General features: G+C 73.8%; 47 protein-coding genes (1 of these 47 running past the window's edge). 21 read left to right on the top strand and 26 right to left on the bottom strand.

The window, feature by feature from the left end; translation table 11 throughout:
* Window positions 1-96, top strand: a 96-nt coding sequence (locus tag AB0L25_RS34815; RefSeq protein WP_131764087.1) for an acyl-CoA dehydrogenase family protein, incomplete at its 5' end; no start/stop codon positions are given.
* Between the two features lie 222 nt (window positions 97-318).
* Here the strand turns inward: AB0L25_RS34815 and AB0L25_RS34820 are convergent.
* From AB0L25_RS34820 to AB0L25_RS34830, 3 genes are all read right to left on the bottom strand, one after another.
* Window positions 319-930, bottom strand: coding sequence for a hypothetical protein (locus tag AB0L25_RS34820; protein WP_500177088.1), 612 nt, complete (start codon window positions 928-930; stop codon window positions 319-321).
* A gap of 110 nt (window positions 931-1,040) precedes the next feature.
* Complete coding sequence (locus AB0L25_RS34825; RefSeq protein ID WP_500177090.1) at window positions 1,041-1,826, bottom strand: thioesterase family protein; 786 nt, start codon at window positions 1,824-1,826, stop codon at window positions 1,041-1,043.
* 28 nt (window positions 1,827-1,854) lie between these two features.
* Window positions 1,855-3,531, bottom strand: a complete 1,677-nt coding sequence (locus tag AB0L25_RS34830) for an LCP family protein (RefSeq protein WP_500177091.1) — start codon at window positions 3,529-3,531, stop codon at window positions 1,855-1,857.
* 245 nt (window positions 3,532-3,776) lie between these two features.
* Here AB0L25_RS34830 and AB0L25_RS34835 point away from each other — a divergent pair, with 245 nt between their 5' ends.
* Both AB0L25_RS34835 and AB0L25_RS34840 read left to right on the top strand, forming a co-directional pair.
* Window positions 3,777-4,847, top strand: coding sequence for a glycosyltransferase family 2 protein (locus AB0L25_RS34835; protein ID WP_500177092.1), 1,071 nt, complete (start codon window positions 3,777-3,779; stop codon window positions 4,845-4,847).
* Window positions 4,848-4,974: 127 nt separating this feature from the next.
* Window positions 4,975-5,727, top strand: coding sequence for a hypothetical protein (locus AB0L25_RS34840; protein ID WP_500177093.1), 753 nt, complete (start codon window positions 4,975-4,977; stop codon window positions 5,725-5,727).
* Here the strand turns inward: AB0L25_RS34840 and AB0L25_RS34845 are convergent.
* The 3 genes from AB0L25_RS34845 to ispD all read right to left on the bottom strand — a co-directional run bounded on the left by AB0L25_RS34845 (window position 5,724) and on the right by ispD (window position 9,176).
* The gene (locus AB0L25_RS34845; RefSeq protein ID WP_500177095.1) at window positions 5,724-7,496 is read right to left on the bottom strand and encodes an asparagine synthase-related protein; all 1,773 of its coding nucleotides are present in this window, start codon (window positions 7,494-7,496) and stop codon (window positions 5,724-5,726) included. The genes AB0L25_RS34840 and AB0L25_RS34845 overlap by 4 nt on opposite strands.
* Before the next feature lie 232 nt (window positions 7,497-7,728).
* A complete protein-coding gene (locus tag AB0L25_RS34850; RefSeq protein ID WP_500177097.1) occupies window positions 7,729-8,478 on the bottom strand; it encodes a glycerophosphodiester phosphodiesterase in 750 nt (249 codons plus the stop codon).
* Window positions 8,475-9,176 carry a 2-C-methyl-D-erythritol 4-phosphate cytidylyltransferase gene (gene ispD / locus AB0L25_RS34855; RefSeq protein ID WP_500177099.1) on the bottom strand — a complete coding sequence of 234 codons (702 nt, stop codon included), beginning with the start codon at window positions 9,174-9,176 and terminating at the stop codon, window positions 8,475-8,477. Before ispD ends, AB0L25_RS34850 begins: the two co-directional genes overlap by 4 nt.
* 118 nt (window positions 9,177-9,294) lie before the next feature.
* Here ispD and AB0L25_RS34860 point away from each other — a divergent pair, with 118 nt between their 5' ends.
* From AB0L25_RS34860 to AB0L25_RS34895, 8 genes are all read left to right on the top strand, one after another.
* Window positions 9,295-9,936 carry a hypothetical protein gene (locus AB0L25_RS34860; RefSeq protein WP_500177102.1) on the top strand — a complete coding sequence of 214 codons (642 nt, stop codon included), beginning with the start codon at window positions 9,295-9,297 and terminating at the stop codon, window positions 9,934-9,936.
* On the top strand, window positions 9,933-10,532 hold the full coding sequence (locus AB0L25_RS34865; protein WP_500177104.1) for a DUF5941 domain-containing protein: 600 nt from the start codon (window positions 9,933-9,935) through the stop codon (window positions 10,530-10,532). Before AB0L25_RS34860 ends, AB0L25_RS34865 begins: the two co-directional genes overlap by 4 nt.
* Window positions 10,529-11,260 (top strand): phosphocholine cytidylyltransferase family protein, encoded by a 732-nt coding sequence (locus AB0L25_RS34870; protein ID WP_500177106.1) that lies wholly within the window; start codon window positions 10,529-10,531, stop codon window positions 11,258-11,260. The genes AB0L25_RS34865 and AB0L25_RS34870 overlap by 4 nt, the downstream gene beginning before the upstream one ends.
* Before the next feature lie 82 nt (window positions 11,261-11,342).
* Window positions 11,343-12,416, top strand: coding sequence for an iron-containing alcohol dehydrogenase family protein (locus AB0L25_RS34875; RefSeq protein WP_500177108.1), 1,074 nt, complete (start codon window positions 11,343-11,345; stop codon window positions 12,414-12,416).
* On the top strand, window positions 12,394-13,257 hold the full coding sequence (locus AB0L25_RS34880; RefSeq protein ID WP_500177110.1) for a CDP-alcohol phosphatidyltransferase family protein: 864 nt from the start codon (window positions 12,394-12,396) through the stop codon (window positions 13,255-13,257). The genes AB0L25_RS34875 and AB0L25_RS34880 overlap by 23 nt, the downstream gene beginning before the upstream one ends.
* A gap of 23 nt (window positions 13,258-13,280) precedes the next feature.
* A complete protein-coding gene (locus AB0L25_RS34885) occupies window positions 13,281-14,135 on the top strand; it encodes a glycosyltransferase family 2 protein (protein WP_500177170.1) in 855 nt (284 codons plus the stop codon).
* A gap of 144 nt (window positions 14,136-14,279) precedes the next feature.
* Entirely contained in the window at window positions 14,280-16,346 is a 2,067-nt protein-coding gene (locus AB0L25_RS34890) for an outer membrane protein assembly factor BamB family protein (protein ID WP_500177112.1), read from the top strand.
* Window positions 16,333-17,616 carry a serine/threonine-protein kinase gene (locus AB0L25_RS34895; protein ID WP_500177114.1) on the top strand — a complete coding sequence of 428 codons (1,284 nt, stop codon included), beginning with the start codon at window positions 16,333-16,335 and terminating at the stop codon, window positions 17,614-17,616. Before AB0L25_RS34890 ends, AB0L25_RS34895 begins: the two co-directional genes overlap by 14 nt.
* A gap of 2 nt (window positions 17,617-17,618) precedes the next feature.
* Here the strand turns inward: AB0L25_RS34895 and AB0L25_RS34900 are convergent, their stop codons facing one another.
* From AB0L25_RS34900 to AB0L25_RS34920, 5 genes are all read right to left on the bottom strand, one after another.
* A complete protein-coding gene (locus AB0L25_RS34900; protein ID WP_500177116.1) occupies window positions 17,619-20,033 on the bottom strand; it encodes a HelD family protein in 2,415 nt (804 codons plus the stop codon).
* A 117-nt stretch (window positions 20,034-20,150) separates the two neighbouring features.
* Window positions 20,151-20,741, bottom strand: coding sequence for an SDR family NAD(P)-dependent oxidoreductase (locus AB0L25_RS34905; RefSeq protein WP_500177118.1), 591 nt, complete (start codon window positions 20,739-20,741; stop codon window positions 20,151-20,153).
* A complete protein-coding gene (locus AB0L25_RS34910; protein WP_500177120.1) occupies window positions 20,738-21,433 on the bottom strand; it encodes an acetoacetate decarboxylase family protein in 696 nt (231 codons plus the stop codon). Before AB0L25_RS34910 ends, AB0L25_RS34905 begins: the two co-directional genes overlap by 4 nt.
* A 32-nt stretch (window positions 21,434-21,465) precedes the next feature.
* Window positions 21,466-21,969 (bottom strand): SRPBCC family protein, encoded by a 504-nt coding sequence (locus AB0L25_RS34915; RefSeq protein WP_500177121.1) that lies wholly within the window; start codon window positions 21,967-21,969, stop codon window positions 21,466-21,468.
* 20 nt (window positions 21,970-21,989) lie between these two features.
* Window positions 21,990-22,580 carry an HD domain-containing protein gene (locus AB0L25_RS34920; RefSeq protein ID WP_500177123.1) on the bottom strand — a complete coding sequence of 197 codons (591 nt, stop codon included), beginning with the start codon at window positions 22,578-22,580 and terminating at the stop codon, window positions 21,990-21,992.
* Window positions 22,581-22,690: 110 nt separating this feature from the next.
* Between AB0L25_RS34920 and AB0L25_RS34925 the strand changes: the two genes are divergently transcribed.
* Entirely contained in the window at window positions 22,691-25,003 is a 2,313-nt protein-coding gene (locus AB0L25_RS34925) for an outer membrane protein assembly factor BamB family protein (RefSeq protein WP_500177125.1), read from the top strand.
* On the opposite strand, the gene AB0L25_RS34930 is transcribed toward AB0L25_RS34925, so the two are convergent.
* From AB0L25_RS34930 to AB0L25_RS34940, 3 genes are all read right to left on the bottom strand, one after another.
* The gene (locus AB0L25_RS34930) at window positions 24,978-26,102 is read right to left on the bottom strand and encodes a glycosyltransferase (protein WP_500177126.1); all 1,125 of its coding nucleotides are present in this window, start codon (window positions 26,100-26,102) and stop codon (window positions 24,978-24,980) included. The genes AB0L25_RS34925 and AB0L25_RS34930 overlap by 26 nt on opposite strands.
* A 181-nt stretch (window positions 26,103-26,283) precedes the next feature.
* Window positions 26,284-27,546, bottom strand: coding sequence for a nucleotide sugar dehydrogenase (locus tag AB0L25_RS34935; protein ID WP_500177128.1), 1,263 nt, complete (start codon window positions 27,544-27,546; stop codon window positions 26,284-26,286).
* A 50-nt stretch (window positions 27,547-27,596) separates the two neighbouring features.
* Window positions 27,597-29,108 carry a glycosyltransferase family 4 protein gene (locus AB0L25_RS34940; RefSeq protein ID WP_500177130.1) on the bottom strand — a complete coding sequence of 504 codons (1,512 nt, stop codon included), beginning with the start codon at window positions 29,106-29,108 and terminating at the stop codon, window positions 27,597-27,599.
* A gap of 24 nt (window positions 29,109-29,132) precedes the next feature.
* Between AB0L25_RS34940 and wecB the strand changes: the two genes are divergently transcribed.
* The 4 genes from wecB (at window position 29,133) to AB0L25_RS34960 (ending at window position 34,249) form a co-directional block, all read left to right on the top strand.
* Entirely contained in the window at window positions 29,133-30,254 is a 1,122-nt protein-coding gene (gene wecB, locus AB0L25_RS34945) for a non-hydrolyzing UDP-N-acetylglucosamine 2-epimerase (RefSeq protein ID WP_500177132.1), read from the top strand.
* The gene (locus AB0L25_RS34950; RefSeq protein WP_500177134.1) at window positions 30,247-31,014 is read left to right on the top strand and encodes a hypothetical protein; all 768 of its coding nucleotides are present in this window, start codon (window positions 30,247-30,249) and stop codon (window positions 31,012-31,014) included. The genes wecB and AB0L25_RS34950 overlap by 8 nt, the downstream gene beginning before the upstream one ends.
* An 86-nt stretch (window positions 31,015-31,100) precedes the next feature.
* The gene (locus tag AB0L25_RS34955) at window positions 31,101-33,245 is read left to right on the top strand and encodes a glycosyltransferase (protein WP_500177172.1); all 2,145 of its coding nucleotides are present in this window, start codon (window positions 31,101-31,103) and stop codon (window positions 33,243-33,245) included.
* 176 nt (window positions 33,246-33,421) lie between these two features.
* Window positions 33,422-34,249, top strand: coding sequence for an alpha/beta fold hydrolase (locus tag AB0L25_RS34960; RefSeq protein ID WP_500177136.1), 828 nt, complete (start codon window positions 33,422-33,424; stop codon window positions 34,247-34,249).
* Between the two features lie 30 nt (window positions 34,250-34,279).
* On the opposite strand, the gene AB0L25_RS34965 is transcribed toward AB0L25_RS34960, so the two are convergent.
* From AB0L25_RS34965 to AB0L25_RS35010, 10 genes are all read right to left on the bottom strand, one after another.
* Complete coding sequence (locus AB0L25_RS34965; protein WP_500177137.1) at window positions 34,280-35,311, bottom strand: CDP-alcohol phosphatidyltransferase family protein; 1,032 nt, start codon at window positions 35,309-35,311, stop codon at window positions 34,280-34,282.
* A gap of 188 nt (window positions 35,312-35,499) precedes the next feature.
* Window positions 35,500-36,645 (bottom strand): glycosyltransferase family 4 protein, encoded by a 1,146-nt coding sequence (locus AB0L25_RS34970; RefSeq protein WP_500177139.1) that lies wholly within the window; start codon window positions 36,643-36,645, stop codon window positions 35,500-35,502.
* On the bottom strand, window positions 36,642-37,409 hold the full coding sequence (locus tag AB0L25_RS34975) for a hypothetical protein (RefSeq protein WP_500177141.1): 768 nt from the start codon (window positions 37,407-37,409) through the stop codon (window positions 36,642-36,644). Before AB0L25_RS34975 ends, AB0L25_RS34970 begins: the two co-directional genes overlap by 4 nt.
* Window positions 37,410-37,497: 88 nt before the next feature.
* Window positions 37,498-39,513: a glycosyltransferase family 2 protein gene (locus AB0L25_RS34980; protein WP_500177143.1), complete on the bottom strand. Its 2,016-nt coding sequence runs from the start codon at window positions 39,511-39,513 to the stop codon at window positions 37,498-37,500.
* Window positions 39,514-39,546: 33 nt separating this feature from the next.
* The gene (locus tag AB0L25_RS34985; RefSeq protein ID WP_500177145.1) at window positions 39,547-42,966 is read right to left on the bottom strand and encodes a bifunctional glycosyltransferase/CDP-glycerol:glycerophosphate glycerophosphotransferase; all 3,420 of its coding nucleotides are present in this window, start codon (window positions 42,964-42,966) and stop codon (window positions 39,547-39,549) included.
* An 86-nt stretch (window positions 42,967-43,052) separates the two neighbouring features.
* Window positions 43,053-45,332 (bottom strand): bifunctional glycosyltransferase/CDP-glycerol:glycerophosphate glycerophosphotransferase, encoded by a 2,280-nt coding sequence (locus tag AB0L25_RS34990; RefSeq protein ID WP_500177147.1) that lies wholly within the window; start codon window positions 45,330-45,332, stop codon window positions 43,053-43,055.
* Between the two features lie 59 nt (window positions 45,333-45,391).
* Window positions 45,392-46,513, bottom strand: coding sequence for an acyltransferase family protein (locus AB0L25_RS34995; protein ID WP_500177149.1), 1,122 nt, complete (start codon window positions 46,511-46,513; stop codon window positions 45,392-45,394).
* A gap of 104 nt (window positions 46,514-46,617) precedes the next feature.
* Entirely contained in the window at window positions 46,618-47,817 is a 1,200-nt protein-coding gene (locus AB0L25_RS35000) for an acyltransferase family protein (protein WP_500177151.1), read from the bottom strand.
* 29 nt (window positions 47,818-47,846) lie between these two features.
* Window positions 47,847-49,292 carry an LCP family protein gene (locus AB0L25_RS35005; protein ID WP_500177152.1) on the bottom strand — a complete coding sequence of 482 codons (1,446 nt, stop codon included), beginning with the start codon at window positions 49,290-49,292 and terminating at the stop codon, window positions 47,847-47,849.
* A 109-nt stretch (window positions 49,293-49,401) separates the two neighbouring features.
* Window positions 49,402-50,244 (bottom strand): TIGR03089 family protein, encoded by an 843-nt coding sequence (locus AB0L25_RS35010; RefSeq protein ID WP_500177153.1) that lies wholly within the window; start codon window positions 50,242-50,244, stop codon window positions 49,402-49,404.
* 94 nt (window positions 50,245-50,338) lie between these two features.
* On the opposite strand from AB0L25_RS35010, the gene AB0L25_RS35015 reads away from it, so the two are divergent.
* The 3 genes from AB0L25_RS35015 to AB0L25_RS35025 are packed head-to-tail and all read left to right on the top strand — an operon-like array spanning window position 50,339 to window position 54,511.
* Complete coding sequence (locus AB0L25_RS35015; protein WP_500177156.1) at window positions 50,339-52,432, top strand: hypothetical protein; 2,094 nt, start codon at window positions 50,339-50,341, stop codon at window positions 52,430-52,432.
* A 20-nt stretch (window positions 52,433-52,452) separates the two neighbouring features.
* Window positions 52,453-53,373: a glycosyltransferase family 2 protein gene (locus AB0L25_RS35020; RefSeq protein ID WP_500177158.1), complete on the top strand. Its 921-nt coding sequence runs from the start codon at window positions 52,453-52,455 to the stop codon at window positions 53,371-53,373.
* Window positions 53,374-53,398: 25 nt separating this feature from the next.
* Window positions 53,399-54,511 (top strand): glycosyltransferase family 4 protein, encoded by a 1,113-nt coding sequence (locus AB0L25_RS35025; protein WP_500177175.1) that lies wholly within the window; start codon window positions 53,399-53,401, stop codon window positions 54,509-54,511.
* On the opposite strand, the gene trxA is transcribed toward AB0L25_RS35025, so the two are convergent.
* Together trxA and AB0L25_RS35035 are read right to left on the bottom strand one after the other, a co-directional pair.
* Window positions 54,501-54,839, bottom strand: a complete 339-nt coding sequence (gene trxA, locus AB0L25_RS35030; RefSeq protein ID WP_500177160.1) for a thioredoxin — start codon at window positions 54,837-54,839, stop codon at window positions 54,501-54,503. The two genes, AB0L25_RS35025 and trxA, sit on opposite strands and share 11 nt — an antisense overlap.
* Window positions 54,836-55,825, bottom strand: coding sequence for a lysylphosphatidylglycerol synthase transmembrane domain-containing protein (locus AB0L25_RS35035; protein WP_500177162.1), 990 nt, complete (start codon window positions 55,823-55,825; stop codon window positions 54,836-54,838). The genes trxA and AB0L25_RS35035 overlap by 4 nt, the downstream gene beginning before the upstream one ends.
* A gap of 93 nt (window positions 55,826-55,918) precedes the next feature.
* Here AB0L25_RS35035 and AB0L25_RS35040 point away from each other — a divergent pair, with 93 nt between their 5' ends.
* Together AB0L25_RS35040 and manB are read left to right on the top strand one after the other, a co-directional pair.
* Entirely contained in the window at window positions 55,919-56,629 is a 711-nt protein-coding gene (locus AB0L25_RS35040) for a class I SAM-dependent methyltransferase (RefSeq protein WP_500177164.1), read from the top strand.
* A gap of 47 nt (window positions 56,630-56,676) precedes the next feature.
* A protein-coding gene (gene manB / locus AB0L25_RS35045) for a mannose-1-phosphate guanylyltransferase (protein ID WP_500177165.1) crosses the window boundary here: on the top strand, window positions 56,677-57,671 show its 5' portion. The gene runs 73 nt beyond the window's last position; only the first 995 of its 1,068 coding nucleotides appear in the window; the start codon lies at window positions 56,677-56,679; the stop codon falls past the right edge of the window.

Below are 57,671 nucleotides of genomic sequence, written 5' to 3' on the forward strand. Positions count from 1 at the left end.
GTGGAGCGGATGATGCGCGACGCCAAGATCACGCAGATCTATGAGGGGACCAACCAGATCCAGCGGATGGTCATGGCCCGCCAGCTCCTCAAGTAACCGAACGCGCGGACGGCCGCGCGTTCGGCGTCGCCGTCCAGGACGAGCGCGCCCGCCAGGCGCTCAACCCGGTCCGGGAGGGGCGCCTGATGTACACGGGCGGCCCGACCGGCTATACCGACTACCCGGTCCTCCAGAACCCGATCCCCGTCTGAACGCCGCGCCCCCGAAACGCCGCGTCGCCCTCGTCCGCCGGAACGGACGAGGGCGACGCGGCGTTCGTCACTGCGTACCCGAAGGCTTCTCCTCCGCAGGCTTCTCCTGCGAGGGCTTCTGGTCTGCGGGCTTCTGGTCTGCCGGCTTTTGGTCCGCGGGCTTGTTGTCCGCGTCCCGGTGGCGGAGCTTGAGGACGACCTCGCCGTCCTCGGTCATGCGCGGCCGGATGCTGAGGCCGTCCCAGTAGATGTACGCGCTCCCCGGCCCGGACGCGACCGTGACCGTCGCCCTCGTCCCGTCGTCCCGGCGCGTCAACGTGACGTTGTTGCCCTCGACCTCGACGCCGATCGGGCCCATGCGGAACCTGTCGTCGAGCTTGATCACATCGCCGTCCCGCACGACGACCTCGCATTTGCCGTCGGCGCAGGCTTCGAGCCTCGTGCCGTCCTCCGCGACGGCCTTCGCCGGTTTCGCCGGCTTCGAGGGCGCCGCGGGCTTCGAGGGCGCCGCGGGCTTCACCGGCTCCACGGGCGGCTCCGGCGCCGCCACGGCCGCCGCGGGAACGGTGTCCGTTCCGAACGGGTTCGGCGCCTCGACGAGCGCCGCGCCGGCGAAACCGCCGAGCGCGAACGCGACGATGGCGGTCGAGGGCAGCAGGCCGAGATTCCTTGTCGACATGGTGTGCACTCCTGACGGTCGCACTTCGGCATCTCTCTGTATGCCTCTTGATACAGAGAGTAAGCGATCATCGCGGAGTCGTGATCGACTGGGGGTCCTCCGGCGTGTGCTCAGCGGGGCAGGTCGTCCACGAACATCGTCTGCAGCACGCGCCCGAGGTCACCGGACGCGTCCGCCAGCGAGCCCTCGCACAGCGCGCCGCCGCCCGGCGAGACCTGCAGCGACCCGGCCAGGCACAGCCACTCGCCGACGGGATCGCGGTGCAGCGCCACGGTCAGGTCCGTGTTGATCACCAGCCACGACGTCAGGTCGAGCTCGCTGCCCACGCCCGACACGCTGTCGGACAGGACGAGCGCCCGCACCAGCGGCGTGTCGTCCTCCCCGGCGACGAGCGGCACCCGCGACCGCGCCCACGTCGTGGCGGGCCCGGGCGCGGAGAACGAGCCCTCGACGAGGCGCCACTCCATCGCCGACAGGTAGCCGTCCATGTGCGCGCCCGCCCACGCCTCCAGGGGACCGGACGCGGCGGGCAGCGGCGGCGGAGGCGGCGTGCGGACGATCGGCGCGACGCCGTCCGGCGCCCGCTGCGTCCGCCAGGCGGCCGCCCGCACCACCGGGCGTCCCTCGTGGGTCAGCTCCGCCTCCAGCAGCGTGACGCGCCGCCCCGGACGGACGGTCCGCACCGCGACGCGCAGCGGCGCGACCGGCACCGGGCCGAGGATCTCCATCGTCATCCGCGCCACCCGGGTGCCCGGGACCGGCTCGTGCCGCTCGAAGGCCCGGCCGACCAGCCCGGCGACCGGCCCGGCGTGCTGGAACCGCGGCGACCACGGCCCCGCGGTCGCGGGGGTGGAGGCGAACCCGCCATCGGCCAGCGGCTCGTAGAACCCGTCCACGGCGGCTCCTTTCGACTAGAACCGCACTCTAGCCGCAGAGCTTCTGGGTCCCCGTCTCGACCGACGTGTCCGCGCTCGGCGACGGCGTCGGCTCCGCCGACTCGACCGTCACCTCCTCGACGTCGTCCCAGTCGCCGCCCACGTAGACCTGGATCTCCGCCTGGAGCTCGTCCAGCTCCTTCAGCTTCGCGCCCGGCAGCGCCTTCGCCAGCGTCTTCGCCGCCTCCGCCCGGGACGGTCCGTACCGGATCTCCGTCGTCTGCAGGCCGCGCCGCGCCAGCCCCGGCACGACGCTCGCCTGGAAGCCCGCCTCCTCCAGCTGCCGCCCGGCCTTCGTCGCCAGGCCCGGCGTCCCGATCGCGTTCAGCACCCGCACCGAGACGTCCTCCGGCGGCACCGTCAGCCGGTCCTCCGGCTTCTGCGTCGGGGACGGCGTGGACGGCGCGGGCGTCGGCGACTCCAGCGGCCGGTCGTCCTCGATCTTCTGGAACAGCTCCTGCGCCTGCTCCTCGTCCCACTTCACCGTCGACTGCGGGGCCGCCGCGTTCCACAGCGGGGCCTGGTGGTCCGGGTTCTCCAGCGGCACCTTCGCGAACGTCAGGTCGTCGGTCGACAGGTCGCGCATCTCGTCGACCATCTTCGGCAGGTCCTCCGCCAGCTGGTCGTCCACCGTCAGCGTGCCCAGCGCCGCGTCCAGGAACTTCGTCGACTTCACCGGGTTGCGCAGCGTCTCCGTCGACATCGCCTGCTTCATCAGCGCCGCCAGGAACTGCTGCTGCCGGTCGATCCGGCCGAGATCGCTCCCCCCGGTCAGCGAGTACCGGGTGCGGGCGAACGCGAGCGCCTTCATGCCGTCCAGATGGGACTTCCCGGCGGGCAGCCGCAGGCCGCTCTTCGGGTCGTCGACGGGCTGCTCGACGCACACGTCCACGCCGCCCAGCGCGTCGACCATCTTCACGAACCCGTAGAAGTTGACCTCGACGTAGTGGTCGATCGACACGCCCGTCGCGCGCTTCACCGTCTTCACCGCGAGGCTCGCCCCGCCGAACTGGTACGCCCACGTCAGCTTGCCCGGACGCGCGGGCACGTTCGACCCCTTCGCGCCCTCCGACCCGTTCGACTCGTGCGCCGGGATCGTCACGTACGAGTCCCGCGGCAGGCTCACCACCGAGATCCGCTTCCGGTCGCCCGACACGTGCAGCAGCATCATCGTGTCCGAGCGCTCGCCCGGGAACCTGCCCAGCTTCGCGGCCCTGATCTGCTCCTTCGTCAGCCCGTCGCGCCGGTCGACCCCCGCGACCAGCACCGTCATCGGGCCCTCGACGCCCCCGGCGTCCTTGTCCAGGCCGTCGATCGAGATCTTGTCGATCGCGCCCGTCACGTAGTTCTGGAACGCCCACGCCCCACCGGACGTGAGCAGCACGAACGCCGACATCCCCGCGGTGACCGCCAGCAGCCGCCGCTGCCGCCGCGCGCTCGACGCGGCCCGCGGGCTCAGCCGCGGCCCCGGCCTGCGCGGCCCCCGCGGGCCCTCCACCGGCACCCGCGGCGCGGGCATCCCGTCGATCGTCACGCCGTCGATGTCGCCGTCGTCGCCGTCCGCCCGTCCGTCCGCCCCGGGGCGGGGCCGGAAGTAGCGCTCCAGCGGATCGGCGTCACCGTCGGCGAACGGGTCGTCGCGACCCGAGCCGTGCCCGTCCGTCATGCCGCCGCCGCCTCCCGAAGAACGTCGTCGGATGTGCTGGGTGAGTCTCGACCACCTTAAAGTGGGGAACACCCGACTCACCGCCATCTGGACCGCGTGTCATTGCGGTAACGTAACGCCGTCCTGACCACACCCCGGCGGCCCCGCACGCGAACCTGGGCGACGTGGGCTGCGTCGGACAAGCGAGCAAGAGAGAGGAAGGGGGGCCTCCTCCGGCCTGTCCGGCCGGATGCGCCCGCGAGCCCATGAACCCGTCTCCCCATGCGCAGCGCGCCGCGCGGCGCGCGCCACGGACCAGCACCGACGCCGGCGGACGCACCTGGCCCGCGGTGTCGGTGGTCATGCCCGTCCTCAACGAGCAGCGGCACCTCACCGACGCCGTGCGCCGCATCCTGACCCAGGACTACCCGGGCGAGCTCGAGCTCGTGCTCGCCCTCGGGCCGTCCCGCGACCGCACCGACGAGATCGCCCACCGGCTCGCCGCCGAGGACCCGCGCATCGTCGTGGTGTCCAACCCGACCGGCCGGACGCCGCAGGGCCTCAACATCGCGATCAAGGCGTCGCAGTACTCGATCATCGTCCGGGTGGACGGGCACTCGCTGCTGCCGCCCGACTACGTCCGCGCCGCCGTCGAGACGATGGAGGAGACGGGCGCCGACAACGTCGGCGGGATCATGGCGGCCGAGGGCACCACCCCGTTCGAGCAGGCCGTCGCGCGCGCGATGACGTCCAAGCTCGGCGTCGGCAACGCCCGCTTCCACACCGGCGGCGAGGCCGGCGAGGTCGAGACCGTCTACCTCGGGACGTTCCGGCGCAGCGCCCTCGACCGGGTCGGCGGCTACGACGAGACGTTCACCCGCGCGCAGGACTGGGAGATGAACCACCGCATCCGGCAGACCGGCGGGCGGATCTTCTTCACCCCGCGGATGCGCGTCACCTACCGGCCCCGGCCCGACCTGCGCGCCCTCGCCAAGCAGTACTTCCACACCGGCCGCTGGCGCCGCGTCGTCGGCCGCGAGCACGCCGGCACCCTCAACCTGCGCTACCTCGCGCCGCCCATCGCGGTGCTGGCGATGACGGCGGGCGCCGTCGCCGGGGCGTTCGGGTTCTGGCCCGGCTGGATCCTGCCCGGCGGGTACGCGGTCGCGATGATCGCGGGCGCGGCCGTCGAGGGCCGCGGGCTGCCGCCGGCCGCGTGGGTGCGGCTCCCGCTCGTCTTCGCGACCATGCACGTCACCTGGGGCGTCGGCTTCCTGACGAGCCCGCCCCGGCTCGGCCAGCCCACCCCGGCGAAGCCCGGCGAGCCCGTCCTCTGACCGGCGGGCGTGCCCGCGTGAGGGAATCTTTCGGACATCTGGGGCGGAACCGGGGGTGTGCCCGGGGCCGTCTCAGGGTTACGGTGGCGAGACCCCGCCACCGGCCCGGCGCCCTGGAGGTGGCCAGATGTCCAATGGAGCACGTCACGCGCTCGGCGGCCTGATCGGCGTGGTCCTGGCCCCGCTGATCGCCGCGGGGCTGCTGTACGGCGCCTACCAGCTGCACCGTTCCGTGGGACGCGTGGCGGCCACGTTCGGCGGGGAGGCGGGCTCGGAGCGCTGGATCGGCGCGGCGCTCCTGCTGGGCACGGCCGTCCTGGTCGCGCTCGCGGTCGCGCCGCGCGTGTCGCCGCTCGCCTCGCTGATCCCCGGCGTCCTGCTCACGGCGGTCGGCGGCCTGTGGATCGTCGATCCGGGCCGGATGCTGCGGCAGGAGTTCACGCGGGACGTCCTTCCGGACGAGCTCGAACTGCCGTACGTCGGGATCGTCGGGCCGTACGGCGTCTTCCTGCTGCTCGGGCTGCTGCTGCTGGCGGCGTCGGTGGCGCCGAGCCGGTGGGCGGGCCGCGCCGCCGCGCCGCGTCCGGTGGGGCCGCCGCCCGCGCCGGTGGGGGCGGGCGGGCCGCCGCCGATGCCGGGCGCCGGGGCGCCGCCGCGGCCGCAGGAGCGGCCGGAGCCGTTCGCGCCGTCGTTCCCGCCGCCGGGGTCGTCGCAGCCGCAGCCGCCGCAGCAGCCCCGGCAGCCGCAGCAGCCGCAGACGCCGCCGTCCGGGGCCGTTCCCTTCGGGCGCGAGGACGAGCGCCCCGGGCCGTACCGCGGGCAGGGCGAGGGCGGCGAGTGGACCCGCATGTACGGGGACGACGACCTGCGCGGACGCTAGCGGGGGATCGGGATCCGGACGTTCGGCAGCCGCGGCCTCGGCTCGCGCCACGCGCCCGACAGGAGCACGCTGAGCGTGTAGGCGTGCCAGAGCTGGTTCGTCCAGCCCTTCGGGACCGTCGCGAAGTGCTCCTCGAACTTGCGGCGGTTCACGATGTCCCACAGTTCGGACGGGCCGTCCAGGACGTGGTCGCGCAGCAGGGCGAGGAACGGCTCGTCGAACTCGCGCCGCCAGTTGAACCCGGACGTGCGTCCCTTCGGCTTGACGGCGGCGCGGCGGCGCCACGCGGGCCACTCGCGGAGGCGGCGCGGCCCGTCCGCCTCGAACCGCCACCGCTTGCCCTCCGGCGGGACGGACGCCAGCTTCGGCGCGAGCGTCTCGATCAGCAGGAACACGACCTCCTCGCTCGCCCGCCATTCGGGCGGGAGCGCGAGCGCCTCCCGGACGACGCGGTTGTCGAAGAACGGGTGGTAGTAGGGCGTGTTCATGAGGGTCGCGGTGTGCGCGCCGACGATCCAGCGGCCGGACCGGTAGAACAGGTACAGCAGGTCGAGGGCGCGGGGGCCGTTCGCGGCGGCCCGTTCCGTCCAGACGCGCAGGTGCTCGTCGGCGGCGGCGTTCGCCTCGGGGGTGCAGAACGCCTCGGCCGACTTGAAGATCGTTTTGACGCGCTTCCGGATGCCCTCGGGGGTGAGGTCCTGCTGGTCGTAGAGGTGGCCGCCGCGCAGCGTCTCGCCGCCCGACCCGGAGGTCTTCGGGACGACCCTGTACGGGGCCCACCCGTTGACCCGCTCGTACGCGGAGGTCATGCCCTCGCAGCGGCGGATGACGTCGTACGCCCGCAGCAGCGGGTGGCCGACCTCGACCGAGTCGGCGGCGTCGTCCCCGGCGGCCGTCGCGGTGAGGTCGACGCGGTGCTCGACGCCGAGCCGCGCGGCGATCTCGCGGGCGAGGACGACGTCGGGGTCGTCGGCGAACCCGTGCGTCGTCGCGACCAGCGGCACCCCGGCGGCGGTGAGGACGGCCGCCATGAAGCGGCTGTCGCGCCCGCCGGACAGGGCGAGCTCGACGGGGACGTCGTGCTCGGCGAGGGGCGAGGCGGCGTCCACGAGGGCCTCGGCGAGCCGCTGCACGCGCCGGCGCCGCTCCCGCGCGTCGGACGGCATGGGCTCGGCCTCCGGGACGTCCCGCTCCCGCACCGCGACGCCGCGTCCGGGCGCGGCGGTGAGGACGGCGTCGGCGGGCAGCGCGCGGACGCCCGCGAAGGGCGTGTCGTCGTTGGTGAAGAACCCGTGCCGGACCATCGGCTGGAGCGCCATGACGTCGTGCTCCACCGGCGGTCGCGTCAGCCCGGTCGCGGCGGCGCGCGCGGTGAGATGCACGAGAAGCGCGCGACTGCCGATAAAACAGAAATCGGCTGATTCGCAGAAATAGATCGGGCATACGCGGGCGATGGACGTGGCGGCGTCGACGCCGTCGCGGTGCGCGCGGAAGACCGCGAACACCCCGCCCATCGTTTCGACGGCGGACGCCGGGTCGTCGGTCTCCAGGAGTTCCTTTTCGGCGATGTCCGGATCGACGAGGTAACCGGTGTAGCCGAGCGCGCGCTCGTCCCCGGCGACGAGCGGGCGGGGGAGCAGCCGGTGCTCCGGCTCGTTCGACCAGGACAGCAGGACGATCGAGCCGTCCGGCGAGGTCCACCGCGACGACGCGAGCCGGTCGGCGGGCACGGGGATCGCCTCGCCGGCGGCCGCGTCCGCAGACTCCAAGATATGTGGTGAAATCCGGCTATTTCTGCCTTTGCTCACCACGGCGAGATAGGCGCGCACGGAGGCTCCGTTCGATCGGTCGCGTGGACCGCACGACCGTCGCGCCGCCGGGTGAACGTCCGCCGAACCGTCTACATATGGTCGGTAAATTATGGCCTCGTTTACCGAAGGTTGCTTCTGTCCGGAAAATGGATCGGTCCATTTTGGGACGAATTACCCGTCCGGTGCGAGGTCAGAGGGCGGCGAGGACGCCCGGGACGTCGTTCACGACCATCGCGTCGATGCCCGCCTCCGCGTAGCGCGGGGCGTGCTCGGCCGTCGGGCACCAGGCGACGACCTCCAGGCCCGCCTTGTGCGCCGCGTTCACGCAGTGGTCCAGCGGGCGCAGCCGGGTGTCCGGGTGCTCGAACCCGCAGGACCCGGTGTGGACGGCCACCGCCTGCAGGCCCAGCCCCGCCGCCGCCGGGACCGCGTGCCACAGCGGGAACCGCAGCCACGTCAGCAGCCCGAGCGGGACGCCCGGCACCTCGTCCCGCAGGAACGCCAGCAGCGCCGGGTCGAACGACGTCACCAGCACCCGCCGCCGCCGGGCCTCCCGCCGCAGCAGCGGGACCAGCAGCGCGCCCGTCCGCCGGTCCGGGTCGTCCAGCGCGTCCTCCAGGACGGTCTTCACGTCGACGTCCACCGCCACGTGCGGCGGCAGCGCGTCCAGGACGTCCGCGAGGCGCGGCAGGCCACTGTCGGTCGCGGGCAGGTCGACGACGTGCGACCCGTCCGGGATCGTCGGGTCGTGCCGCAGGACGAGATGGTCGTCGCCCGTCCGCGTCACGTCGAGCTCGACCCAGCCCAGGCCCGCGTCCACGGCGGCCAGCATCGACTCGAGCGTGTTCTCCGCGACCGTCCGGCCGGTCCCGGGCACCGGCTGATCGCCCGACCCGAAACCGCGGTGACCGATGATCGTGGGGGTGTTCTCGAAGATCACGGGGACTCCTCCGCGGCGATGTGCTCGGCGAGCGCGATGTCCAGCGGGCGCGTGACCTTCAGGTTCCGGTCGTCGCCCGCCACCACGCGGATCGGCACGTCCGGCAGGTAGCGGTGCACGATCCCGCAGTCGTCGGTCGCGGCCAGCTCCGGATCCGCCAGCGCGATCTCGTACGCCTTGCGGATCGTGCCGAGCACGAACCCCTGCGGCGTCTGGAACCGGCTCATCGTCTCCCGGGGCGGCATCGACGCGACCAGGCCGTCCGCCACCACGACGATCGTGTCGGGGCTCGGCACCCCCACCGCGACCGCCGCGTCGTCCTCCAGGGCGTCCAGCACGCGGTCGATCACCGCCGCGTCGACGAACGGGCGGGCCGCGTCGTGGAACAGCACCCGGACGTCGTCCGGCCGGCCGGCCAGCGCCTCCAGCGCCGCCACCGTCGACGCGGTGCGGGTGTCGCCGCCCGCGATCACGCCCGTGACCTTGCCGAACGGCGCGACGATCGTCCCGGCCGCGCGCAGGTGCCCGGCCGCCATCACGACCAGCACCTCGTCGATGCGCGGATGCGCGTCGAACGCGGCGACGGCGCGGCCCAGGATCGGACGGCCGCCGACCTCGATGAGCTGCTTGGGGCGCCCGGCGCCCAGCCGCGCGCCGACACCGCCGGCGAGCACCACCGCGACCGTCCGCGTACCCATGTCTCCCCGTTCTCGACACAACCGGTCATCGAAGCATTACGCTCTGCCATGACCGTACGGCTCACGCTCAACGTACCGGACCCGCGGGCCTCCGGCCCGCCCGAACCGAGAGGCGACCGTGGAGCAGCAGACGGTGCGCCGCGCGGCCCGCTGGGGACTCACCCCCGGTACGACGGCGCCGATCTCCCTGGGCCTCGCCGTGCTGGCCGCCGTCTGGTTCTCCGACGCCGCCCGCACCGGGGCCGTCGCGGGCGCGCTGCTGCTCGCGGCGACGGTCGTCCTGGCCCGCGTCGACGTCGGCCTCGCCCGCGCGGGCGCCGCGACGCGGCGGCAGGTCTGGCGGTCGGCGCTGCTGCGCCGGGCCGAGGAGGCGATCGTCTACGCGGGCCTCGCCGCCGGTGCGGCGGCCGGCCCCGCCGCCGGCGGCGCCGGGCCGTTCGCGCCCGGCGGGCCGTTCGCGCCCGGCGGGCCCGCCGGGGTGTGGGGGATGGCCGCGCTCGCGCTCGTCCTCCCCGCGCTCGGCCGGACGATCGCCGCGTCGTTCGCCGCGCGCCACCCCGCCGCGGCCCCCGGCCGCCCCGCCGGATTCGGGAGGATCATCACACTGCCGCGCCCCGAACGGTTCGCGCTCGTCTCCGTCACCGCCGCCCTCGGCGACCCGGTCCTCGTCTTCACGGTCCTCACCGCGTGGGGCGGCGTCGCGGTCGCGGCCGTCCTGGCCGGTTGCCTCCTCCGCTCCCTGTGGCCGGTGACCCCGTGAACGGCGGGATCCTGCGGGTCTACCGGGACGACGGGCCGCTGGCGCGCGCGCTGGGCGTGCTGGCGCGCGGGGGGCTCCCGCCGGTGCCGGGAGCCGTCGGCGCGGCCGTCCTGACGACCGTCCTGTTCGCGGCGGACGAAGGCGGGAACCCGGCCCCGGCACTGTTCGCGCCGGTCATCGCGGTGCTGCTGATCGGGCCCGCGTCGGCGCACCCGCACACCGGCAGGCTCGACTGGACGGCGCCGCCCATGATCCGCGCAATCGAGTATGGTTACCTCACCGTGTTGGGGTTCGCGCACGCTGTGGCGGCGCCGCTCGTCTTCGCGCTCGTCGCCCTCCTCGCGCTCCACCACCACGACACCGTGCACCGCACCCGCAGGGGGCCGCGGCGGCAGCGGCTCCTTCGCGCCGGGCTCGGCTGGGAGGGGCGGATGCTCATCGTGGCCTGCGGGGGCCTCTCCGGGAGCCTCCCGTTCGCGTACGCTGCCCTGGCCGCCTACCTTGGCGTGTTGTTCGGCGGCGAGGGCGTCGCCGCGTGGGCGCGGGCCGGACCCGGCGGACGCGTGCAGGTCGACCTGAAGGAAGAGGAAGCATGATCGGCATGGTGCTGGCGGCGGGCGCGGGCCGGAGGCTGCGGCCCTACACCGACACGCTGCCCAAGGCTCTGGTCCCCGTCGACGGCGAGACCACCATCCTGGACATCGCCCTCGGCAACCTCGCCGAGGTCGGGCTGACCGACGTGGTGATCGTCGTCGGCTACTGCGCGGGCGCGGTCGAGGAACGCAAGGCCGCCCTGGAGGAGCGGTACGGCGTCTCGATCACCCTGGTGCACAACGACAAGGCCGAGGAGTGGAACAACGCCTACTCCATGTGGCTGGCGCGGGAGCACTTCTCCAAGGGCGTCCTCATGGTCAACGGCGACACGGTTCATCCCGTCAGTGTGGAAAAGACCCTACTTGCGCACCGCGGACCGGACATCCTCCTGGCCGTGGACGATGTGAAAACGCTCGGTGACGAGGAGATGAAGGTGATCCTCGACGGCGAGGGGCACCTCAAGACCATCACGAAGCTGATGGACCCGGCGTCCGCGAACGGCGAGTACATCGGCGCCACCCTCATCGAGCCCGCCGCCGCCGACGCGCTCGCCGACGCGCTGAAGGCCACCTGGGAGAGCGACCCCGACCAGTACTACGAGGACGGCTACCAGGAGCTCGTCAACCGGGGCGGCGGCATCTCCATCGCCCCCATCGGCGACGTGCAGTGGGTCGAGGTCGACAACCACGACGACCTCGAGAAGGCCCGCATGATCGCCAAGACGTACTGAGCGGGCGCACGGCAGGCAGTCGACGGCAGACAGACGAACGGCCCGCGTCCCGGGCGGCGCGGGCGACCGAGCGAGGAGGCCCATGCCCCTGCTGACGCGGATGCTGAACGCGCCGCTGTCCATCGACGTGCGGCGCGGAGCCGTCGCGGAGCTGGGCGAGCTGCTGGCCGACGGACGCATCGCCACCGAGGGACGGGTCGCGATCGCCGTCGGCCCCGGCCAGGGCGACCAGATCGCCGAGCACGTCCGGCCGTCCCTCGCCGCCTGCGAGGTGTTCCAGGTGGCGGGCGCCACCGTCGACGCGGCCGTCGACCTCGCCGCCAAGCTGCGCGGCGGCTCCTACGAGGCCGTCGTCGGCATCGGCGGCGGCCGGACGATCGACGCGACCAAGTACGCCGCGACCCTGTCGGGCATCCCGATGGTGTCGGTCGCGACGAACCTGTCCCACGACGGCATCTGCTCGCCCGTCGCGTCCCTCGTCCACGACAAGGGCAAGGGCTCGTTCGGCGTCGTGATGCCCCTCGCCATGGTCGTCGACCTCGACTACGTGCGCGCCGCGCCCGAACGGCTCGTCCGCGCCGGGATCGGCGACGTCCTCAGCAACTTCTCCGCCGTGGACGACTGGCTCCTCGCGGCGTCCGCGTGCGGCGAGCGCGTCGACCGGATGGCGCTCACCGTCGCCCGCACCGCCGCCGAGGCGCTGGTGCACCAGCCGGAGTCCATCGAGTCCGACCGGTTCCTCACCGTCCTCGCCGAGAGCCTCGTGCTGTCCGGGATGGCGATGTCGTTCGCCGGCGACTCCCGCCCGGCGTCCGGCGGCGACCACGAGATCCTGCACGCCATCGACCAGCTCTTCCCCGGCACCGCCAACCACGGCGAGCTCGCCGGCATCGGCGCCGCGTTCTGCTACCACCTGCGCGCCCTGCACCTCGGCGAGGGCGCCGAACGGCTCGCCGAGATCCTCACCTGCCTCGACCGGCACAAGCTGCCCCGGCTGCCCGGCGACGTCGGGCTGACCGTCGACCAGTTCACCGAGGCGGTCCAGTACGCCCCGCGGACCCGCCCCGGCCGCTACACGATCCTGGAGCATCTGGGCCTCGACGCCGACGAGACCCGCAAGGCGGTGGAAGACTATGTCCAGGCCCACGGAGGCTGACGTGCCCGCGCCCGCCGCGGAGCCCGAGCGGCCCGGCGACGACCGTCCGTCCCGCAACAGCGCCCGCGTCGCGGACGTCCGCGCCCACGGCCAGCCGCCCGGCCTCAAGGAGCGGCGCAACGAGGAGCACTGGGCCGGCCGCCTCTACATGCGGTCCCTCTCCCCGTACTTCGCGTGGCTCGCCCTCCGCCTCGGCTTCAGCCCCAACCAGCTCACCTACCTGATGATGCTGAGCGGCATCGCCGCGGGCGTCGTCGTCTCCCTGCCGCTCTCGCCGCTGTGGACGGCCGTCGGCGGCGCCGTCCTCATCCAGGTCTACCTCCTCCTCGACTGCGTGGACGGCGAGGTCGCCCGCTACCTGCGGCAGACGTCCGTCGCCGGGGTGTTCCTCGACCGCATCGGCCACTACCTGTCCGAGGTGTCGCTCCTCGTCGGCCTCGGCTTCGCCGCCCAGGGCGGCTGGGAGACCGGCGGCTACGTCGAGCTCGGCATGCTCGCCGCCCTCGGCGCCGCGCTCATCAAGGCCGAGACCGACAACGTCGTCGTCGCCCGCGCCAAGTCGGGCCTGCCCGCCGACCCGTCCGGCGGCGACCGCGCCCTGCGCCCCCGCTCCACCCGCATCGCGCTCGCCCGGCAGGCCGCGTCCATGCTCCGCTTCCACCGGATCATCGGCGCCGTCGAACTCTCCCTGCTGATCCTCGCCGCCGCCGCGCTCGACACCGTCCTCGGCAACGAGACCCCCGCCGCGATCCGCGTCCTCACCGTCGCCGTCGCCGCCGTGGCCGTCGTGCAGACCCTCCTGCACCTGGTGAGCATCCTCGCTTCCCGGAGACTCAAGTGAAACTCAGCGTCGTCGTGTTGACCATGGGCAACCGGCCCGAGGAGCTCTCGCGCGCCGTGCGCAGTGCCCTTGAGCAGGAGCACGTGGACATCGAGGTCGTGCTCGTGGGGAACGGCGTCGACCCGGTGGGCGACCGCGGCGGCGAGGCGCCCTTCGACGACGCCCGGGTGAAGACGATCGCGCTCCCGAAGAACGTCGGCATCCCCGCCGGACGCAACCGCGGCGTCGAGGCGTCCAGCGGCGACATCGTCCTGTTCCTGGACGACGACGGCTGGTACCGCTCGACGCGCCTCGGCACCTACCTGCGCGACCGGTTCTCCGCCGACCCGAAGCTCGGCGTCGTGTCGTTCCGCGTGCGCGACCCCGAGGGCGGTCCCGGCGAGCGCCGGCACGTTCCCCGGCTGCGCGCGGGCGATCCCGAACGCTCGTCCGCCGTCACCACGTTCCTCGGCGGCGCCTGCGCGATCCGCCGTGCCGCCTTCGACCTCGGCGGCGGTCTCCCGGAGGACTTCTTCTACGCCCACGAGGAGACCGACCTCGCCTGGCAGATCCTCAACGCGGGCTACCACATCGTGTACGACGCGTCCGCGGTCATGTACCACCCGGCCGTCCTGCCCACGCGGCACGACATGTTCTACCGGTACAACGCCCGCAACCGCGTCTGGCTCGCGCGCCGCAACCTGCCGTGGCTGCTCGCGCTCACCTACCTCGGCGTGTGGGTCGCCATGACCGTCCTGCGGGAACGCAGCCCGAAGGCCCTCAAGCCGTGGTTCAAGGGCTTCGCCGAAGGCTGGCGCAAGCCCGCCGGTCCGCGCCGTCCCATCTCGTGGCGCACCGCGTGGCGCATGACCCGTACCGGACGTCCGCCCATTATTTAGCGTTGCCCTTGGCAGCAGGGCGCAAGGCGGCCTTTCGGCGGGCGCCGTGTGCGATCGCCGCATCGCTTCGCTCACACTCGGCATCGCTCGCGATGGGGCCGGGATGGGAAGCTCTGGGCGATGGTCGGTACGGGAGGGGCGGGCGTGCACCCGTTGGAGCGGGACGATCCGCGACGGGTGGGGCGGTACCGGCTGCTCGGGCGGCTCGGCGCCGGGGGGATGGGCGTCGTGTACCTCGGGCGCTCGCCGGGCGGCCGTCCGGTCGCGGTCAAGGTCGTGCGGGAGCGGTTCGCGGCGGACGCGACGTACCGGGCCCGGTTCCGGCGGGAGGCCGCCGCGGCCCGCCGGGTGACGGGGACGTTCACCGCGCCCGTTCTGGACGCCGATCCGGACGCGGCCGTCCCGTGGCTCGTCACCGCCTACCTGCCCGGGCCGACGCTGCGCGAGGCGGTCGGGACGGCCGGTGCCCTGGACGCCGCGGCGGTGCGGGTGCTCGCGGCCGGGCTGGCGGAGGCGCTCGCCGACGTCCACCGGGCCGGGCTGACGCACCGGGACCTGAAGCCGGGCAACGTCGTCCTGACGGCGGACGGTCCGCGGCTGATCGACTTCGGGATCGCGCGGCCCGACGACGCCACCGCGATCACGCGGGTCGGCGCGGTCCTCGGGACGGCCGGGTTCATGTCGCCCGAGCAGGCGTCGGGGCGCGTCGCGGGCCCGGCGAGCGACGTGTTCTCGCTGGGCGCCGTCCTGCTGTACGCGGCGACGGGGCGGGAGCCGTTCGGCCGGGACGACCGGGACGCCGTGCTGCGCCGGGTCGTCGAGGTTCAGGTGGACCTCGGGGGCGTCGACGATCCCGGGCTCGCCGGGCTGCTGGCGGCCTGCCTGCGGAAGGAGCCGGACGGGCGGCCGTCGGCCGTCGAGGTGCTCGACCGGCTCGGCGAGGTCCCGGTCCGGGCCTGGCCGCCTGCGGGGCTGGCCGAGGTGATCGACCGCCGGGCGGTGCCGCCGGACGGACGGGCGTGGCGGGAGCCGGGGAACGCGGCGTCCGTCGTGGAGGGCGAGACCGTCGATCCGGACGCGGCGCCCCGGCTCGGCCGGCGTGCGCTGCTCGTCGCCGTGCCCGTCGCGCTCGCGGCGGCGGCGGGTGCGGTGGGCGCCGGTGCGGTGGGGGCCGCCCGGGGGCGGGGCTCCGCGCCGCCGCCCGCGAGCGCTCCGCCGTCGAAGGCGCCGCCGCCCCGGGGCGTCCCGCGGTGGGGGACCAAGGTCGGCGACTACTACCCGAAGGTCACCGTCACGGGCGGCGTGGTGGTCGCGGAGGGGCGGACGGGGGACGTGCACGCCCTGGACGCCCGGACCGGTGAGGTCCTGTGGAAGAAGCGGGCGGGGAACGGCAGCCACGCCTTGGACGGCGCGGTGTACCTGCTCGACCCGATCCAGCCGTGGCTGGTCGCCGTCGACGCGGCGTCCGGCGATGCGCGGTGGGAGTCGAACATCGTGGGCGCCGGCGGCGGCATGGCGGTGTCGGGCGGCCTCGCCTGCATCGGGTACGAGGGTCCGATCAGGGCGCTGGACGTCCGGGACGGCGCGGTGCGCTGGCACGCGGACGCTTCCGCCGAACTGGGGCTCGCGGCCGACTCCCGGGTGGTGGTCGCGGCGAACCCGGACGCGCTGGTCGGGCTGGACCCGCGGAGCGGGCGCGAGCGCTGGACACGCCGGCTCGACCTGCAGGACGTGCGGCCCCTCGCGGCGTTCCTGGTCGGGGACGGCCTCGTCTTCGTCGGCGACGACGGCGGTGTCCTGCACGCGGTGCGTGCGGACGACGGGTCGCCGGTCTGGCGCAAGGGGCTCGACGAGAAGTGGTTCAACGGCTCGTCGCTCCGGCTGTCCGGCGGGGTCCTGTACGCCGACTCGGGGTTCGGGACGGTGGACGCCGTGAACGCCGCGACGGGCGCGACCGTCTGGTCCCGGTTCGTCGACCGCGGCGGGAGCCGCCTCGCGCTGTCCGGCGGGACGCTGTTCGCGGCGTGCGCGCGCACCGGGACGGTGCACGCCCTGAACGCCGCCGACGGGCGCGTCCTGTGGACCCACCGGGCGCGGACGGACGCCGCGTCGGCGCCCGCGAGCAGCGGGGGCCTGGTCTACCTCGGCACCAGGGAGGGCGCGGTGGAAGCCGTCGGCCCGCCGGGGGGAGGCGCCGGTGCGGGCTCTTGAACCGGGCGATCCCCGGTCGGCGGGGCGCTTGCGGATCCTGGCGCGGATCGGCGCCGGGGGCATGGGGACGATTTACTTCGGGCGGTCGGCGGGCGGACGTCCGGCGGCGGTCAAGGTGCTGCACGCCGAGTTCGCCCGCGACCCCGCGTACCGGGAGCGGTTCCGGCGCGAGGCGGACGTCACGCGGGCGGTCGGCGGCCGGTTCGGCCCCGGCGTCCTGGACGCCGATCCCGGCGCGGACCGCCCCTGGCTGGCGACGGAGTTCCTGCCGTCGGTGTCGCTGCGCGAGGCGGTCGAGATGCTCGGCCCGCTGCCCGCGGGGCCGGTGCGGGCGCTGGCGGCGGGCGTCGCCGAGGCGCTCGCGTCCGTCCACGGCGCCGGGGTCGTCCACCTGGACGTGAAGCCCGCGAACGTCCTGCTGACGGCGGACGGGCCGCGGCTGATCGACTTCGGGGTCGCGGCGTTCGCCGGCGGGCCGCCGGATGGGGAGCGGGCGGGCACCCCGGGGTTCATGTCCCCGGAGCAGGCGGAGGGCGGCCCGGCCGGGCCGGCGAGCGACGTGTTCTCGTTCGGCGCGACGCTGGTGTACGCGTGCACGGGGGCGGCGCCGTCCGGCGGGAGCTTGCAGGGGGTCGCCGACGAGGGGCTCCGGGCGGCGGTCGCGGCGTGCCTGCGTCCCGATCCCGACGACCGGCCCACCGTGGCCGAACTGGTCTCGGCGTTCGCGGGCGAGCCGTCCGGCGGGTGGCCGCCCGCCGTCGCCGCGCGGATCGCGCACCGGGCGGCCGAGGCGGCGAACCCGCCCGTGCCCGTTCCCGTGCCGCGCCGTTCCGTCGGCCGTCCGGTCGCGCTCGCGGGCGGGGTGCTGGCGGCCGCCGCCGTCGGGGCCGCCGCCGTGCTCGCGGTGCCGGGGACGGACGAGCGCCCCGCGGCGGTCGCGTCCCGGCCGTCCGCGCGGCCCGCGGGGACGATCCCGCCGTCGGCGAACCGGACCGCGGCCCGCACGCTGGAGTTCTATGTGTTCGGCAGCAGCCGGCTCGAGTCGCTGACCATCACGGTGAACGGGAAGCGCACGGCCGTGCGCGACCGGCGGCTGCCCTACCGGAAGGTCGTCCGGATCCCGGCGGAGCCCACGTCGTGGCGGCTCGACTACCGCTTCGGGGAGGGCACGTTCGCCATCGCCGTCAGCGTGGACGGGAGCGAGCGCGGCGGCGCGGGCGGTTCCAGCCGGGGGCCCGACGTCACCGACTCCGCGGAGGGCACCGTCTGACGTCAGCCGCCGAGGAGCTTGTCGCGCCACCCGGGGTCGGCGGTGAGGACGGTCAGGCGCTGCGTCGCGCGGGACACGGCGACGTACAGCACGCGCAGCCCCCGCGGGGACTGCGCGGCGACGGTCTCGGGGGCGACGATCACGGCGGCGTCGAACTCGAGTCCCTTCGCTTCCAGGACGTCGAGCACCTGCACGCGCTCCGGCAGGCCCTCGGCGAGCCGCGCGCGCTCGGCGCCGTCCCAGGCGGTCGCGTCGAACAGGGTCGCCTGCCCGCCCGGTTCGAGGGCGAGCGGGACGATCACGCCGATCGTCCCCTCGACAAGGTGCAGCAGGTCCTCGGCCGCGACGCGGGCCGCGGCGGCGAGGCCGGACTCGGGGACGACGTCCACGACCGGGTCGATCCCGGACGCGCGGACGGCGCGGGCCGGGCGGGCGTCCGGGAGCGCCTCGGCGAGGACCCGCGCCGACACCGCCGCGATCTCGGTGGAGTTGCGGTAGTTCGTGGTGAGTTCGTACTCGTGGCGGGCGCGGGGGACGCGCTTGCGGGGACGGCCGCGCCCCTTCCGCTCGCCGCCGAGGGCGGCGTCCATCGCGGCGCGGGCGGCGTCGAGGTCCTCCCAGGCGCTCTGCGCGGGGTCCTCGACGATCGTCCAGCTCGCCTGCCGGCCCCGGCGGCCCAGCATCCGCCACTGCATGGGGGAGAGGTCCTGCGCCTCGTCCACGACGATGTGGGCGTACTCGGGACGCTCCTCCACGACGCCGTCGTCGACGCGGCGGGACCGTTCGAGCCGCTCGATGGAGGTCGTCAGCTCCTCCATCTCCGGCTCCCACGTCTCGTCGACGGCCTCCTCCCCGGTCAGGATGTTCACGCCGTCCACGACGAACGGGTCGTCCGCGGCGGGCGCGCGGCGGCGCCGGGACGGGCGCGGCGGGGCGCCCAGCAGCGCGTCGAGCTCGTCGAGCAGGGCGACGTCCTGGTAGCTGAGCGGGCCCCGCGCCCAGGACGCGGCGAGGGCGGGCAGATCCTCGCGGGGCAGGTCGCGGCCCGCGGCGCGGCGCAGCCGGTCCGGGTCGCCGAGCGAGCGCAGCACGTCCAGGGGGGTGCGCAGCGGCCACCAGGCGACCAGGAAGTCGGTGAACGCCCGCTGCTCCCGGACGCGCGCGTCGAACTTCTCCCGCGGCGAGCCGTCGGACGTCCCGGGCCGTCCGGTGTCGTCGTCGAGGGAGGCGAGCCCGTCGGCGGCGAGGATCGCGTTCCACAGCCCGGCCTCGGCGCCCTCGGCGGCCTCCGCCGCCTCCTGCCCGCCGATGCCGGTGAACCGGTCCCACAGGGCGTCCAGCAGCGCCTCGGCGGCGCGGCCCCGGGCGGCGTTGACGCTGCCGCGGCTGCGCCGGTGCACCTCCGCGCGGACCCGGTCGAGGCGCCCCCGGTCGAGCGCGACGACGACGCCCTTGAACACGACGCGCAGCTCGTCGGGCGCGCCGGGGGCCTGGTCGGTGACGGCGCGGCGCAGCACGGTCGCCATCGGCTCGGCGCCCTTGAGCCGCGCGAGCGCCGGCGCGTCGTGGACGGACGCGGCCGCGCCCTCCACGAGGTCGCCCAGCGAGCGCAGCGCGGCCGAGCCCTCGCCGAGGGACGGCAGGACGCGCTCGATGTACGAGGTGAACCGGGGGTTCGGCCCGACGACCAGCACGCCCCGCGACCCGAACCGCTGCCGGTGCCGGAACAGCAGGTACGCGACGCGGTGCAGCGCCACGGCCGTCTTCCCGGTGCCGGGCGCGCCCCGCACCAGCACGGTGCCGTCGGCGGGCGCGCGGATCACCTCGTCCTGCTCCCGCTGGATGGTCGCGACGATGTCGCGCATCGCGCCCTCGCGGGTGCGGGCCAGCGACGCGAGGAACGCGCCGTCGCCCACGACCGTCATGCCGTCGGACGCGGACGGGTCGAGCAGATCGTCCTCGAGGTCGACGACGGTGTGCCCGCGCGAGTGCAGGACCCGCCGCCGGACGACGCCCCGCGGGTCCTCGGGCGTCGCGCGGTAGAAGTCCTCGGCGGCCGGGGCCCGCCAGTCGATCACGAGGGAGTCGTGGTCGGGGGTGCGCACCCCGACGCGGCCGATGTACCGGACCTCGCCGGCCGCCAGGTCGAGGCGTCCGAACACCAGCCCGTCGTCGGCGATGTCGAGGGCCTGCGCGCGGCGCGCGGCCTGGTGCACCCAGGCGTCCCGGTCCACCAGCGACGCCTTGGTGCCGGCCTGCGCCTGCCGGAACCCCTCGCGGATCATGGCCTGCGCCTCGGCGCGCATCTCCTCCAGCCGCGCGTACGCGATGTCGACGTAGCGCTGCTCGGCCGCGATCTCGCGGTCCTTGACCGTGCCGCCGGGATCGGCCGGCCGCCCGGTGACCTGGGACGACATGCAGGCTTGCTCCTCCGCATCGCTGCACCGGGGGGTGTCCCCGGCACCCCCGAAGGGGCCGAAACAGCCAGCTTATTCTCCCGATCAGCGAGCGACGACCCGAGAATCCCGGGCGGATCAGCGGGAGAGGATGCGGGGGCGGCGGGTGGGGTGGAGGGTGAGGGTGCGGGGGCGGCGGGCCAGGGAGCGGTCCACGGCGTCGAGGACGTCGCGGGGCGGGACGTCGGGGGGTGCGGTGGCGTGGCGGAAGCGGACGCCCGGGGCGGGGTGGTCGGCGGCGAGGGCCCGCAGGTAGGCGGTCAGGGCGGCGGTCGCGGCGGCGTGCGCGGGGGAGCGGGACGGGGGCTCGGTGAGGACGATGATCTCGCCGCGGCCGCGGTCGAGCATGCCGGGGAGCGCGGCGTCGATGCAGGAGGACGCGGCCAGCACCGTCGTTCGTAGAACGTGTTCCAGCTCGGTGGACGGGGCGGTGGGGGCGCACACGAGGCGGTGCACGGGGCCGGTGACGGCGAGGACGGCCGCGACGGCCTTCGGGTCGGTGGCGTCGCAGACGCGGGTGTGGGTGTTCGGCGAGCGCAGCGCGGTGCGGGCCAGGCCGGGCTCGTCGGTGCCGACGGCGACGACGTCCCACGCGTCGGCGGCGAGGCGCTGCGCGGCGCGGGCGCCGATGCCGCGGGCGGCGCCGGTGACCAGGGCGGTGGGCCTCACGGGCGGACCTCCTCGGCGGCCTCGAAGGTCATCCGCAGGTGCCCGACGGTGCTGGTGCTGAGCGCGCGGGCGCCGTCGAGGCCGAGCCCGCGCAGGTCGTCCGCGACGGGGTGGTCGCCGAGGCGGAGGGTCGCGCCGCCGGGCCGCATCCGGACGCGCGCGGGCGCGACCTCCCACGGGACGCGGCGGGTGACGCCGTCGAGGTGCGAGTAGGCCGTCACGCGCGGGCTGCGGGACCCGGACGGGACGGGCGCGCCGGGCCGCACGGCCAGTTCGATCGCCGTGCGGCCGCCGAAGCGGACGGCGCAGCGCTTGACGCGCGAGGCGAGGTGCATCGGGATGTCGGCGAGCTCCTTGGGGAAGCCCCAGATGCTGCGGCCCGCCTCGAGAGTGAACTCCTGGTTGACGGGCAGCCAGTGGATGAACGCGCCGACCTCGCCGCCGGGCGGGCGGGCCAGGAACGCGACGGCGAACTCGTGGTAGGGCCCGAGGTCGCCGTCGACGTACCGGACGAACGCGAGCGAGCAGATCGCCCGGCCGCGGACGGGTTCGAAGACGTCGAGGCCGGAGTAGGCGATCAGGGCGCGGGCGGCGGGCGCGCGGACGGCGAACATCGCCGAGGCCACGGCGGCTTCGCGGATCCGGACGGGCATGGCGACCCGTTCGCCCTGCACGGTGTGGTCGGTGCTCACATTCCTTAGTAGAACAGGTTCTCGTTTTCCTGTCACGTGCCGGGTGCGCGTTCGACGCCCGTCCGGATCCGGTCGAGGGTGGCGCGCATCCCGCGCCGGTTCACCGCGGCGCGGCGCTCGGCGGGGACGCCGGTGAAGACCCGGCCGAGGAGGGAGACGAACCCGGCGCCGCGGGTGTCGCGGCGGAGGTCCTCCCAGTACTCGGTGAGCCGGGTGCGGGGCGTGCCGTCGACGTCGAAGCCCTCGACGCGGTACCCCCACAGCGCCACCGGCATGCCGAAGCTCGACACCCGGAAGGCGAACGCGCGGCCCGGCTCCGCGACCGTCACCTGGCAGTTCGTGAACCACACCCGCCACCCGAGCCGGTTGAACCCGACGAACCGGGTGCCGGGCGCGATCGTCCGGCCGCGGATCCACGTCGCGAACACCTCGGGACTCCACTCGCCCATCCGGCGCAGGTCGGCGACCGCCGCGTACACGGCGTCCGGCCCGGCGTCGATGGCCACGCTCTCCTCGACCACCCACTCGCGTTCCATGGCCCCGATCATCCCGCACCCTAGAGCAGGTGCGCGTACCGCTCCCGCCACGCCGCGTACCAGGACGCGAACCACGGCTCGTCCCGGGCCAGCGGCACGATGTAGGTGACGGTCTCGGCGTAGTAGCGGCGCTGGAAGTCGGGCGGCATCCGGTCGAGCGTCTGCACGTTGCTCACCCGGTCGGCGAGCTTCACCCGGACGGCGTCGCGCGGGGCGTCCCGCAGGCGCCGCAGGTACGCCGACTTCGCGGCCCGCTTCGCCTGCCGGCCGGCGCCGGCGGCGGGCGGCTTGGTCACCCAGTCGACCAGTTCCGCCACCCGCGGCCCGAACTCGGCCTCGACGTCGGCGACGGTCGCGGGCGTGTCCTCCACCACATCGTGCAGCAGGACGGCCGCCAGGACGTCCGGGTCGGTCTCGCCCGCGCCCCGCACCAGGACCTCGAGGGCCTCCAGCAGGTGCTCCAGGTAGGGTGCGCCGGTGGGGCGCCGCTGGTCGCCGTGCCAGCGGACGGCCGCGGCCGCGGCCCGCCCGACCCGATCGGCGTCGAGGCCGGTGCCGGCGAGGTCCGCGCGGGCGTCGTCCCAGGTGCGCCAGCGGTCGAACACTTCCATGGATTCCTCCCCTTCCGTGCCGGAGTTTCTTTTTCCGGTCGTGTCGCGCGGGCGCCCCGGGACAGGGCATGGTGGAGGTTCACCTTAGAGCGGAAGGAGGCGGCGCGGTCGTGGTCGGGAGCCGGCAGCGGCCCGGCGGCCGGCCGGAGCCCGCGGGCAGGGTCCGCATCGTGCTCGGGCTCATCGCCGGTGGGCTGGCCGTGGCGCTGTGCGTCGTCCTCGTCGACCGGTTCGTCCTGCACGCGGAGTGGTGGGAGGTTCGCCACAGGGTCACCGGCGAGTCCGTCGCGCCGCTCGGCGACGTCGGCCCGCCGCCCGGGCCCCTCGCCGTGAGCTGGGAGCGGACGACCCGCGTGCACCGCGGGTCCGTCGCCGGGTACGACACCGTCTCCTACGACGTCGCCCAGGGCCAGATCGTCACCGTGTCCGGCCAGGGCGTCCAGGTCGTGGACGCCCGCACCGGGGCGCGGCGGTGGAGCTACAGCCGGTCGGACTGGTCGCTGCTCGGCTGGACGTCCACCGAGTCGCGGCTCGTCGGCTACTTCGAGCGGGACGGGCACCGCGCCGACCGGGTCCTCGTCGGGTTCGACCTGCTGTCGGGCTCGCTGCTGTGGAAGAAGGAGGGGGCGCGGCGGCCCGCCGCGGTGTCCCGCACGACGCTGCGCTTCCCGGCCGGGTCCGGGGTCGTCCTCACCACCGACGACGACCGCCGCACGCTGGTCGGGCTGGCGGCCGCGACCGGCGAGCCGCAGTGGCAGCGGCCGGTGCGGCACGGCTGCCGGCTGTTCGAGGGCGCCGCGCAGCCGTCCGGCGACCGCGAGTCGCTCGTCGCGCTGGCCCTCGACTGCGCGCGCCAGTCCCGGCCGAGCCGCCTGCTCGCCCTCGACCCGCGGAGCGGCGACGTCCGCTGGGACGAGGTGCTCGGCGCCGAGGAGGCGCCCGAGGTGACGATGCTGGACGGCGTCGCGCTCGTCTCGGACGGGACGGCGCTGCGGGCGTTCGACGAGGAGGGCGAGGAGTTCGCCTCCTGGGACGGCGACGCGGTGTGCGGCGACGGCATGTGCCCGAGCGTCCTCGCGGACGGGCGGCTCATCGTCGTCTACCATCCGGCCGGGACGAAGCGCGGCACGACGCTCATGGAGGCGGTCGACGTGTCGTCCGGGAACGTCGGGTGGGCGCGCGAGGTGCCGTCCTACACGGCGCTGGCACGCGCGGGCGGCGACGTCTACGCGCTGCGCCCGCGCCTGTCGGAGCTGCTGCTGCCCGCGGGCATCGACGTCGTCTCGCCCGCCGACGGCACCGCCACGACCGCGCCCGCGCCGTTCACGATGGACCCGGACCTGCCCGGCAAGCGCCCCTGGATCGCCGCGGCGGGCGGCCTGCTCTACGTCGCGGTCGCCGAGGCGGTGCCGCGTCCGGCGGGCGAGTCCCGGCTGGTCGCGCTGCGCGGCGGCCGCACCGGACCCGGGCCCGACGAACTCGGCGGCGTCCCCGTGGCCGACTGGCCGGACGCCTGCGCGCTGCTCGAGAAGGAGGACCTCGCGCGGGTGGGGCTGGAGGACTACGTCACCGAACCCGCCGACGCGGAGGTCGGGACGGCCCGCCTGCCCGACCCGGTGTCCTGCACGTACGAACCGGTCGAGAAGAAGCCCGGCGAGGACGACGACCCCGGCGACGGCGCCGAAGGCGCCGAGGGTGCCGACGGCGGTGGCTCGGGCGAGGGCGCCGGGTCCGGCGAAGGTGCCGAATCGGGCGAGGGCGCCGGATCGGGCGGGAGCGCCGAGGGGGCCGGGGAAGCCGAGGGGTCCGGGGCCGCCGAGGGGGCCGAAGGGGCCGAACCGGGGACGGGTGATCGGCCCGGTGCGGGACGGGCCGGGGCGGCGCCGTCGCCGTCGGCGTCGGCGTCCGGGGCGGGCTCGCCTTCGCCGGGGGCGTCCACCGGGAGCGGCGGGCCGAGTGCGCATCCGACGAGTCCGCCGCCGCCCACCGGCGTCCCGACCGGGGCGGACGGGGAGCGGGCGACGGCCGTCCGGGGCCTGACGGTGAGCGTGCGGTGGGTGGCCGAGACCGACGACGCCGCGTCGCAGATGCTGGACGCGTTCCAGTCCGTCCAGTCGCAGGTGCGGCGGCGGGAGAACCTCGGCGGCGACGAGATGTACGAGATCGGGACGACCGCGGGGGTGATCGCCGTCCGGGTCGGGCGGGTCATCGCGGTGGTGGAGGCGGGGAGCCCGACGGGCGCCGCCGCGCGGCTCGCGAAGTCGCTCGCGGTGCGGCTGGAGGAGCGCGAGCAGGAGGCGCGGGCGGCCGAGGCGAGGCGGCTGGCCGAGGAGCGGGAGAAGGCGGCGGAGCGGGCCCGCGAGGAGCGTGAGGAGCGGGAGGGGGCCGGGGGACCGGTCAGTGATCCGCCGCGGGCTCCATGACGGCCGACGGCTGGGCGCGTCCCGCCCAGGATTCGAGGTGGGCGACGAACCGGGCGGCGTGCACCGGCCAGTGGAACTGCTCGCGGGCGGCCTTGTGCCCGCGGCGGCCGAACTCGGCGCGCAGGTCCGCGTCCTTGCGCAGCCGCAGGACGGCCTCGGCCGTGGCGGCGGGGTCGTTGAACGGGACGACGAAGCCGCACTCGGCCGGTTCGACGATCTCGACCGCGGGCGGGTTCGGGGTGGTGACGACCGGCACGCCCCGCGCCATGTACTCGATGATCTTGGTGGGGACCGAGTGCCGGTAGTTGGGCTCGTCGTGCAGCAGCGCCAGCCCGACCATCGCGCCCTCGGCGATCCGCAGCGCCCGGTCGTTCGGGACGAACCCGTACCAGCGCAGGACGTCGTCGCGCTGGGCCTCGCGCAGCGCGGGCTTCACCGACTCGTCCGCCGAGCCGATCAGCTCGACGGTGACGCCCTCGGGGGCGAGCAGCCGGGCCGCCTCGATCATCTCGTGGGCGCCGCGCGCCGCCGAGATGTGCCCGACGTAGACCGCGCGGTTGTCGTCGGGCGCGCCGGGCGGCTCGTCCGCGACGTAGGTGGTGTTGGGGACGACCGGGTGGTCCCCGCTGAACCGGGCCCGGTAGCCCTCCTCGGCGAGCAGCAGCCGGTGCCGCCGCTCGGCGCGCTTCTCCAGGCGCCGGACGGCCGGGCGCACGAGCGGCCGCACCGGTGCGGGCAGCCAGCCCTTCATGCCGAGCGCGGCCGCGGTGTCCTCGTGGACGTCCCACACGACCGTCCGCGCGCGCGCCCGGCGGGGCAGCGCCATCAGGAGTTCGGGGTCGTGCAGGAGGATGACGTCCGCGTAGGACGCGTGGTCGGCGAGGGCGCGCCGGGCGGCGCGCATGGCCTTCAGCCGGTGCCGGCCGGTCGCCCGGGGCACGTCCACCGGGCTGACCTCGCGCCACGGCGCCACATTGCATGCCCGAAACGGGGCCATATATGTGACTTCATGACCGGCATCCAACAGTGCCCGGATTTGTCGGTGCAGAATGCGCGCATCCTCCGGATGGTGCACGATCGTGCAAACACAGACCCGCATTCCACTCACTCCGCAACCTGCCGAACCTACGCCGCCGAACCGGCTTCTACCCGGGATTCTGCTACCGCGATGGAAATGGTGGATGAATTCCCGTCGACCACCGCGTGGACGGCACCGGGCGATTGCCGATCTCTGGTATGGGGCCCGCCCGGGCCGTCCGTCCGCCGTCCGGACCCGCGGGTCAGAGCAGCTCCACCGTCTCCTGCCGGACGCCCCGCGTGCGGCCCCGCGTGTCGAACAGCAGCCGCGCGTGCCGCGCCAGCGTGGCGGCGTCGTAGTCCGCGTGGTCGGCCAGGACGATCGTCAGATCGGCGTCCGCGAGCGCGGCCGGCAGGTCGTCGCCCGCGTCCCGCACCGCGGCGCCGTCGACCTCCCAGCCGGACACGTACGGGTCGTGGAACGCGAGGTCGGCGCCCAGCCGGGCCAGCCGCCGCGCCACCGGGCGGGCCGGGGACTCGCGCTGGTCGGCGATGTCGGCCTTGTACGTGACGCCGAGCAGCAGGACCTTCGCGCCCTTCAGCGCCCGCCCCTCCCGGTTGAGGAGCTGCTGCGCGCGCTCCGCCACGTACCGGGGCATCCGGTCGTTGATCTCCTGCGCCAGCTCCACGAACCGGAACGGGTAGCCGAGCGAGCGGACCTTGTACGACAGGTAGTTCGGGTCGATCGGGATGCAGTGCCCGCCGACGCCCGGACCCGGCCGGAACGCCTGGAAGCCGAACGGCTTGGTCGCCGCGCAGTCGATCGCGTCCCACAGGTCGATGCCCAGCTCGTTGCAGAACACCGCCATCTCGTTGACCAGCGCGATGTTCACGTGCCGGTAGGTGTTCTCCAGCAGCTTGGCCATCTCGGCCTCGCGGGTGCCCTTCGCCTGCACGACCTGCTCCACGAACTTGCCGTAGAACGCCGAGGCGGCCGACGCGCACGCCGGCGTGAGCCCGCCGACGATCTTCGGGGTGTTGCGGACGCCGTAGACGGGGTTGCCCGGGTCGATCCGCTCCGGCGAGAACGCCAGGTGGAAGTCCTCGCCGGCGATCCGGCCGGACTCCTCCAGGATCGGCCGGACGACCTCCTCGGTCGTGCCCGGGTACGTGGTCGACTCCAGCACCACCAGCGACCCCTGCGCCAGGTGCCGGGACACCGCCCCGGCCGCGCCGCGCACGGCCGTCAGGTCGGGCCCGCCCTCCGGCGACAGCGGGGTCGGGACGCAGATCACCACGGTGGGCGCGCCGTCCAGGACGTCCTCGGACGTGCTCGGCGCGAACCCGGACGCGAGCATCTCCGCGACCTCGTCGGCGGAGACGTCGTCCACGTGCGAGCGTCCGGCCCGCAGGCCCTCGACGACGCGCTCGTCCAGGTCGAGCCCGCCGACCTTCAGCCCGGCGCGGCACGCCTCCCGGACGAGGGGAAGCCCCACATAGCCGAGTCCGATGACGACCAGATCCATCACTCGGCTCCCTTCACGGATTTACGGAAATCACGAAACTTCACGGTGAATCAGCGATCATCGGTTGTCGTGCGCGCCCCGTACGCGTATGCGGCGCGGTATCCGGACGCGACGGCGCCCCAGGTGCGCTCGGCCCGGACCCATTCACGGGCCGCCTGACCGATTTTTCGCCTTCTTTCTGGACTGTAAGCCAGTTCCTCCAGGTGATCGGCCCATGCTTCCGGGTCTTCCGGAAGTGTTAACGTCCCGGTCACGCCGGGTTCGACGATTTCGCGAAGAGCCTTGACATCACTGGCTATAACGGGGATTCCCCCTGCCATCGCCTCGATCGGTTTGAGGGGCGTGACCAGCTGGCAGACCCGGTCCGCCCGTCGGGGGACCGCGAAGACATCGAGGAGTGCGTGGTGGCGGCGTACGGACCGCATCGGAACCCGGCCGGTGAACACGGCGTGAACGCCGTGCCCGGCCGCGCGCCGCTCCAGCGCGCCGCGCTCCGGTCCGTCCCCGACCAGCAGCAGCGTGACGGGCGTCCCGCGGTCGCGCAGCAGCGCCGCCGCGTCGATCAGCGTGTCGATGCCCTCGTAGCCGAAGAACGACGACGTCAGCCCCGCCACGAAGGCGTCCGGCGCGATGCCGAGCTCGGCCCGCAGGTCGGACGCGTCCGGCAGCGGCTCCAGGAACGCCTCGTCCACCCCGTTCGGCACCGTGAAGATCTTCTCGGCGGGCACCCCGCGGGACGCGATCTCCGCGCGCATCGCCTCGCCGAGCGTGACGACCGCGTCCGCCTCGGCCATCCGGCGCGTCTCCAGCTCCCGGGTGAGCCGGTAGAACTCGTCCGTCTCGCGGTGCGCCGGGTCGCGCGACAGCCAGGAGTCCTCCAGGAACCCCCGCACCTCGTACACGACCGGCAGCCCGCGGCGGCGCCGCAGCTCCAGCGCGACGGCCGCGTTCAGGTGGTTGCTGACCGCGTGCAGGACGGCCGGGCGCACCTCGTCCACGATCCGTTCGGCCAGGTCGGCGCCGCGCTCGACGGCCCGCACCGGGTCGGCGGGCGGCAGCCACGGCAGCAGCCGGTGGTAGGCGACGCCGTCGACGTCCACCCGCGGCCGGGCGTCGCCGATGCCCTGGCTGAGCGGGTACCCGAGCCGCGTCGCGACGTGCACGTCCCGGCCCTGCGCGCGCAGCGCCAGCGCGATGCGGTGCGTGCGGACGGTATAACCGGCGTTCGTGTTCGGCAAGGCGTTCGTCACGAACTGCAGGACGGCGCCGTCCGCCGGGGAGACCTCCGGTGCGGGCCCGCCGGCCGGCGCGGCGGCCCCCGCACCGGCCGGCGGAGTCTGCGGGGCGGGCGGATCGTGCGCCAGCAGCGCGCGCAGCTCGGCGTTCTCCCGCGTCACGACGCGGGGACGCGGAACCGCGAGCCGGGACCGCGCGAGCCGCGCCCCCGGCCGTCCCGGGGTCGCCCGGGCCAGCATCCGCACGGCGAGCCGCGGCGCGCGCGCCGGGTCGTCGCGGAGCTGCCGCAGGGCGAGTCCCGGCAGGTAGACGGATTTCTTCAGCACGGCGGGGAAGCGTAGGCAGACCCGATGAACAGAAGGGAAATTGTGTTGGCACCCATCGTGCACGTCCTCGGGGCGCGGCCGAACTTCGTCAAGGCGGCTCCGGTCATCCGGGCGCTGGAGGCCGCCGGCGCCGAGCAGGCGGTCGTCCACACCGGGCAGCACTACGACGCCCGCATGTCCGAGGTCTTCTTCGACGAGCTCGGCCTTCCCGAGCCCGACGTCAACCTCGGCGTCGGCTCCGGCTCGCACGCGGCGCAGACGGCCGCGCTGATGACCGGACTGGAGGAGGAGTTCACGAGCCGTTCACCCTCGGTCGTCATCGTGTACGGCGACGTGAACTCGACCATCGCCGCCGCCCTCGTCGCGGCCAAGCTGCACATCCCGGTCGCCCATGTGGAGGCCGGGCTGCGCAGCTTCGACATGACGATGCCCGAGGAGGTCAACCGCCGGCTCACCGACCAGCTCTCCGACATCTGCCTGGTCACGAGCCCGGAGGGGATCGGGCACCTGGCGAACGAGGGCGTCCCGGTGGAGCGCGCCCACCTGGTCGGCAACCCGATGATCGACACGCTGCTGGCCAACCTGGACGCGTTCGACACCGAGCGGGTCCGCGCGGAGCACGGGCTCCCGGACCGGTACGTCCTGGCGACGATGCACCGGCCCGCCAACGTGGACGCCCCGGACACCGCGGCCGACCTCGTCCGGCGGCTGCACGGCATCGCCGACCTCGCCGACCTGGTCATCCCGGTGCACCCGCGCGGCCGCGCCAACCTGATGGCCGCCGGGCTGGACGACCACGACGGCGTCCACGTCCTGGAACCGCTCGGGTACACCGACTTCATCGGGGCCGTGCGCGGCGCGGACGCCGTCATCACCGACTCGGGAGGTCTGCAGGAGGAGACCACGATCCTCGGCGTGCCGTGCCTGACGGTCCGGCCCAACACCGAGCGTCCCATCACCATCACCCACGGCACGAACCGCCTCGTCACGTTCGAGGAGCTGGTGCCGCAGGTGCGCAAGGTCCTGGAGGCGGCGGCGGGCGAGGACGCCGCGGCCCGGTACGAGAACGCGCGGAGGCCCCCGCTCTGGGACGGCGCGGCCGGCCCCCGCATCGCAGAAGTGATCATGGAGTTCATCGGTGACTGATCCGATCCGGCGCGGCGGGGACGACCCCCGGGCCGCCGCGAACGCCCGCGCCGCCAAGGACGGCGCCAAGGCGAAGCAGCAGGCCGCGCGGCTGCGCGCGGCGCTGCGCGAGCGGGAGGCCCGCGTCCAGGAACTCGAACGGCGGCTGGCCGCCCTCGAAGCCTCGACGACCGTGCAGTTCGGCCGGCTCGTCGCCGGCGCCGCCCGCAACCCCAAGCGGCGCGGCGCGCGGCTGCCCAAGGAGCTGTACCAGCTGTGGCGCAAGCGCAGCGCCCCGGCCGCGGCCCCGAAGACCACCGACGCGGGGAAGGTCCAGCTCGACCCGGTGACCCGCAGCGAGGACCGGCTCCTCGTCGCCGCCCCCTACGAGGGCATCGTCGTCGCCGGGATCCTCGGCGCGCGCGCGGCGGAGACCCTCGCCGCGCACGCCAAGGTCATCCGGCTGTACCCGCACGACGCCGCGATCGCGCTGGAGTCCGCCGACGCCGACCTGCTCGTCGTCGACGCCGCCGCCGGCGCCCCCGGCGAGGCGTGGGCGTACCTGGGCGTCCCGGGCATGTACGACCGCGACCGCGCGCTGAACGACGTCCGCGCGCTCGCCGCCTCCCGCGACATGCCGCTCGTCCTGTGGAACGACCGGCCGGGCGACGGCGCCGCGGCCGTGCCCGCCACCCTCGCCAACCTGCACTGGGACGCCACCGCGGCGGCGCCCGGCCGGCTCGCCGAGCTGCTCGAGACTCCGCTGGAGCCGGCCCGTTGAAAGGAGACCACGTGAAGCCGCGCGCACTCGTCTACGGCGACGTCGACCTGAACCTGATCGACGGGTCGGCGATCTGGGTCCAGGGCATGGTGCAGGCGCTGGCCCGCGCGGGCTGCGAGGTGACGCTCGTCCTCAAGGCGCCGGTGCGCACCGGGCGCCTCGTCGACCCGCTGCGCGGCCTGCCGGGCGTCACCGTCCGCAGCCCGCACGCCGAGCGCCTCCTCGACGGCGACGCCCCGATGCAGCCGCGGACCGCCGCGGTGACCCTCGCCCGCATCGACGAGGAGAAGCCGTTCGACCTCGCCGTCGTGCGCGGCCGCCGGCTCGCCGGGAAGCTGTGCCACACCGCCCTCGCGGGACGGCTGTGGACCTACCTCACCGACGTGCCGCAGTCCGCCGGGCAGTTCGACAACGCCGCCAAGGCCGAGCTGCGCCGCATCGCCGACGCGTCCCGGCTGCTGCTCTGCCAGACCGAGGAACTCCGCGGCTTCCTGGAGGCCGCCGTCCCCGCCACCGCGGGCAAGAGCGTCCTGTTCCCGCCCGTCGTCGTGCTCCCCGACGGCCTGGAGCCGCGCCCCGCCGGAACCCCGGACGGACGCGCCCTCCGCCTCGTCTACACCGGCAAGTTCGCGCCGCGGTGGAACACCTACGAGATGTGCGCGCTGCCGCGCCTGCTCGGCCAGCGCGGGGTGGACGCCGAACTCCACATGGTCGGCGACAAGATCCACGACGATCCGGACGACCCCGGCTACGCCGACCGGATGCGCACCGCCCTCGAGACCGGCCAGGGCGTCGTCTGGCACGGCGGCCACCCGCGCGCCGAGGCGATGCGGCTCACCGCCGGCTGCGACGTCGGCCTGTCGTGGCGGCACCCCGAGATGGACGCGAGCCTCGAACTGTCGACCAAGCTCCTCGAATGCGGCATGCTCGGCGTCCCGGTCGTCCTCAACCGGACGCCCATGCACGAGCGGCTGTTCGGCGCCGACTACCCGCTGTTCGCCGCGTCCGAGGCCGACGTCCTCGACGCGCTCACGCTCATCGGCAAGAACCCCGAGGTGTTCACCCTCGCCGTCGACCGCTGCCGCGCGGCCGCCGCCGACTTCGGCCTCGACGCCGCCGCCGGGCGGCTCACCGGGTACCTCGCCGAGACGTTCCCCGAGCCCGTCGAGCAGGTCGCGGCCGCCGCGGCCGCGTACCGTCCGGGCGCGCGGAAGCTGCGCGTCGGCGTCGCGGGACACGACCTGAAGTTCTTCACCCGCCTCCTCGACTACCTGCGGTCGCGCCCCGACATGGAGATCCAGGTCGACCACTGGGCCGCGCTGAAGGCCCACGACGCCGACCGCAGCCGCGAACTCGTCGAGTGGGCCGACGTCGTCATCTGCGAGTGGTGCGGCCCGAACGCGCTCTGGTACGCGAAGAACAAACGCGCGGGCCAGCGCCTCGTCGTCCGGCTCCACCGGTTCGAGCTGTACGCGCCCTGGCCCAAGCAGCTCGACATCGACGCCGTCGACCAGGTCATCTGCGTCAGCCCGCACTACACGGATCTGACCCGCGAGATGACCGGCTGGCCCGCCGAGAAGGTCGTCACCGTCCCGAACTGGGTGGACGACCGGCAGCTCGACCGGCCGAAGCTCGCCGGGGCGCAGCACCACCTCGGGGTCATCGGCATCGCGCCGTCCCGCAAGCGCCTCGACCTCGCCGTCGACGTGCTGGAGGAGCTCCGCCGCGACGACCCGCGCTTCACGCTCTTCGTCAAGTCCAAGCTCCCGTGGGAGTACTGGTGGATCTGGCAGAAGGACGAGGAGCGGGAGCACTACGAGAAGCTGTTCCGCCGGATCCGGCGCTCGCCGCTCCTCGCGGGCGGGGTGGTGTTCGACTCCTACGGCCGCGACGTCGCGTCCTGGCTGCGCCGCATCGGGTTCGTCCTGTCCACCAGCGACGACGAGAGCTTCCACCTCGCGCCCGCCGAGGGCATGGCGTCCGGCGCGGTCCCGGCCCTGCTCCCGTGGCCCGGCTCCGACACGATCTACGACCGGCGGTGGATTCACGACGACCCGTCCGCGATGGCGGCGTCGATCGCCACGACCGTCGCGCTCGGCCGCTGGGAGAGCGACGCGGCGGACGCCCGCGAGCAGGTCCGGACGGCCTACGGGCTCGACGAGGTCTGCCGCCAGTGGACGGACCTCCTCGCGCGGCCCCCGGCGCGCACCGAGGCGCCCGCCGCGCAGTAGCAGCCGTGCAGTAGCCGCCGCGCCGGAGGCCGCAAAGGTTTCTTGGCCCGCCGGTGGCTTACCGGACGCCCTTCCCCGGGAACTCCCGCCCGGAGAAGGGCGTCCGTTTGTTCGCGGATGTGCGGACCGGCGGCGCCCTTCGCTTATGCACCGACATGAGAGGGGCGCGACCTGCGATGGGGTACGTGAAGACGCGGGACGGCGAGGAGATCTTCTACAAGGACTGGGGCTCGGGCGACCCGGTGGTGTTCATCCACGGCTGGCCGCTGAACGCCGACGCCTGGGAGGACCAGATGCGGGCGGTCGCCGAGAACGGCTTCCGGGGCGTCGCGCACGACCGGCGCGGCCACGGCCGCTCCAGCCAGCCCTTCACCGGCTACGACTTCGACACCTTCGCCGACGACCTGAACGACCTGATGGAGCACCTCGACCTGCGGAACGCGACGCTCGTCGCGCACTCCATGGGCGGCGGCGAACTCGCCCGCTACATCGGCCGCCACGGCACCGGCCGGGTCGCCCGGGCGGTCCTGCTGTCGGCCATCCCGCCGCTGATGCTCCAGGGGCCCGGCAACCCCGAGGGCGTCCCCGAGCAGGTCTTCGAGGACATCAAGAACGGCATCATCACCGAACGGTCGCAGTACTGGAAGGACGCGTCCGAAGCGTTCTTCTCCGCGAACCGCCCGGGCAGCAAGGCCACCCAGGGCAACCGGGACGCGTTCTGGTTCATGGCGATGCACGAGAACATCCAGGCGGGCCTGAAGTGCGTGGACGCCTTCGCGCGCACCGACTTCACCGACGACCTGCGCCGGTTCGACGTCCCGACGCTGGTCGTCCACGGCGACGACGACCAGATCGTCCCGATCGACGCCACCGGCCGCAAGTCCGCGCAGATCATCCCGGGCGCGGAGCTCAAGGTCTACGAGGGCGGGTCCCACGGCATCGCGATGGTCCCGGGCGACAAGGAGCGCTTCAACCGGGACCTGCTCGAGTTCCTCAAGCGCTGACGCCGCGGCCCGCGGTCCCGGGCGGGCGGGTCAGCCGGCGCTGGTGCCGGCGCCCGCCCGGATCCGCTCGACCTCGTCGACGGGCAGCCGGTCCCGGTAGCCCGCGATCTTCTCGTCGAGTGCGCGCATGTTGCGGTTGTAGGCGTTCGTCGCCATCCAGAACTTGTAGATGACCACGAGCTCGAAGAACAGCATCCCGGCGGCGCTGACCGCGACGACCGGGATGATCGCGCCGGGGACGATCGCGGCGGCGACCGGCGCGACGATGAACACGCCCATCTGGAACTCGATGCCGCTGAACAGGTGCGGCCGGATGCGCCCGCGCATGAGCACGTCGCGGATGCGGACGTACCAGGGGAACCGCGTGTAGAGGCCGCGCTGCATGACCGCGTCGGCGGCCTTCTCGGCGGCCTCCTCGCCGACGACCCGGTCCTCGTCGTCGTCGGCGGCCTCGTCCAGGGTGCTCTCGGCCGACGCGAGCCGCGCGCCGACCTCGTCCGGCTCGGCGCCCCCGGCGCGCAGCTCCGCCAGCTCCAGCGACTCGGCCTCCCGGCGCGTCTTCGCCAGCGTCGACCGCATCTGCGCCCGCACCTTGAAGATCTCGAGGGAGTCCATGTAGCGGAGCATGTCGAGGAAGACGACGGCGAGCGCCGTCCACACGTAGGCGACGTTGCCGGTGGCGACGTACTGCCCGGCCATCAGCGCGATCGCGCAGGCGAGCACCCGCAGCCGGTCGAAGATGTAGTCGAGCCACGCGCCGAACACCGACCCGGTGCCCTTGAGCCGCGCGATCTTGCCGTCCATGCAGTCGAGCGTGAACGACAGGTGGTACAGCAGCGCGCCCGCGAGCAGCCACTGCCAGTCGGCCAGCGCGAAGCACGCGCCCGCCGCCAAGCCGAGGACGAGCGCCGCGACGGTGAGCTGGTTCGGGGTGATGCGGGTGCGGTTGGCGGTGACCTTCACCAGCCGCGCCGCGAGCGGGTCGACGAGCAGGACCGTCCACCACGCGTCACGCGCCTTGTACGTCCGTTGCCGAACGTCGTCGAGCGTGAAGTTCGCCATGGTGGGTTTCCTTTCGTCGTCAGGGCCGTTCCCGATGCTAGCGACTGACCGGAAGTGGCCTCCGGCATTCTCCCCGACTGTCGGCGCGAGATCCGCGAAACCGCCGGTTCACCCCCCGGACATGTCCGGTATCGAGGGACGTCGCCAACGAATCGCGGTGAGGTCGTCAGCGGAGCTCGGTGAGGTCGTCAGCGGAGCTGGGTGAGGAGGTCCTCCCAGTCGGCGGCGACCGACCGGACGGCGTACCGGCGGGCGCTGTCGGGCGCCGCCGCGGCCATCCGGCGGCGCAGCTGCCCGTCGTCGATGAGCCGGACGAGCGCGTCGCCGAGGGCGGTCGGGTCCTCGGGCGGGACGAGCAGGCCGTCGTGCCCGTCGGTGATGATCTCGCGGGGGCCGCGGGGGCAGTCGAACGCGACGGCGGGCAGGCCGCACGCGAAGCCCTCGACGATCGTCATGCCGAACGCCTCGGCGCGGGACGGCACGGCGAGGATCGACGCCTTCGCGAACTCGCCCTCGATGTCGTCCGACGGGCCCATCAGCATGACGTTGTTGTAGAGGCCGAGGCGGGTGACGCGGCGGCGGAGCTGCTCCAGCCGGCCGCCCTTGCCGTGGATCCGCAGCGTCCACTCCGGGTGCTTCTCCGCGACCCGGGCGAACGCCGTGATCAGCAGGTCGTAGCCCTTGATCCAGGCGAGCCGCCCGGCCGCCACGACGATCTTGTTCTCCTGCCGGGAGCGCGGGTACACGCGGTCGGGCAGGCCGTTGCGGAGCGTCCGGACGGTCGTGCCCGGGATGAGGCGCTCGTAGCTCTCCCGGTCGGCGGCGGTCAGCGTGGTGACCGCGTCCAGCCTCGGGTACCAGCGTTCGATCTCGGCGAGGATGCCGGGCTCGTGGATGCCGAGGTGCAGGTGCTCCTGCCCGATGCGGGTGACGCGGGACGGCGCGAAGCGGGCCGCGGCGATGTTCAGCCCGGCGCGGGTCGTGACGAGCACGTCGGCGCGGAGCCGCCGCAGGGCGCGGGGGATGCGCTCGTCGGTGAGCCCGGAGAAGAAGCGGTAGGAGCGCTCCTCCGGATGGACGAGCGCGCTGGGCTCCTCGTGGAGGCGGCGGGCGCGGCCGGGCCGCAGCCGCGCGAGCTTCGCCTCGTCGCGGGTGTCCACGAGGTGCTGCAGCCGGACGCGGTCGGGGAGCGGGAACGCCGGCGCGTCGGTGGTGCGCAGCACGCTGACGATCTCGACGTCGTGGCGGCGGGCCAGTTCGCCCGCGAGCGTGAACGTGCTGCGGACGGTGCCGTCGAGCGCCGCCGCGTCCAGCAGCATGAAGACGATCCTCATCGGGCGTCGTCCCCGGCGCCGTCCCCGCCGTCGAGCGCGTGGCAGGCGACGGAGAGCTCGTCGCGCACCGTGTAGTACGGCCGGACCGAGCGGTCCCCGGCGACCTGGCGCGGGTAGGAGACCTTGCCGCGCTTGCCGGGGGCGTCGTCGAGCCGGGTCGCGAGCCGCGCGTGGACGTCGGCCGCGTCGAGCCACAGGTCCCAGATGGCGGGCGGCTCGGCGGCCAGGACGTCGACGGGCGCGCTGGCGCGGAACGCGGTGCCGTCGAGGCGCGCGGGCCAGGCGGCCCGCCGGCCGGTGCCGCGGGCGACGGCGACGAGGCGGGCGCCGCCGGGCCGGGGGCCGGTGTAGGCGAGGCGCCCGGCGATGCGGATCTCGCCGCCGCCCGGGTGCACCGTGCGGACCTCGGCGTGCGGGGCGACCGCGCCGACCTGCAGCCCGGCGCGTCCGTCCGGGGTGCGGGTGACGCGGACGGCGCGGTCGCGGGGCCGGTCGGCGTAGGCGAGGAGGCCGTCGAGGGAGAACCCGGGGTCGTCGGTGCGCAGCGGCCGGGTGATGCCGCCCGCCTCGATGCACGCCTCCCAGGCGCCGTCGTCGAGGTCGCCGACCGGCAGCGTCCAGCGGGCGCCGTCGCCGGCGGCGCGTCCCGGCCGGACGGCCCCGGACGCCGCGTGCCGCAGCACGACGCGTTCGCCGTCCGGCAGGGGCTCGGCCCAGCCGATCGTGAGGACGTCGTCGGCGTCGACCCTGACGTGGTCGGCCACGGTTGCCAAAGGTGCGGACCCTCCCCGATGAGAACGCAGATTTTACCAACGCCCCTGGGGCGTCAGGTCACGAGTGAGGCCGCCGCGGTCACCCCGTGCCGTTCGCGTCCTTCTTCGGGAAGGGCGCGCGGAGCCGCCGCTTGGCCGACCGCGCGAGCGCGGGCACCTTGCCGGGCACGACCTCGACCGACAGGTTCCCGCCCTCGGTGCGGTAGAACGACGCGCTGCGCAGCCCGAGCGGCGCGCACGGGACGGGCGCCGACCGGTCCGCGCCGGGCGCCGGCGCCAGCGGCACCCGCACCCGCGACCGGTCCCCGCCGACCGTGACCTCCAGCCAGACGTCCCAGCGTCCGGCGGCCAGCCCGCGCGGGTCCAGCAGCGCCGCGAAGCCGTACCCGTCGCCGTCCCCGGCGTCCCCGGCGGGCTCGCCCGGGAGCTCGTCCCACCGGACCTCGCCCGGCAGGGACGTGCCCTGGGTGCGGTGGTCGATCGCGACGCCGAGCCGGACGAGCGCCGCCGCGGCGGGCGTCGCGGGGAGCCGGCCGCGCACCCGCAGCCGTCCGTCCGGCGCCCACTCGGCGCCGTCGAACCGCAGCAGCCGCACGGCCCCGGCGGTGCCGCGGGTGACGGTGAACGACAGGTTGCCGTACTCGCGGGTGAAGAACGGCTCGACGGCCGCGCCGGTCCCGTCCGCGCACCGGACGAACCGTCCGGCGGGCTCGGTGACGCCGGGGGCGCGCGCGGCGCCGAGCCGGGCCTCCTTCGCGAACTGCCCGTGCCGGGCCTCGACGTGCAGGTCCCAGACGCCGTTGGCGGCGGCGGCGAGCTCGGCGCGGTGGCCGTCGCCGTCCGGTTCGGCGGCGAGCCGGTGCTCGGCGCGCCCCTTCCGGGACCGCAGCAGCAGCGCGACGGCCCCTTCCGCCGGGTCCAGCCGCGGGATCTCCGCCGTCCAGCCGACCCGCAGCCGGTCGCCGGCCCACTCCAGCGACGTCAGGGACCGCCGCAGCCGCAGCCGGTCGGTGACGTCGTAGTAGTCGTCGGGGACGCCGGCGGCCGGGTCGCGGAAGCCGGGGTAGCGGGCGTGCGCGCGGTCCTTGTCGACGACGACCGGGACGGGCCCGGCGGCCTCGGCCTCGATGACCCGCACCAGCAGGTCCTCGTTCCCGTGCCGCAGGCAGTGCGCGACCAGCCGGAACTTCGGCGGCATCCGCATCAGCACGGGTTCGGTGAGGAACTCGTCGCAGAGCGCGCGCGCCTCCTCCCAGAGGCGGCGGCGCCGTTCCTCGGACGAGCCCGGGTAGTCGGCGTTGAACGCGTGCAGGACGTCGCGGTGGAAGTGCCGCAGCAGCATCCGGTCCCGGATCGGGCCGGGCTCGCGGTGCGTGACGACGTTCTCCAGCAGCGGGCGCGCCGCCTTCGGGTAGTAGCCCGGCCGGGCCGCGAGCCCGTTCTGCATGAGGCTGCTGCCGTCGTCGCGCTCCACCAGGTAGTAGCAGTCGTGGTCGGCGACGACGGACACGCCGCCGGACGCGTGCAGCAGCGCGTGCGCGGTGAAGACCTTGTCCTCGCCGGTCGGCGCGTCCTCGGGGAACCGGATCCGGTGCTCTTCGATCACCGACCGGCGGAACAGCTTCTGCGCGGTCAGCGACTTCGCGTAGATGTCGAAGTCCGGGTCGTCCACGGAGACGTGCGCGATGTTCTCGGTGAAGTTCGCGACGGGCCGCCCGACCCCGACGTACCGGCCGATGACGACGTCGGTGCCGTGCGCGTCCGCGGCGGCGCACATGCGCTCCAGCGCCTCGGGGCCGAGCCGGTCGTCGGCGTCCAGGAAGAACAGGTACTCGCCGCGGGCGGCCGCGATGCCGGTGTTGCGCGGCCCGCCGGGGCCACCGGAGTTGGGGCGCTTCAGCACGGTCAGCCGCGGATGCAGCGCCGCGAGCCGGTCCAGCTCCTCGGCGCTGCCGTCGGTGGATCCGTCGTCGACCGCGATCACCTCGACGAGTTCCGGGGCGATCGACTGCTCGAGGGCGGTCTGCAGCGCCGTCGCGACCGTCGCGACGCAGTCGTAGACGGGCACGACGACGCTGACCTTGATGGGTGTCACGTGCGGTTGTTCTCTCTAGGTCGTCGCCCGGCGTCAGCCGGACGACCCGAAGACGCGGTCGACCGTGCGGGCCGCCGCGTGGCCGTCGTCGAGCGGGCAGAACCGCGCGACGAAGTCGTCGTACCGGCCGGCGTGGCCCGCGGTGGCGGACTCGACGTCCCGGATCGCGTCGATCAGGTCGTCGGACGTCTCCACCAGCGGGCCCGGGGCCTCCGCCTCGAAGTCGAAGTAGAAGCCGCGGAGCCGGTCCCGGTAGTCGGCCAGGTCGTAGGTGAAGAACAGCATCGGCCGCCGGGTGTTGGCGTAGTCGAACATCACCGACGAGTAGTCGCTGATCATCATGTCGGAGATCAGGTACAGCTCGGTGATGTCGGGGTACAGCGACACGTCCCGCACGAAGCCGTCCGGGTCCTCCTGGACGCCGTCCACCACGTTGCTGTGCAGGCGGACGAGCAGGACGTGGTCGTCGCCGAGCGCGTCGCGCGCGCGGTCGAGGTCGAGGCGCATGTCGTGCTTGTACCGGCCGCGGCTGTAGTACTGGTCGTCGCGCCACGTCGGCGCGTACAGCACCACCCGCTTGCCGTCGGGAATGCCGAGCCGGGACCGGACCTGCTTGGCGACGGCGTCCGCGTCGGGGCTGTGCAGCAGGTCGTTGCGCGGGTACCCGACCTCCAGCATCTCGCCCTTGAACGCGAACGCGCGCTTGAAGATCTCGGTGCTGAACGGGTTCGGCGACAGCAGGTGGCTCCACTCGGGGACGGACGGGCCGGACGGCCCCTTGTCCTTGCTCTGCAGCGCGGACTTCATCCCCGGCGCGTACGCGAAGTGGACCTCCTTGACGTCCCGGCCGATCTTCTTCAGCGGGGTGCCGTGCCAGGTCTGCAGGACGATCTGGTCGGGGTGCCGCTGGAACCAGTCGCCGAGCCGGTGGTTGGTGACGATGTACTTCGACGTCGTCACCGCCTCCTGCCACTCCTTGCCGTTCAGCCGGACGGCGTTCAGCGTGTCGGGCAGCTCGCACTGGGCGTCGTTGACGACCCAGAGCTGCTCCAGGTCCGCCCCGCGCCGCAGCAGCTCCTCGTGGATCGCCTTCGGGCTGTCGGAGAACTGGCGGCCGTTGAAGCAGGAGAACAGCACGGCGTCGCGCAGCCCGTCGCGGGCGACCCGCTTGCGCGCCTCCTCGCGGTACTTCGCGCCCGCGCTCTTCTCCTCGCCCGACACGTCGCCGGTGACGGCCACGACGAGCCGCCCGTTCTTGGTCTCCAGCTCGTAGCCGCGCCGCGCCACCTCCAGCGGCCCCGGCAGGGCGCGCTGCGCGGCCTCGGACAGCCGCACGGTCAGCGCCCGCTCGCCGGGCGGCCGGAACAGCACGTCCCAGCGGCCGGGCCGCAGCGGCAGCACGCCCGCGACGCTCGGCACCGCCGCCGTCGGGACCGCCGCGCGCAGCACACCCGAGTCGTCCCCGACCAGGTCGAACGCGAACTCCTTGCGGCGGCCGCGGCTGCGCAGGACGATCTGCCCGGACGCGTGCGCGGGGTGCGTCGCGGCGAGCGTCAGGGTCCCGTCGGGACGCCACCCGCACTCGTCCACCGACAGCCGGATCGTCGCGCGCCGCACCCGCACGTACCCGCTGGGGCCGCGGCCCGCGCTCACCTCCAGCGCGCCGAACGTCCGCGCCGCCTCCGCCACGCCCTCCGCGAGGACGAGCGGGCGGTCGTCCCCGCCGTCCGCCGGGACCGACAGCGACCAGTCGCGGGTGTCGTCGATCGAGTCGGGCTCGATGTCGACGTCGAGGGCGTCCGGGTCGATGCGGGCCGACCAGCCGCCGGGCCGGGCCGCGACCGGGACGGGCACCCGCGAGTCGCCCAGCGTCAGCACCGCCTCGGCGGGCGCGCCGCCGGCCGACTCGACCTCGACGACGAGCGTCCGGCCGTCCCAGCGCAGCGCCGTCGCCTTCTCCCGGACGCGCTCCACCTGCACGACCAGGTTGCCCTCCACGACCTTCGGGACGACGCGGACGTCGTCGGCGACGTACCGGTAGGGCGGGTTCGCGCCCGTCCCCGAGCCGCCGCCGCGCACCGGGCCCTGCCGGAACACGCCCGCGTTCAGCACCGAGGCGTGCACCTCCCAGGTGCCCTCGGCCCAGCCGCCGCGCTCCTTCAGCTTCGCGGCCTCCAGGGAGAACTCGAAGCCGGTCCAGCCGCCGGACGACTTGCCCGGCTTCGGCGTCTGCCGCGCCCGCGCGGTGATCTTGCGGCGGCCGTTGCGCAGCGTCACCGTCTTGATCGCCGTCCAGCGGCGGCGCGAGCTGACCGAGTTGATGTACGCCTCGCCGGTGACGACGAGCCGGTCGCCCTCCCAGGCCACGCCGTGCGCCCGGCCGCGCATCTTCACCTCGTCGCGCGCCCGGTACACGTCGCGGGGGACGTCGACCTTGGCGTCCTTCCAGTACGGGTAGACGACGTAGCGGCGCAGCGGGTCCCGGACGATCGACGGCGACGACTTGCCCCGCTCGTACCGGACGACCTTCACCAGCTCCATCGTGTGCCCGCTCGCGGCGAGGTGCCACTTCAGCCGGACCAGCGCCGTCGCCTCGGCGAACACCTTCGCCGAGACGCCCTTCCCGTACGCCGCGGCCAGCGCGATGACCTGCTCCCGCTCGTCCCCGGACAGGTCCGGCAGGACGTCCAGGAACGTCTTCAGCTCGTTGGTGACGAGGGCGAGCTGCAGGCGCCGCAGCTCCCGCGCGTCGCCCTGCTCGGCGACGAAGGTGGTGGCGAGGTTCGCCGCGGCGAAGCCGTCCGCGATCTCCTGCAGCTCGGTCGTCGGCGCGTACCGCCGCGACCGCCGGTGCAGGACGACGTCCGGCACGACGTCGACGGACTTCGCCAGGTGCAGCGCCCGCACCATGACCGGCAGGTCGTCGTCGCGGGACAGGTCGGGGAACTCCAGGCCGTGCGCGTCCCAGAACGAGCGGCGCAGCAGCGTCCCGACGATCTTGCGGTCGGACAGCAGGTCGGGGCTGCGGCGCAGGTCGGTGCCCGTCGCGGGCGCGGCCGTGTCGCCGCGCGCCTTCCACTGCGACACCTGCCCGGTCCACTTGCGGGACGCGTCGGGGCCCTTCGCCAGCTCGGCGCCGGACGCCTCGAGGGCGCCGAGCAGCGCGGCGATCGCGCCCTCCGGCAGCGGGTCGCCGGAGTCGGCGAACAGCAGGAACTCGCCGCCGCTCTCGGCCACCCCCAGGTTGCGGGCCGCGCCCCGGCTGGGCGCCCCCCGCCGGAGCAGCCGGAACCGGTCGTCGGGCAGCGGCGCGCGCGCGGCCGTCCCGGTCCCGTCGTCCACGACCAGGACCTCCAGGTCACGGAACGTCTGGGCGGCGAGCGACTCCAGGACGTCGCCGAGGTCGTCCCCGGCGCCGTGGGAGAGCACGATGACGCTGATGCGGGCGGACATGCCCACTCCTTCGTGAGCCGGCGATCCGGACGGTGTCCGGTCGCGGGACGGTCATTGGGGGATGTGACGGTCCTGCGGGGCGGCGGTCAGGACGCGCCGGACGCGGACGGCCCGGCGCCCGCCGCCTCGACGCTCCCCGACTCGCGGGGCGCGGCGACCGCCGGGAGCTTCTCGCCGAGGAAGACGCGGCGCACGGCCCGCTCGGCCGCGTCCCCGTCGTCCCACGGGCAGAAACGCGCGCGGAACGCCTCGAGGTTCTTCGCGGCCGCGTCGCCCCACGCCGCCCGGGAGACGAACGCGTCGACGAGCTCGGACTCGGTGCGGGCGACGACGCCGGGCGGGAACTCGGTGAGGTCGAAGTTCACGCCCCGGGTGAGGCGGTAGGTCTCCCAGTCGTTGGCGTAGATCACGATCGGCTTGCCGAGGTTGGCGTAGTCGAACATGACGGACGAGTAGTCGGTGAGCAGCGCGTCCGACGCGATGGACAGGTCCTCGACCGACGGGTGCTTGGACACGTCGATCACCCGGTCCTCGGGCCAGCCCATGTCGGCCGCCATGTCCTTGAGCTTGTAGAAGTAGTGCGCCCGCAGCAGCAGGACGTGGTCGTCGCCGAGCTGCTCGACGACCCGGCCGATGTCGAACATCGGGCTGTAGCGGCGCTGGTAGTCGCGGTGGGTCGGCGCGTACAGGATCGCCGTCTTGCCCTCGGGGATGCCGAGGTCGGCGCGCGCCCGCACCCGGTCCTTCTCGGTGGCGCGGACCAGCCGGTCGTTGCGCGGGTAGCCGATCTCCAGCATCTCGTAGCGGCACGGGTACGCCCGCTCCCACGCCTCGCTCGACAGCGGGTTGGACGAGACGAGGTAGTCCCAGCGGTCGCACCGCTCGATGAGGGCCTTGAAGTCCATGTCGGCGGCGCCGACCGGGTACTCCATCTGGTCGAGGCCCATCTTCTTCAGCGGCGTGCCGTGCTGGGTCTGCAGGTGCACCTGCCCCGGCCGCTTGACGAGGTGGTCGGGGAAGTTGACGTTGTTCACGAAGTACTTCGCCGCGGCGATCGTCCGGTAGTAGTCCGCCGACCCCGACACCACGTACTCCACGCCCTCGGGCATGTCCTTGCGGCCGCCCGGCTTGACGACCCACACGCAGCGGATGTGGGGGGCGAGCTCCCGCACCTTCTCGTAGATCGCGGCCGGGTTGCAGGCGTACCCGCGGTACCAGTAGGCGGCGAAGACGGCGAGGTTCTCCTCGATCGGCATCCGCAGCCGCATCTGGTAGAAGTACCGCTCCTTCGCGACCTGCTTGGAGCGGACGACGCCGCGCTTCTGCAGCTTGCGGACCTTCTTCGTGCCCTTCTTCGCCTTCGTCGCCAGCTTCGGCGAGCTGAGCCGCTCCCAGGCCCGGAAGTCGTTCCGCTCGATCGCGCGGTGCTTGTCGGCGAGGCGCGGCTCGTCCTCCGGCGGGACGTGCCCCGGCGGCCGGTACCGGTTGTACCACTTCGACATCTCGGTGAAGAAGCGCTGCTTCTCCGACGCGACGATGCGGTCGGGCCGCTCGATGATGACGAGCAGGTGCCAGATCGCCCGGTTGAACATCGTCGGGCGGAACCGGTCCACCGACGGGCCGAGCTGGTCCATGAACGCGAAGATGCGGTCGTACTGGTCGAACGCGTCGAAGTGCTTGGCGCTCGCCGTCTTGGTGATCGCGCCGCGGCGGCGCTGCCGGTAGATGTAGCAGACCCGGTCCAGCAGGCTGATGCGCTCGGCGGCCATGAGGATCGGGTAGGTGATGCTGACGTCCTCGTAGTAGCCGCTGTTGGACCGCAGGCCCGTCTCGATCAGGAACTCGCGGCGGATCGCCCGGTTCCAGATCGAGGTGAACATCTCCAGGCACTGCGGGCGCTCGGCGAGCGAGAACACGTCCGGCGCCGGCGGCTCCCGGAACAGGTGGTTGATGATGCTGCGCTTGACCCGCCCGTTCCAGTACGACCGCGCGTAGTCGAACATCAGGACGTCCGGGCGCGTCTCGGCGAGCCGGTCGAGGATCGCGCGGACGGCGCCCTCGGTGGCGTAGTCGTCGCTGTCGAAGAACCAGACGTAGTCGCCCGTCGCCATGTCGAGCCCGACGTTGCGGGCCTGGCCGAGGCCCACGTTCTCGGTGAGGTGCCGGACCCGGACCCGCGAGTCCCGCTCGGCGAACTCGTCGAGGATGAGTCCGCAGGCGTCCGGCGAGCAGTCGTCGATGGCGATCACTTCGAGGTTCGGGATTCCCGGCTCGAGGATCGACTCCATGCACTGGCGGAGGTAGCCCTGCACCTTGTGCACCGGGACGATGATGCTCAACGAGACGTCGTTGTTGTCACTGCTCACGCGCTGGCCAATCGGTTAACGGGAGACGAAGGAACGGTAGCCGCTAGCGTAGATCGATACTACGTCCTGCTTTGCCGTGGCTTGAGAAGCCATTCGGCGCGGGGTTCGACGGCCCAGCGGAACAGCCGCCGCACCGGGGAGGTGCCGAGCAGGACGCCCAGCGCCACGGCGCTCAGCGTCACCGCGACGATCCCGGCGGGGGTGTGCAGCGCCTCGGTCTCGAAGTGGCCGCCGTAGTCGAACACCTTCACGACGAGGCCGTGCAGCAGGTAGATGAACATCGTGCGGGCGCCCATCGCGGTGAACCACGTCGTGTTGCGCGGGATGACCGCGAGGAACGCCGCGCCGAGCAGCAGCGCGGCGAGCATGGTCGCGAACCGCAGGCCCATGCCCTCCAGGGCGGAGTACTCCATGTCCTCGTAGCCCCGGTTCCACCACAGCAGGTCCGAGTTGATCTCCGGGACGACCGTGCCGAGCTGCCACACGTAGGCGATCGGCAGCGCCGCGACCAGCACGGCCGCGCCGGCCCAGCGCGCCCACCGGGCCTTGAGCCGCTGGACGCGCGCGGGGTCGATCGTCAGGCCGAGCACGAAGAACGGGAGCAGCCCGACCGTCCGGGCGACCGTCCCGTCGGCGTTGAACGTCCAGCTCCCGGCGATCAGGCACAGCACCACGGAGACGGTCGTGGGGTACCGCAGGTGGTTCCACAGCGGCGCGCTCAGCCGCCAGAACACCATGGCGACGAGGAACCACATCAGGTAGTGCGGCCGGAACAGCTCGTGCAGGTTGAAATCCGCGCCGTTGATGAAGACGAGCTGCAGCCGGTACGGGACGATGAAGATCAGGTACGGGACGACGAGCGTCGGCAGGATGCTGCGGAACTTGTCCGTCGACCGCATGAAGCCGCGCGAGAAGAAGCCGGAGATGAAGACGAACACCGGCATGTGGAACGCGTACAGCACGGTGTAGGCGGCCGCCACGGCGTGGCTGTCGCCGAAGTTGGCCCAGACGTGGCCGACCACGACGAGGACCGCCGCACAGAACTTGGCGTTGTCGAAGAAGGCGTCCCGCCGTCCGGACGGCCGGCCCGGGGGGTCGGCGGGGCCGTGCGGGGCGTCCGTCCCGGAGGACGGTGCCGGGCTGCTCGGCGAAGGACTCGACGAAGGGGAGGTAACAACCATGTTTCCGAGGGGAGACGTCACGGCGCCGTGGAGGTAACGGCACGGTCACTGTACTGGTGCTCCGGCCCTACGGCGGACGATTCGGGTCTTTCGCCGCGGGTCGGCTACTTCTTCGCCGGGCGGCGCAGCGGGGTGAACATCCAGGTCAGCTTCGGCTCCAGCGCCCACCGCATGGCCCGGACGACCGGCGGCGTGCACAGCAGCGTCACGACCACGGCCGCGATCGCGACAGCGGCGAGCACGCCGGGCTCGGTGTTGAGCCAGCCGATGTCCCAGCCGTCGGTGAAGTTCATCGCACGCGTCAGGAAGCCGTGCAGCAGGTAGCCGTACAGGGTGGCGGCGCCGAGCCCGGTGAACCAGTGCCGCCCGCGCGGGACCACCGCCAGGAACGCCGCGACGAGGACGGCCGCGGCGCCGAACATCGCCACCCGCATCAGCGTGCCGGTGACGTTGGCGACGCCCAGCTCCTTGTGCGTGTGCCGCCAGAAGATCCAGTCGATGTTCATCCGGTCCATCGCCAGGTAGGCGAAGCCCAGCCCGCCGATCAGGACGGCCCAGCCGATCGGCCGCGCGATCGGCCGCTTCAGCACCTCGAAATGCTCCGGCCGCAGCGTCAGCCCGAGGACGTAGAACGGCAGCAGCCCGAGCACCCGGTGCAGGCTGAGCGTCGAGCCGAGCTCGCCCGTGTAGGACAGCAGCGCGATCACCAGCGACAGCGCCACCGGCCAGCGGACCTGCTGCCACACCGGGGTCGACAGCCGCCACATGAACAGCGCGAGCAGGAACCAGGTCAGGTAGTAGGGCTCGAGGAGGCTGACCTCCAGCCGCCCGCGGCCGGTGCCGGCCCAGTCGTAGAGCGAGTAGGCGATCTCGAACACGACGTAGGGCACGCCGACGGCCGTGATGAGCCGCCGGGCCTTGCCGCCCGAGAACGTCCAGTTCCGCGACATGTAGCCGGTGAGCACGATGAACACCGGCATGTGGAACATGTAGATGAACAGGTACAGGCCCTTGGCCATCGGCACGTTCTGCAGGTACGCGATGGAGTGCCCGATGGCGACCAGCACGATCGCGAAGTACTTCGCGTTGTCGAAGAACGGGTCCCGCTGCTTGCGCGGCCGTCCGGCCGCGGGCGGGGGACCGGCGGGCGCCGGGACGGCCGCCGCGGGGGCCGTCCCGTCCGGCGCGGGCTCGCTCGGCGCGGGCGGGCTCTGCACGGGCCCGTCCGGCGCCGCGGCCCCCGGCGGCGGGACCGTTCCCGCCGCCCGTGCCTCCGTCTGCGATGTGGACGTGCTGTGGGTCATGCGCCTGCCCCGATCGATCGACCCCTGGATCAGGTTTCGCTGCAGATGTTGTCGCTGGCGCGGATCTCGCCCTGCTGCTCCGGGATGCCCTGCTGCCCGCCCTTGAGGTCGGTCCAGTCCGCGCCGATGACGAGGTCGACGACCCCGGGCTCCGCACCGCTGGTCTGCGCCGCGGGCGCCGGCTTGCTCGGGATGAGGGCCGCCAGGCTCTTCGCCTGGTTCTCCGCACCGGAACCGTACAGCACCCTGGTGGCCGTTGTCCGCTCGGCGTTCCCGCCGACCGTGACCTGGAAGCCCTGCGCCTCGAGGGAGTCGGCGACCCGCCCGGCCTGCCCGTCCGTGCCGCTGCCGTTGAAGACCCGCACCCGGATCTGGTTCGGCGGGATCGTCGGCACGGGGGTCTTCGGCTGGGCCTCGGTCTCCTTCTTCTCCTCCGGAGGCTTCTTGTCCTCACGGACGGACTTGAAGAACTCGTCGGCGCCCGGGGCGAGGGCGAGCCGGTTCTTGTCGAGGGGGTCCTGGCCGTTCGGGACGGTGACGAAGCGCAGCTTCCCGGACGAGAGGCCCTGCATGCCCTGCGCGATGTCCATCATCGCGGTGACCGACAGCTCGCTGTCGGTGGTGAGGGACTTCGTCGTCGCGTTGAGCAGATCGAGCAGTGCCTTGGGGTTGGTGAGCACGCCCCGGCTCATCACCTTGGAGGCGAGCGCGCCCAGGAACTTCTGCTGCCGCTTGATCCGGCTGGTGTCGGTGCCGTCGCCGAGGGTGTAGCGGGCGCGGACGTACGCCAGCGCCTGCTCGCCCTGGATATCGTGCGTACCCTTGCTGAGCTTCAGCCCGGACTTGGGGTCGTTGACGTTCTCGTTGAGGCACACCGGGACGCCGCCGACGGCCGTGGTGATGTTTTTGAAGCCCGCGAAGTCGACCTGCACGAAGTGGTCGATGCGGATGTCGGTCATGGCCTCCAGCGTCTTGATGACACAGGTGGCGCCGCCGACGGTGAACGCCGTGTTGATCTGCACCCGGTTCGAGCCCGCGACCGGCTTGCCCTCGCGGTCCTCGCACTCGGGGCGCTGCACCATCAGGTCGCGGGGGAAGCTGATCGCCATCGCCTGCTCGCCGCCGGGGGACAGGTGCAGCAGGATCATCGTGTCCGAGCGCGGCGGCTCGTCCTTCATCTGCCGGCCGTACTCGGCGTTGGCGCCCGCGCGGGTGTCGGACCCGAGGAGCAGGATGTTCATCGCCTCGTTCAGCTTCTCCGGCCGGTCGGGGCCGAGCTTGGCGTTGACGTCCTCCTGCGCGATGTTGCCGAACGCCTGGCGGTACAGGCCGTAGGCCGTGAGAGAGCCGACCACCATGACCGCCGACAGGCCGATGCACACCCAGCCGAGGATGCGCCAGCCGCGCCGAGGCGGCGCCGGTTCCTCAGGGTCGGCGTCGTCGACGTACTCCATGTACATCGGGTTGCTGTTCATCGGCTCCGTGGTTCCGGTGGGCCCGCTTTCACAGGTCGGGACGCGGTCGATGGGTCAGGGGGGAGGCGGCGAGCGGGCAGGGGGCAGAGCGGACGCAAGGGAAGCGTAGTCAGGCGAGTCGGCGTACGGACCCGGATGCGTCATTCCACCCCGGGAGCCCGGCCACCGCCGTCACATGCTCTACCGACACTCGCCTATTTACGGCGGCTTTGTCGAAGTTTCGTTGGATTATGACGGAAGCCCCTGAGGCTAGTGGTGCGAGCAGCCCGGCCAGAACCCCGTCGAGTGTGGCGAACGACATGTCAACCAGGAGCCGGTCCCGGGCGTCGAGCTCCCATTTCTCGGCGGCGGCGCGTGCGGCGCCTGCCAGGTCCTCGCCGCTGAGTGTGGCGTTTGTCACAGTCAGCGCGGGCGAGCGCGGCGAGACCCCCGGACCCGGCGCGAACCGGTCGCCGTACGAGCGGACCTCCGCCGCGTAGTCCACGACGCCCGGCGGGCAGTGCCCGAGCGGCGCGCCCAGCGCGTGCAGCGACAGCCCGACGATCTCCTCGGCGTCCGCGTCGGCGAGCACCTCGTCGAGGGCCTCCTCCGACGTCGCCAGGACGTACGGCGCCGCGGCCCCGAACGGCTCGGCGACGCCGTTCTCCGACCGGGCCTCCAGCGAGCCGGGCGTCACCGGCTCGGCGACCAGCCCCGCCGACCAGCAGGCCATCAGCCACACCGACGTCTGCCAGTGCGGCGGCAGCGCGAGCACCGCACGGGTCCCGGGCTCGACGCCCAGACCGTCCACCAGGAAGTTCGCCGTCTTCGCGACCCAGTTGTCGAACGTGCGCGCCGACAGCTCCACGCGCTCGCCCGTCCGGTCGTCGTAGAAGGTCACCAGCGGCCGGGACGGATCGTCCGCCACCCGCCGCCGCAGCAGCTCCACCGGCCCGGCGTTGCTCTCGCTCATGAAGCCGAGCGTAGAACCTCCCGCGGGTGATCAGGGGTCAAGGCACCGTCTCGGCTGCCTCGGCGGGCGCCCGGTGCCGCTACGCTCCGCACCGATGAACGAGCGGACGAGTACGTCGGCGGGCCGCGTGCTCGCCCTGATCACCATCGCCCCCGCGCTGGTCGTCGCGGCCTGGCTCGCGGTGTCGCTGCCGCTGCTGCTCGCGGGCGTGTTCCACCCCGCCCCGGCCCTCGCGCTGTTCGCCCCCGCCGCCGCGCTCATGCTGCGGTACGGGCTGCGGACCGGGACGCGCGAGGGCGCGCCGCCCGACGCGCCGCCCGTGCTCGACGGGACGACGCGGTGGTCGGTCGCGGGCGTTCTGGGAGTCGTCGGCGCGTTCACCGTTTACCAGGTCTTCATGTGCTCGGAACAGATCATTGTCCGGCGCGACCCCGCCTCGTACGTCCAGTTCGCGGTGTGGCTCGCCGAGCACGGGTCGCTGCCGATCCCGCAGGACCGCCGGGCGTTCGGCGGCGCCGACCCCGCCCTCGCCTTCGAGAGCCCCGCCTTCTACGCCGAGGGCGGCGCGATCGTCCCGCAGTTCATGGCCGGGTTCCCGATCGTGCTGACGCCCGGCGGCTGGCTCGCCGGGGCGCACGGGATCCTGCTGACGGCGCCGCTGCTCGGCGCCTGCTGCGTGCTCGCCTTCGCCGGGCTCGTCGCGCGGCTCGTCGGGCCGCGCTGGGCGCCCGCCGGGGCGCTGCTGCTCGCCGCGACACTGCCGATGCTGTGGGCGTCCCGCAACACCCTCAGCGAACTGCCCGCGATCATCCTGCTGCTGGGCGGACTGTCGCTGATCCATGACGCGCGCGGCGACGAGCCGCGGACCGCCCGCGCGAAGTACTTCCTCGCGGGCCTCGCGCTCGGCCTGATCGTCCTCGTCCGCATCGACGGCCTCCGCGACGTCCTGCCGCTCGTGGCGCTCGCCGGGCTGCTCGTCGGGCTGCGCCGCCGCGAAGGGTACTTGCTGGCCGGCGGGCTCCTCCTCGGCGTCGCCGCCGGGCTCACCGAGGGCGTCGTCCTGTCCCGCCCGTACCTCGAGTACCTGCGGGGCTCGGTGATCCCGCTGCTGGTCATCGCGGCGGGCGTCGCGGCCGCGACCGTCCTGCTGGCGGTCCTCCTGCGCACCGGCAGGACGAACGCGCGCCTGCGGGCGCTCGCGGGCGCGGTGCGGGACGGGCGGCTGCCGGACGTCCTCGCCGGGCTGACCGTCCTCGCGTTCCTGGCGTTCGCCGCACGGCCGCTGTTCCAGACCGCCACCCGCGTCCCCGACAACCCCGACGACCGGCTGAACGCCCAGTTCATCGAGGCCGTCCAGAAGATCAACGGGATGGCGCTGGACGGCACCCGGCAGTACACCGAGCTGTCGCTGTACTGGGTCGCCTGGTACATCGGCGTGCCCGCGCTGCTGTTCGCCGTCGTCGGCGCGGCCGTCCTCGGGCGGCGGCTGCTGCGCGGCCAGGCGGCGTGGTGGCTCCCCGCGTACGCGGTGATCGTGTGGACGACGGCGCAGGTGCTGCTCCGCCCGGGCATCACGCCCGACCATCCGTGGGCGTCCCGGCGGCTGATCGGCCTCGTCATCCCGGGCCTGCTGCTGTTCGCGGTGTTCGGCGCGGCCTGGACGGCCCGACGGGTGCGGCGCCTCGGCTACTCGCCGCGCGTCCTGCGCTGGGGCGTGGGGACCGGGTTCGTGGTGATGCTCGTCCCGATCGTCCTGGTCAGCGCCCCCTACCTGGTGTCGCGGACCGAGCAGGGCGAGGTCGCGGCCGTCCGGAACCTGTGCGGGCGGCTCGGCGACGACGCCTCCGTGATCGCCGTCGAGCGCGCCACCGCCGACCGGTTCCTGCAGGTCGTGCGGGGGATGTGCGGCGTGCCGGCGGCCCGCACCGCGCCGGACGCCACGCCCGGGGACGTCCGGCGCGTCATCGGGAAGGTGCGCGCGGCCGGGCGCACCCCCGTGCTGCTCGGCGCGCGGCGCGCCGACGTCGCCCCGTACGGACCGGCCGAGCAGGTCATACGGCTGCGGACGGAACAGGACGGACGGACGCTCGACGAGCCCCCGCGCGGCACCTGGGGCCTCGGCATCGACGTGTGGACGTCCCGCCCCACCGGCCCCGGGGTTCCCGATGACGGCGGGTCGGGCGGCTGAGGCGAGTATCCTCGCCCTGCGTGAGCACCCAGCCTGCCGAGTCCGCGCCCGAACACGTCCACGTCACGATCGTCCTGCCGTGTTACAACGAGCAGGACCATGTGATCGACGAGGTCGAGCGCATCTGCAAGGCGATGGACAACAGCGGCAAGACCTACGAGCTGCTGGCCGTGGACGACTGCTCGACCGACGACACGCTGGCCCGGCTGCGCGAGGCCGAGCCCCGGTTCCCGAACATGCGGATCATGGCGTTCCAGCACAACAGCGGTTCGGGGACGGTCCGGCGCATCGGCTCGCAGCAGGCCCGCGGCGACATCGTCGTGTGGACGGACGCCGACATGTCCTACCCGAACGACCGCATCCCCGAGCTCGTCGAGATCCTCGACGAGAACCCGGCGATCGACCAGGTCGTCGGCGCCCGCACCAGCGAGGAGGGCACCCACAAGGTGCTGCGGGTGCCCGCCAAGTGGTTCATCCGCAAGATCGCCGAGCGGCTCACGAACTCGAAGATCCCCGACCTGAACTCCGGGCTGCGGGCGTTCCGCCGCCAGGTGTCGCTGCCCTACCTGCGGCTGCTGCCGCCCGGGTTCTCCTGCGTGACCACGATCACCATCGCGTTCCTGTCGAACCAGCACCCGGTGCACTACGAGCCGATCGAGTACGCCAAGCGGGCCGGGAAGTCGAAGTTCCACTTCACCAAGGACGCCTACCGCTACATCCTGCAGGTGCTGCGGATGGTCATGTACTTCAACCCGCTCAAGGTGCTGATGCCCCCGGCGCTCTGGCTGATCCTCATCGGCCTCGGCAAGGGCGTCTTCGACATGATCGTCCACTTCGGGTACTTCGCGAACAATACGATCATGATCTTCGTCACCGGGTTGATCATCGCGTCGCTGGCGCTGCTCGCCGACCTGATCGTGCGATCACGCGGCGACGTCTAGCGTGGGGCGGATGGACACCACGGGCATGCAGATCGCGATCGTCGGGCCCGCGTTCCCGTACAAGGGGGGCGGCGCCCACCACACCACCGAGCTGGCGCACCGCCTCGCCGCCGCCGGGCACGACGTCGTCATCGAGTCGTGGCGCGCCCAGTACCCGTCGTTCCTGTACCCGGGGCAGCAGACGATCGACGCGCCGGAGGGCGAGCCGTTCCCCGGCACCCGGCACCGCCTCGACTGGCGCCGCCCGGACGGCTGGTGGCGCACCGGCCGGTCCCTGCGGTCCCGCGACCTCACCGTGCTGGCCGTCCTGAGCCCCGTGCAGGTGCCGTCCTACCTCAGCATCCTCGCCGGGCTCGGCCGCCGCGCCCCGGTCGTCGCGCTGTGCCACAACGTGCTGCCGCACGAGCGCAAGCCCTACGACGTCCCGCTGATGCGGCGCCTGCTGCGCCGCGTGAACGGCGTGCTCGTCCACTCGGAGGCGCAGGCCGAACTGGCGCGGGGGCTGACGGCGCGTCCCGTCCGGGTGGCGGAGATGCCCGCGCACCTCCCGGCCGCCCCCGGAGCCCCCGGCGACACCGCCGCGCGTGCCGACGGGGTGCGGCGGCGGCTGCTGTTCTTCGGGATCGTCCGGCCGTACAAGGGACTGGACGTCCTGCTGCGCGCGCTCGCGAAGGGCCCGGACGACGTCGCGCTGACCGTCGCGGGCGAGTTTTGGGGCGGGCTCGACGACACCGAGAAGCTGATCGGCGAGCTCGGTCTCGCCTCCCGCGTCGAGCTGCGCCCCGGGTACGTGCCCGCCGCCGACGTCCCCGGCCTGTTCGCGGACGCGGACGCGCTCATCCTGCCCTACCGGACCGCCACGGCCTCGCAGAACGTGTGGATGGCCCACGAGTACGGCGTCCCGGTGATCGCGACCGACGTCGGCGGGTTCGCCGGTCAGGTCCGCGACGGCGTGGACGGTCTGATCTGCGCGCCCGACGACGTCGCGTCCCTGGCCGCCGCGCTCGACCGGTTCTACGCGCCGGGCGAGCCGGAGCGCCTCCGCTCCGGCGTCCGCCCGGCCGACCACGGCCCCCTCTGGGACGCCTACGTGGCGGCGCTCACCGAGGGGACCGGCGGGGGACCGGTCAGCTCTTGACCGCGTCCAGGTGCGGCTCGATGATCTTCAGGAAGGCCCGCTTCGGCTTCGCGCCGGTGACCTGCTCCACGACCTCGCCGTTCTTGATGAGCAGCAGGGTCGGCAGCCCCAGCACCCCGTACTTGCCGGGCGTCGCCGGGTTCTCGTCGTAGTTGATCTTCGCGATCTTGAGCCGGCCGTCCAGCTCGGCCGCGATCTGGTCGAGCACCGGCGCGATCATCTTGCACGGCGGGCACCATTCCGCCCAGAAATCGACCAGGACGGGGACGTCGCTCTTCAGCACCTCGGCGTCGTACGTCGCGTCGGTCACGGTGACCGGACTTGTCACGGGGACTCCTTCGTCGGGGACGTACCGTTGACAAGTCCCGCCGTCCGCCGATCATTCCCGCCGCCGTCCGCCGCGGCGGCCTTCGGCGGCTTGGTCAGCACGAACGCGGCGCCCGCGATGAGCAGGTCCGCGGCCGTCAGCAGGACGCGGCTCGCGATCGCCACCACGACCGCCGCGCCCCCCGGCAGCGCCGGGCTCAGCACCACGGTCAGCGCGGCCTCCCGCGCCCCGATCCCGCCGGGCGCGATGAACACCAGGAAGCCCACCACGAACGCCAGGGCGTACGCGCCCGCCGCCAGGAACGGCAGGCCCTTCCCCTCGCCCCCGACGCCCGCGCACAGCAGCCACGTGTGGACGCCGAACAGCGCCCACCCGAGGACCGTCCAGCCGATCGCCCGCAGCGTCACCGCCAGGCTCACCGGACGCTCCAGCGGCGGCCGCCGCAGCACCTTCAGCATCAGCCCCAGCGCCCACGTGACGATCTTCGGGTGCAGGGCCGCGAGCAGCACCGGCGCCAGCAGGAACAGCCACCAGAACCGGTCCCGCGCGGTCGCCGACGTCAGCGGCAGCGTCACCGCCGCGACCGCGAGCCCGCACGCCGTGGACGTCGCCACCGCCAGCAGCGTCGAGCCGAAGCTCCGCTCCGCCGGCACCTTGTGCTCGCGCGTCATCTCGATCTGCGTGACCAGCGCCCACACCTTGCCGGGCACGTACTTGCCGAGCTGCGAGATCCCCGAGATCCGGAACGCCGCGCCGACCGGCAGCGGCGACCCGAGCCCGCCGAGCAGCGCCCGCCACCCGAGCATCCACACGAACAGCCCCGCGAGGCCCGCCGCGAGCGAGCCGGCGAGCGCGGGCCACGACATGTCCCGCAGCGCCCGCACGGTGGCGTCCCACTGCGACGCCACGCTGTAGGCGCAGAAGGCCAGGGCGAGCAGAACCAGCAGCACCCGCAGGACCCGCACGGCGACGACCTTCTTGTTCACGCGCCCCAGAGTAGGCGAACCCGGGTGCGCGGGAGGCGGACACGGGCGCCGAACGCGGCACCCGCACCGTCCGTCCGCCGTACAGTAGGCGCGATGAAACTCTCGGATGCGATCGCCTTCATGGGCCACCAGGTGCACGTCTGCCGGTACCGCGAAGCCGGGACGCTGCTCGGCTGGATGGGGCGCGACCTGCGCGGCCGCCGGGTCCTCGACGTCGCGGGCGGCGACGGCTACTGGGCCGGGCAGGCCCGCAAGCGCGGCGCCGACGCGGTGTCCATCGACCTCCACCGCGGCAAGATGGAGTACGGCCGGACGCTCGCGCACGCGCCCTCGCTGATCGAGTGCGACGCGCTGCGCCTCCCGTTCGGCGACGCGTCCTTCGACGCGATCCTCTCCGTCTGCGCCATCGAGCACTTCGACGACGGCGGGAAGTCCCTCGACGAGATGGCCCGCGTGCTGAAGCCCGGCGGCGCGATCTTCATGTCCGCGGACGTCCTCAGCCGCGCCGACGCCTGGCCGAAGCTGCGCGACGCCCACAAGGCGAAGTACCACGTCCAGCACACCTACACCCACGAGAGCCTCCGCAAGCTCATGGACGAGCGCGGCCTCGACCTCGTGCGGCACAGCTACCAGTTCCGCACCGCCGCCACCGAGCGCCTCTACCTGTCGCTGTCCACCTACGGCGGCAAGGTCGGCTTCAACGCCGCCGCCCCGCTCACCCCGCTCGTCGCCCTCGCCGACCGCCGGGCCCCCAACGAGCGCGGCAGCATCGTGCTCGTCGAGGCCCGGAAGCGCACCGACTGACCGTCCACTAGGCTCGGCCTCCACACGGCGGTGGAGAAAGGAGCCAAGTGGAAGCGATCCTCCTGGTCGGAGGCAGGGGCACGCGCCTGCGCCCGCTCACCATCTCCACCCCGAAACCCCTCCTCCCCACGGCCGGTGTGTCGTTCCTGTCGCACCAGCTCGCGCGCGCGCACGCGGCGGGCGTCGAACGCATCGTGTTCGCCACGTCGTACCGGGCCGAGATGTTCGAGGCGGCCTTCGGCTCCAAGGCGCACGGGCTCGAACTCGTCTACGTCAGCGAGGACCAGCCGCTCGGCACCGGCGGCGCCATCCGCAACGCCGCCCGCGCCCTCGCCTCCGGCCCGGACGACCCGGTGCTGATCCTCAACGGCGACATCCTCTCCGGCCACGACGTCCGGGCCCAGGTCGCCCTGCACGAGGAGACCGGCGCCGCCGTCACCCTGCACCTGACCCGCGTCGACGACCCGTCCCGCTTCGGGTGCGTCCCCACGGACGACACGGGCCGCGTCACCGCGTTCCTCGAGAAGACCTCGCACCCGGTCACCGACCAGATCAACGCGGGCTGCTACGTGTTCCGCCGCTCCGCGATCGACACGATCCCCGAGGACGAGGTCGTCTCCGTCGAGCGCGAGACGTTCCCCGCCCTGATCTCCTCGGGCGCCCGCGTCATGGGCCACGTCGAGGCCGAGTACTGGCTCGACGTCGGCACCCCCGAGGCGTTCGTCCGCGGCTCCTGCGACCTCGTCCTCGGCCGCCTCGCCTCGCCCGCGATGCCCGGCGAGCCCGGCGAGCGCCTCGCCCTCCCCGGCGCGACCGTCGCGCCGGGCGCGATCGTCCGCGGCGGCACCACCGTCGGGCGCGGCGCGACCGTCGAGGCCGGCAGCACCGTCGTGGGCAGCGTCCTGCTCGACGACGCGTTCGTCGCCGAGGGCGCGACCGTCCGCGACTCCGTCCTGTCCCGGGGCGCCCGCGTCGGCCCCGGCGCCGTCCTGGACGGCGTCATCCTCGGCGACGGCGCCGTCGTCGGCCCCGGCAACGAGCT

This window comes from Spirillospora sp. NPDC052242, from assembly GCF_040679555.1.
GTDB lineage: Bacteria > Actinomycetota > Actinomycetes > Streptosporangiales > Streptosporangiaceae > Spirillospora.

Excerpts from the sequence above, each read along its gene's own strand:
- AB0L25_RS34820 (WP_500177088.1), bottom strand. The coding sequence starts at position 930 with ATGTCGACAAGGAATCTCGGCCTGCTGCCCTCGACCGCCATCGTCGCG.
- AB0L25_RS34830 (WP_500177091.1), bottom strand. The coding sequence starts at position 3,531 with ATGACGGACGGGCACGGCTCGGGTCGCGACGACCCGTTCGCCGACGGT.
- AB0L25_RS34835 (WP_500177092.1), top strand. The coding sequence starts at position 3,777 with ATGAACCCGTCTCCCCATGCGCAGCGCGCCGCGCGGCGCGCGCCACGG.
- AB0L25_RS34840 (WP_500177093.1), top strand. The coding sequence starts at position 4,975 with ATGTCCAATGGAGCACGTCACGCGCTCGGCGGCCTGATCGGCGTGGTC.
- ispD (WP_500177099.1), bottom strand. The coding sequence starts at position 9,176 with ATGGGTACGCGGACGGTCGCGGTGGTGCTCGCCGGCGGTGTCGGCGCG.
- AB0L25_RS34870 (WP_500177106.1), top strand. The coding sequence starts at position 10,529 with ATGATCGGCATGGTGCTGGCGGCGGGCGCGGGCCGGAGGCTGCGGCCC.
- AB0L25_RS34875 (WP_500177108.1), top strand. The coding sequence starts at position 11,343 with ATGCCCCTGCTGACGCGGATGCTGAACGCGCCGCTGTCCATCGACGTG.
- AB0L25_RS34880 (WP_500177110.1), top strand. The coding sequence starts at position 12,394 with ATGTCCAGGCCCACGGAGGCTGACGTGCCCGCGCCCGCCGCGGAGCCC.
- AB0L25_RS34885 (WP_500177170.1), top strand. The coding sequence starts at position 13,281 with ATGGGCAACCGGCCCGAGGAGCTCTCGCGCGCCGTGCGCAGTGCCCTT.
- AB0L25_RS34900 (WP_500177116.1), bottom strand. The coding sequence starts at position 20,033 with ATGTCGTCCCAGGTCACCGGGCGGCCGGCCGATCCCGGCGGCACGGTC.
- AB0L25_RS34915 (WP_500177121.1), bottom strand. The coding sequence starts at position 21,969 with ATGGAACGCGAGTGGGTGGTCGAGGAGAGCGTGGCCATCGACGCCGGG.
- AB0L25_RS34920 (WP_500177123.1), bottom strand. The coding sequence starts at position 22,580 with ATGGAAGTGTTCGACCGCTGGCGCACCTGGGACGACGCCCGCGCGGAC.
- AB0L25_RS34930 (WP_500177126.1), bottom strand. The coding sequence starts at position 26,102 with ATGCGGGTCTGTGTTTGCACGATCGTGCACCATCCGGAGGATGCGCGC.
- AB0L25_RS34935 (WP_500177128.1), bottom strand. The coding sequence starts at position 27,546 with ATGGATCTGGTCGTCATCGGACTCGGCTATGTGGGGCTTCCCCTCGTC.
- wecB (WP_500177132.1), top strand. The coding sequence starts at position 29,133 with ATGAACAGAAGGGAAATTGTGTTGGCACCCATCGTGCACGTCCTCGGG.
- AB0L25_RS34955 (WP_500177172.1), top strand. The coding sequence starts at position 31,101 with ATGGTGCAGGCGCTGGCCCGCGCGGGCTGCGAGGTGACGCTCGTCCTC.
- AB0L25_RS34960 (WP_500177136.1), top strand. The coding sequence starts at position 33,422 with ATGGGGTACGTGAAGACGCGGGACGGCGAGGAGATCTTCTACAAGGAC.
- AB0L25_RS34965 (WP_500177137.1), bottom strand. The coding sequence starts at position 35,311 with ATGGCGAACTTCACGCTCGACGACGTTCGGCAACGGACGTACAAGGCG.
- AB0L25_RS34970 (WP_500177139.1), bottom strand. The coding sequence starts at position 36,645 with ATGAGGATCGTCTTCATGCTGCTGGACGCGGCGGCGCTCGACGGCACC.
- AB0L25_RS34985 (WP_500177145.1), bottom strand. The coding sequence starts at position 42,966 with ATGTCCGCCCGCATCAGCGTCATCGTGCTCTCCCACGGCGCCGGGGAC.
- AB0L25_RS34995 (WP_500177149.1), bottom strand. The coding sequence starts at position 46,513 with ATGGTTGTTACCTCCCCTTCGTCGAGTCCTTCGCCGAGCAGCCCGGCA.
- AB0L25_RS35000 (WP_500177151.1), bottom strand. The coding sequence starts at position 47,817 with ATGACCCACAGCACGTCCACATCGCAGACGGAGGCACGGGCGGCGGGA.
- AB0L25_RS35005 (WP_500177152.1), bottom strand. The coding sequence starts at position 49,292 with ATGAACAGCAACCCGATGTACATGGAGTACGTCGACGACGCCGACCCT.
- AB0L25_RS35010 (WP_500177153.1), bottom strand. The coding sequence starts at position 50,244 with ATGAGCGAGAGCAACGCCGGGCCGGTGGAGCTGCTGCGGCGGCGGGTG.
- AB0L25_RS35015 (WP_500177156.1), top strand. The coding sequence starts at position 50,339 with ATGAACGAGCGGACGAGTACGTCGGCGGGCCGCGTGCTCGCCCTGATC.
- AB0L25_RS35025 (WP_500177175.1), top strand. The coding sequence starts at position 53,399 with ATGCAGATCGCGATCGTCGGGCCCGCGTTCCCGTACAAGGGGGGCGGC.
- AB0L25_RS35040 (WP_500177164.1), top strand. The coding sequence starts at position 55,919 with ATGAAACTCTCGGATGCGATCGCCTTCATGGGCCACCAGGTGCACGTC.